This is a genomic window from Streptomyces sp. NPDC001493 (assembly GCF_053597235.1).
Genome location: NZ_JBSFHV010000001.1, coordinates 230,687 through 288,107, shown reverse-complemented (window position 1 = coordinate 288,107; position 57,421 = coordinate 230,687). Strand labels below are relative to the sequence as shown.

Here is a 57,421-nt window from a genome sequence, read left to right as displayed (position 1 = left end):
GGGCACGGTGACTCTCTGGACGAACGCGATGGACGGCCGCGGTGCGCAGTACTGGAAGGACGCCGCGAAGGCGTACCAGGGCCTGCACCCGGACGTCACGATCAAGGTCCAGTCGGTCCAGAACGAGGACCTCGACGGCAAGCTGCAGAACGCGCTCAACTCGAACTCCGCGCCCGGCATCTTCCTCCAGCGCGGTGGCGGCAAGATGCAGGCCATGGCCGAGGCCGGGCAGATCCAGGCACTGGAACTCACCGACACCGACAGGGCGAACGTGGGCGAGGCGGCCCTCGAAGGTGTCTCGCTCGACGGCAAGGTCTACGCGATGCCGCTCGACACACAGCCCGAGGGCATCTATTACAGCAAGGACCTGTTCGAGAAGGCGGGTATCACCTCGCCGCCGACGACGATGGACGAACTCGAGGACGCCGTCGCGAAGCTGAAGGCGATCAAGGTCGCGCCGATCGCGGTCGGTGCCAAGGACGCCTGGCCGGCCGCGCACTGGTACTACAACTTCGTCGTGCGCGAGTGCAGCCAGGAGACGATGCAGAAGGCCGCCAAGTCACTCACGTTCGACGACCCGTGCTGGGGCAGGGCGGGCGAAGACCTGGCCGGACTCCTGAAGGAGGAACCCTTCCAGAAGGGCTTCCTGACGGCGACGTCGCAGCAGGGCGCCGGCTCCTCGGCGGGCATGATCGCCAACCACCGGGCGGCCATGGAGCTCATGGGCAACTGGGAACCCGGTGTGGTCAGGGACCTCACCCCGCAGAAGAAGCCGCTGCCCGACCTCGGATGGTTCCCCTTCCCCGCCGTACCCGGCGGCAAGGGTGACCCGACCGCCATCATGGGCGGCGCCGGCGGATACTCCCTCTCCGAGAACGCGCCGAAGGAGGCCCTTTCCTTCCTCCAGTTCGTCGTGACCAAGGAGCAACAGGAGGCGTACGCCAAGGCGTTCGACACCATCCCGGTGAACAAGGCCGCCCAGGGGGTCGTCACCGAGTCCTACAACATCTCGGCACTGGAGACCTTCAACAAGGCCGCCTACTCCATGCAGTTCCTCGACACCGTGTACGGCCAGAACGTCGGCAACGCCATGAACACCGCCGTCGTGAACCTGATGGCCGGCAAGGGCTCCGCCTCCGACATCGTCGAGGACGTCGAAGCTGCCGCCGAGAAGGGCTGAGTAAGCAGACATGAGCGACACCCTGGGCACTGACACGGCCGACGGCCACCAGTCGCAGGGCACGCACGGTGCCGGGGACGCGGCCACGTCCGTGCCCCCGGCTCCGCCGCGAGCGGCTGCGCACCGCCGGGGCCGTGGCAGGATGCGACTCGAAATCGCGGTCCTCTCCGCACCGGCGGTCATGACCTTCCTGGCGTTCGTGATCTTCCCGGTCGCGCTCGCCGGCTACTACGGCTTCTACCGGTGGAAAGGCTACGGAGCACCCACCGACTGGGTCGGCCTGAACAACTACGAGCTGATCCTCACCGACCCCGCGTTCCACGACGTCCTGTGGCACAACGGCCTGATCCTGGTGCTCTCACTGGTCATCCAGGGTCCGTTGGCGATCGTCCTCGCCCTCCTGCTCAACCAGAAGATCCGCGGCCGCTCGGCCATCCGTGTCCTGGTCTTCGTGCCCTACATCATCTCCGAGATCATCGTCGGCACCGGCTGGGGCCTGATACTCCAGAGCGAGGGAGCCGCCAACGACCTCCTCCACCGGATCGGCCTGGGCTCCCTGGCGGCCGACTGGATCGCCGATCCGGACCTGGCCATCTGGACGCTGACGGCCATCATCACGTGGAAGTACGTCGGTTTCGCGGTGATCCTGATGCTCGCCGGCCTGCAGTCGATCCCCGACGAGATCTTCGAGGCCGCGCGGATCGACGGCGCCTCGTTCTGGCAGATCCAGCGCCGCATCACGCTGCCGCTGCTGGGACCGACGATCCGCATCTGGGCCTTCCTGTCGATCATCGGCTCACTGCAGTTGTTCGATCTCGTCTACATCATCTGGGGACCGTACGTCTCGGGCACGACGGGCACTTCGACCATGGCCGTCTACATGCTCGCCCAGGGCCGCAACGCGGGCAACTACGGGTACGGCAGCGCCGTCGCCGTCGTGATGTTCGTCATCTCGCTCGTCGTCGCGCTGATCTACCAGCGGACCGTCCTACGCCGGGATCTCCGGGGCGCCGTCACCGAAGGGACCCTGTGATGAGCGCGACGAGCGCCACCTCCCGGACCTCCCCCGCGCCGGAGCCGACGGCTCACGCCGGCCGCCGCGACACGTCGCGGAAGTGGGGCGGCCCCGTCACCTACTTCGTCGCGCTGCTCTTCGTCGGCGTCTGCGTCGCGCCCGTGCTCTTCATCGTCATCGGCGGGTTCCGTACCAACGCCCAGATCACCACCGATCCGGCGGCCCTGCCGCACCCCTGGGTGATCGGCAACTACACGGGCATCCTGAAGTCGTCGGTGTTCTGGGGCGAGTTCGCCAACTCGCTGGTGGTCGCGCTCGCCAGCACTCTGGGCATCGTCGCCCTCGGTCTGATGGTCAGCTTCGTGATCGCACGCTACGACTTCAAGCTCAAGGGCGCGCTGTACTCCCTGTTCGCCGCCGGCCTGATGTTCCCCATGGTCATCGCGATCACGCCGCTGTACCTCGTCATCAAGGACCTCGGTCTCGTCGACAACCTGCTCGGTGTGATCGTCCCGCAGATCGCCTTCGGCCTGCCGACGACCGTGATCATCCTCGTTCCGTTCCTCAGAGCCATCCCGAACGAGATCGAGGAGGCCGCCGCGATCGACGGCACGAGCCGGCTCGGATTCTTCTTCCGCATGGTGCTCCCGCTGTCGCTGCCCGGCGTGGTCACCGTCGGCATCCTCGGATTCGTCGGCAGCTGGAACAACTACCTCCTGCCCCTGTACGTCCTCAACGCGCAGGCGAACTACACCCTGCCGCTCGGCGTCCAGGTGTTCTCCTCCCAGTACTCGACGGACACCGCGAAGGTCCTCGCCTTCACCTCACTCGCCATGCTGCCCGCTCTGATCTTCTTCTCGGTCTTCGAGAAGCGCATCGTCGGCGGCCTCACCGGCGCGGTGAAGGGCTGACACCGCCACCAGGCCCCCGCCGGACCGTGCTGGCGGGGGCGGGCCGCTGCCCGGCGGAATCCGCCCGGCCCCGCACCATCCCCGCGAAAGGACCTCCGCATTGCCTCGCGCCCACATCGAACTCGACAGGCAGGCCGTCGTCGCCCCTGTCCGGCGCCGCACCTTCGGCTCATTCGTCGAACATCTCGGCCGCTGCGTGTACACCGGGCTCTACGAGCCCGGTCACCCGAGCGCGAACGAGGACGGGTTCCGCATGGACGTCGTCGAACTCGTCCGGGAACTCGGCAGCACCACCATCCGCTACCCGGGCGGCAACTTCGTCTCCGGTTTCCGCTGGGAGGACTCCGTCGGCCCGCGCGAGAGACGCCCGGTGCGCCGCGACCTCGCCTGGCGTTCGCTCGAAACCAACCAGGTCGGCCTCGACGAGTTCGCCCGATGGCTCAGACTCACCGACTCCGAGCTCATGCTGGCCGTCAACGTGGCCACCCGGGGCATCCTGCCCGCGCTGGACCTGCTCGAGTACGCCAACCACCCCTCCGGCACGGCCCTGTCGGACCTGCGCGTCGCCAACGGCACACCGGAACCGCACAACGTACGCATGTGGTGCCTCGGCAACGAGATGGACGGGCCCTGGCAGACCGGGTTCATGACGGCCGACGACTACGGCAAGCTGGCCGCCCGTACCGCCGCAGCGCTGAAGAGGGCCGACAAGGACCTCGAACTCGTCGTCTGCGGCTCCTCCGGATCCACGATGCCGACGTTCGGCGACTGGGAACGCACCGTGCTGGAGCACAGTTACGACCACGTCGACTACATCTCCTGCCACGCGTACTACCAGGAGCACGACGGCGACCTCGGCTCCTTCCTCGCTTCGGCGACCGACATGGACTACTTCATCGACACCGTCGTGGCGACCGCCGACCACGTGGGGCACAAGAAGCGCTCCACCAAGAAGATCGACGTCTCCTTCGACGAGTGGAACGTCTGGTACCTCAAGGAGCACCAGGAGTCCGACAAGACCCATGACGAATGGCGCCACGCGCCCCGGCTCCTGGAGGACGCCTATTCGGTGGCGGACGCGGTCGTCGTCGGCAACCTGCTGATGACTCTCCTTCGCCGCAGCGACCGCGTCACCTCTGCGTCGCTCGCCCAGCTGGTCAACGTGATCGCCCCGATCATGACCGAACCCGGCGGCCCGGCCTGGCGCCAGACGACGTTCTACCCGTTCTCGATCACGAGCCGGCTGGCCTCGGGCGAGGTGATCCGGCCGCGGATCGAGGCGCCGACGTACGAGACGGCACGCTACGGGGAGGCGTCCGTCGTCGACGCCGTGGCGACGGTGGACGAGGACCGGGCCGCGGTCTTCCTCGTCAACCGTGACCTGGCGGAAGCCGCGCAGGTCACGATCGACGTGCGCGGCCTCGGCTCCACGCGCATCACGGAGGCGGTCACGCTCGCCGACTCGGACGTGTACGCCAAGAACACGCTCGCCCACCAGGACAGGGTGACCCCGGCCGCGAACACCGGCGCGGCACTCGTCGACGGCCTGCTCACCATCGAACTGCCACCGACCTCGTGGACGGCGGTCGCCCTGCGATGAGCGAGGGCATGAAGCGCGTCCAGGAGCCGGCCGCCCACCGGCACACGGGTCCGGCAGGTGCCCCGCCGGACCCGTGTGCCGACCGCCGCGAGGTGGCTTGTACGTTGCGCGACGGGGTCCGTCTCCGCACCCTCCTGCTGGTTCCGCACGGGACCGGGCCGTGGCCGGCCCTGATGACCCGTCACCCCTACGACGTGGCGCGTGAGGAGCGGGAGGGGATGCTCGACGTCGGGCGCCTCGTCGCCGCCGGTTACCTCGTCGCGCTCCAGGACGTACGGGGCCGCTTCGGCTCCGAAGGGGACTTCGCCCCCTGCGCGCAGGAGGTGGCCGACGGCGCCGACGCCGTGGCGTGGCTCGCGGCGCGTCCCGAATGCGACGGCACGGTCGGAATGTGGGGTGCCTCCTACGCTTCGGACACCCAGGTCAGCGCCCTGTTGGGAGGCGCACCGGCGCTGCGGGCGATCGCTCCCGCGATGACGCCGGCGATGTCGGCGCTCGACGGTTTCCGGTTCCGCGGCGGGGTGCCGGAGATCGGCAGCACCCTGGCGTGGACGCACTACGCGATCGCCCCGGACATGATCGCGCGCATCGGTTCTGCCCATGGCCAAGAGGCCGAACAGGCGCGGTGGGAGGCGACCGAGCGGGCGATCGTGAGCCGTGACGCGTTCCGGGCGGGAACTCCGCACGCGGGACGGGACGTCGAGGCGATCGTCGGGTGGGGTCTGGACCGGTTGCGGGAGCCGCTCGGGTCGGCACGTCACCGCGAGGGGAAGGTCGTCGACCGGATCGACGCGGTCGACGTCCCGGTCTTCCTGACCGGCGGGTGGTTCGACGTGTTCCTCGGGTCGACCCTGGAACTCCACGGCGGCTGGTGCGCCGCGCGAAGGAGACCGGCGGGCCGCTGCCCCGCCTTCTGGTCGGCCCCTGGACGCACGACGACTTCTCGGGCCGGACGGCCGGTGTGGACTTCGGGCCGGGCGCGTCCGCCGACGGCCTCCCCGGCGGGGACCTGACCGATCAGCACATACGGTGGTTCGACGCCATCCTGCGCGCGGGTGCGGCGGAGATTCCGCCGGTGCGCGTGTTCCTGATGGGCGCGAACCGGTGGATCGAGCTGGAGGAGTTCCCCCCGCCCGGCACGCGGACGCTGGAGCTGCACCTGGACGAGGGCGGCACGCTGACGACGGGGCCGGCAGGGACCGGCGAACGGCTGCTGACCAGCGATCCCGCGTCCGCGGTGCCGACGTGCGGCGGTGCGGTACTCCTGTTCGGGCCGTTCGAGGCGGGCCCCGCCGAGCAGACGGCGATCGAGGCACGGCAGGACGTGGCCTCGTGGCGCACCGCGCCGCTCACCGCGGAACTCACGGTGATGGGCGCGGTCCGTGCCGTCGTCCACCTCGCGACCACCGGAACGGACGCGGATGTGGTCGTACGACTGTGCGACGAATACCCGGACAGCAGCAGCCGTGTCGTCACCGACGGCGTGCAGCGGGGGTCGGCGCGGTCCGTCGACCCGGTCACGGGCGCGGGCGGGAGACGTCCGTTGGAACCGGGCCGGGACCACGAGTTCACCGTGGACCTCTGGTCGACGGCGCACACCTTCATGCCGGGCCACCGGGTGCGTGTGGACATCGCGCCGAGTTCGTCGCCCCGCTGGGACATCGGGCTCAATGCCTTCGCTCCGTCCGGGGAGCCGGCGGAGCCCACCGCGGCGGAGTACACGATCCGTCATGGCGCCGCCCGCCCCAGCCGCCTCGTCCTCCAGGTCGTGACGCCTCCACCGCGATGACGCGGGCGAAGGGTCAGACCCGGCGCGGGGCGGGTCCGGTGGAGGCGCGGAGGACCAACTCCGTGGCCAGCTCCATGCGGGCGGGCGACCGGGCGCCGGCGTTCTCGCCCCGGGAGAGCTCGATCAGACGCTTGACGGCCGCGGCGCCCAGCTCGGTGCTGGGCTGTCTGACGGTCGTCAGGCCGGGGGTGATGTACTGCGCCTCGGGCAGGTCGTCAAATCCGATGACGCTGATGTCTTCGGGTATCCGCAGGCCCCGGGCGGCCACCGCGTCGTAGACGCCGAGTGCCATGGAGTCCGCGCAGGCGAAGATGCCCGTGATCCCCGGATCGCCGTCGAGCAGGGTGTGGGTGGCGGACGCCGCCTTGGCACGGTTCCATCCGCCGTGGGTCACCGACACCGTGGCGCTGCCGACGGTCGTGGTGTCGGCCGCCGCGCGGAAACCGTCGACGCGCGCCCTGCTGAAGAGGTGGCGTGCATGACCTGCGACCACCCCCATCCGCGCGTGTCCGAGGGACAGGAGGTGCTCGGCTGCCATGCGGCCGCCCTCCCAGTTCGCCACCCCGATGCTCGCCACCCCCGAGGGGGGTGTGCTCATCGGGTCGATGAGCACCACGGGGACGCCCGCGGCGAAGAGTGCGCCGAACTGACGCGACGCGGGATCGACCAATGTCCCGATCACGCCGATGGTGCGCCTTCTCAGCAACCGCGACACCCAGTCGCTGTGCGGCTCCGCGAGTGTCAGGACGACGTCGGTCCCCGCCGCCGCCGCTTCGCGTCCGACGCCGGCTATCAGCAGGTTCGCCCACGATCCCTCGAAGTGGGTGACCACGAGGTCGAGCGCCTGGGAGAGGCCGCTCTCGTCCCGTACGTTGTCGCCCCTGGCCCCGGACGGGCGGGTGTAGCCGACGGCCCGCACGGCTTCCATGACCTTCGCGCGGGTCTCCGCCGAGACGTCGGTTCCGCCTCGCAGCACCTTGGAAACGGTGGGGATGCTCGTGCCGGCGGTCTGGGCCACCAGGGACAGTGTGGGACGTGATCCGGCTGGTCGAGGCGGCATGGGGAAAGATTAGCCCAACCGCCGAAGGGGCCCGCCGGGGGCCGGGGAAGCGCTTCGGGCGGGGTCGGGCGGACTGCGGGCGGACGCACCCGGGGGTGCGCTGTCCGCCCGCACCGGGCGTCACACGGACGGCGTCGGGGCCGGGACGTACTCGAACCAGTCGAAGGCCACCGAGCCCTGGGTGGCGTACATGCCGATCACCCTGCCGGTGAAGCCGCAGGCGACCTCGGTGGACAGGTAGCGCCCGTCCAGTTCGGCGATCGGACGGGCGCCGGGGGCGTCGGGATCGCCGAGCCAGAAGGCGATGGTGTCGGGGCCCGTGGTGCCGCCGTCGGTGAGGTGGGGCGACGCGGGAACGAGGCCGGACGTCCGGATCGTCACGGTGAGGTGCAGCGGCCCGGCCGGGGCCGGCCTGCGGGCCAGGGTCTGGCGCAGTGGCCCGATCCGGGCGACGACGGAGACCTCCGCGTCCCCGGCCTCCAGCTCGTAGTGGTGGGCCTCGTCCAGGCGTACGCAGAGTCCCCCGCGTCCCGTGCCCGGGTCGATCAGGGTGCTGACGCGGCAGTCGTGGTGCTGCTGGCGGCGGCCCACGAAGGTGTACCCGGGGGTGTCCAGGGTGGGGCCGGTGGCATGGAGGACCAGCCTGCCCGGTCGCTCGGTGAGTGACCAGGAGCCCTCCGGGCGGGCGAACGGCGAGATCCAGTGCGGCGCGAGGACGTCCGCGTCGAAGTCGTCGCGGGCGGGCGGGGCCGGTACGGGGTGCCAGGCACCGCCCGGGGCCGCGTGGCTCTCGGGAACCGGCGCGACGACGGGCCAGCCGTCCTCGTCCCACTCCACGGGGGTCAGGAACGTCTCGCGGCCGAGCACGTGCACGTCGGGCGTGAAGCCGCGGGGGCGGACGCCCAGCAGTACCATCCACCAACTGCCGTCGGGGGCCCGCACCAGGTCGGCGTGGCCGGTGTTCTGGATGGAGCGGGCGGTGCCGCTGTGGGACAGCACGGGGTTGCCGGGTGCGCCCTCCCAGGGGCCGCGCGGCGAGCGGCCGCGGGCGACGGAGACGCTGTGGCCGCGTTCGGTGCCGCCTTCCGCGATCAGCAGGTACCACCAGTCGCCGATGCGGTAGAGGTGCGGCGCTTCGGGGAACTTGAGGCCGCTGCCCGACCAGGTGGGGAAGGGCCCCTCCAGCACCTCGCCCGCGACCGGGTCGATCCTGGCCGTGTTGATGCCCCCTCGGGGGCCGGAAAAGGCGCACCAGCAGGTACCGTCCTCCTCCCATGCCAGGTCGGGGTCGATCCCCGACAGGTCGATCCACACGGGGTCGCTCCACGGCCCCTCGGGCCGCTCGGCCGAGACGACGAAGTTTCCGCCCCCGTCGATGTTGGTGTTGATCACCCAGTAACGGCCGTCGTGGTGACGGATCGTGGGGGCGTAGAGGCCCCCGGACGCCTTGGCGCCGGGGAGGGGCAGCGGCAGCTGTCCGGGCCGGTCGAGCACGTTGCCGATCTGCTCCCAGTGCACCAGGTCCTTGCTGTGGAAGAGCGGCAGCCCGGGGAAGTACTCGAAGCTGGAGCACACCAGGTAATAGTCGTCACCGACCCGGCACACGCTCGGATCGGGGTGGAACCCGCTGATCACCGGGTTGTCGTACAGGTGCACAGAAACGCATCCCTTCAACCCGCCCAGCGCCGTGGGGCGAGTCCGGGCGGCGGTTCGGTTCTCGCTCGTCCGTCCGTCCCGGGCTCCGCGTGCCATGCCCCGGGGGCGACTTCGCGGGCGGGACGGCGGTCCACTCGGCACGGGCCGCCGCCGTGACGGCGGCGGCCCTCCGGGCGGTCAGCGCCGCCCCCTCGGAAGAGGAGGGCGGCGGCGGCCCCTGTCAGGACGACAGGGTCCAGCGCTGGTTGCTGCCGTTCGAGCAGGTGTAGAGCTGGAGCTGGGTGCCGTTGGCGGTGCCGGCTCCCACGGCGTCGAGGCAGAGTCCGGACTGGACACCGACCACGGACCCGTCGGAGTTGAGGCGCCACTTCTGGTTGTCCGCGCCCCAGCAGCCGTAGATCTGGATCTTGGCGCCGTTGCCGCTGCCCGCGGCGTCCAGGCACTTGTTGCCGTAGACCCGGAGCTCACCGGCGGAGGTGAGCTCCCACTGCTGGTTGGCGGCGCTGTGGCAGTCGTACAGCTGGACCGCGGTGCCGTCCGCGGTGGCGGAGTTGGGCACGTCCACGCAGCGGCCCGAACCGGCACCCTTGAGCTGTCCGCTCCGGCCGCCGTCGCCGCCGTCGCCGCCGTCGTCGCCGCCGCCGGACGAGCCGCTGTTGAGTGCGTCGAGGACGGAGCTGTAGGCGGACTTCTTGCTGCCGTCGTTGTTGAACAGCAGCGGTGTGTCCCCCGATCGCCAGGAGTCGGAGTCACGCACGCCCCAGACGGTGATGCCGAGGCAACGCGAGACGGCCAGGCAGTCGTTGACCACGTTGGCGTAGGTCGTGGCCGAGGCGCCCTGGATGTCGAGTTCGGTGACGGCCACATCGACGCCGAGGGCGGCGAAGTTCTGCAGGGTGGTGCGGAAGTTGCTGTCGTAGGGGCTGCCGCTGTTGAAGTGCGACTGGAAGCCCACACAGTCGATCGGCACGCCGCGGGACTTGAAGTCCTTGACCATGTTGTACACGCCCTGGGTCTTGGCCCAGTTCCAGTTCTCGATGTTGTAGTCGTTGTAGCAGAGCTTGGCGGACGAGTCGGCGGCGCGCGCGGTGCGGAAGGCGGCCTCGATCCAGTCGTTGCCGGTGCGCTGCAGATTGGAGTCGCGGCGGCCGCCCGAGTTGCCGTCGGCGAAGGCCTCGTTCACGACGTCCCACTGGGCGATCTTGCCCTTGAAGTGGGCCATCACACCGTTGATGTGGTCGTTCATCGCCTGGCGCAGCGAGCTGCCGCTCAGGCTCTGCATCCAGCTCGGCTGCTGGGAGTGCCAGGCCAGGGTGTGGCCGCGCACCTGCTTGCCGTTCTGCACCGCCCAGTTGTAGACGCGATCGGCGTTGCTGAAGTTGAACTGGCCCCGCTGCGGCTCGGTGGCATCGATCTTCATCTCGTTCTCGGCCGTCACCATGTTGAACTCGCGGGACGCGATCGAGGTGTACGCCGAGTCGCCGAGCCTGCCCGAGGCGATGGCGGTACCGAAGTAGCGGCCACTCTGCGCCGCGGCGGCACCCAGCGTGGTCTCGGCGGCGTGCGCGTTCGACGGTGCGACCAGTGCGGCGGACGCGCCCAGGACGCCGACGAGCAGCGCCGGCAGCAGAACGCGGAGCGGCCGGCCGAGAGCGGATCTCGGGAGGGCGTAGGAGCCCATGGCTGTGCCTCCAAAGTGGGAAATCCCGGAAGGGACGAAGCGCGGGGCGCCGCGTCGTCCGCCCTCATCCGGTCGACGGACGGGCAGGCCGGCGCATGCGCGGGTCTGTCGTACACGGATCTGTCGTGCGGCTGTGCGCGGATCTGCCGGGCGGCAGAGATCGGCCGGTGCCGACGCGGTGGGGCGTCCCGAACCACGTCCGGCGTCTCAGACAGGGATGATTGAGGTTTTGACCGTTGCTCGTCAATACCTCGCACAGAAATTGTGCGCGCTAACATTGCGAAACTTTTTAAGGTGCAGGTGAGCCCACCCACGGACGCGCGGCATGTCCACCGGTAGCCGACCCGGCCCCACTACCGGGCTTTGATCACATGGCTCGATGCCAACTTCGAGTGCTCCAGGGCGAATCCGGTCGCAGACAGATCTGCCGCACACCTTGACTGCGAGCGCTCACATTCCTAGCTTGTGGCGTCATGAGAAACCGAGCTTTTGCGAAACTTATCGAAAAGCTACGGCCTTCCCGCACCCTCGCACCGCGGCCCGTCGGGTCGTCTCACCCCACCCCCCTCCCAGGAGGTCCTTCGATGTGGTTCCGCCACGCGTTCCCGGTCCGTCCGGAACGCCTACTCGCCCTCCTCGCACCCTTGTTGCTCGTGGCCGGTTTCCTCGGTGCGCAGCCCGCCCATGCGGCGACCGTCGATTCCGGCGCCTCGTACGTTCTGGTCAACCGCAACAGCGGCAAAGCCCTGGACGTCTACAACCTGGCGACCGAGGACGGCGCCCGCATCGACCAGTGGACCCGGAACGACCAGAAGCAGCAGCAGTGGCAGTTCACCGATTCCGGTGACGGCTACTACCGCGTCAAGTCCGTCCACTCGGGCAAGGTGCTCGATGTCTACAACTGGTCCACCGCGAACGGCGGTTCGATCGTCCAGTGGACCGACCTGAACGCCACCAACCAGCAGTGGAAGCTGGCCGACAGCTCCGACGGCTACGTCCGGCTCATCTCGCGGCACAGCGGCAAGGCCCTCGAAGTGCAGGGCGCCTCCACCGCCGACAACGCGAACGTCGTCCAGTACGACGACTGGGGCGGCACCAACCAGCAGTGGAAGCTGGTCAAGGTCGGCGGCGGCGAGACCTCCGGCACGTGCGACCTTCCCTCGGCCTACCGCTGGGCGTCGACGGGCGCTCTGGCCCAGCCCAAGCAGGGGTGGGCCTCGCTCAAGGACTTCACGGTCGTCCCCTACAACGGCAAGCAGCTCGTCTACGCGACGACGCACGACACCGGGTCGAGCTGGGGTTCGATGAACTTCAGCCCGTTCACCAACTGGTCGGACATGGCGTCGGCCGGCCAGAACACGATGTCGTCCGCGACCGTCGCACCCACGCTCTTCTACTTCGCGCCGAAGAACATCTGGGTGCTCACCTACCAGTGGGGCGGGACCGCCTTCTCCTACCGGACGTCGAGCGACCCCACCAACCCCAACGGCTGGTCGTCCCCGCAGGTGCTCTTCTCCGGGAGCATCAGCGACTCCGGAACCGGACCCATCGACCAGACGATCATCGGTGACGGGACGAACATGTACCTGTTCTTCGCCGGCGACAACGGCAAGATCTACCGGGCCTCCATGCCGATCGGGAACTTCCCGGGCAGCTTCGGGTCGTCCTCCACCGTGGTCATGAGCGACTCGACGAACAACCTGTTCGAAGCGCCGCAGGTCTACAAGCTGCAGGGCCAGAACCGGTACCTCATGATCGTCGAGGCGATCGGTTCGCAGGGCCGCTACTTCCGCTCGTTCACGGCCACCGGCCTGAACGGGTCGTGGACACCCCAGGCCGCGACCGAGAGCAACCCGTTCGCGGGCAAGGCCAACAGCGGTGCCACGTGGACCAACGACATCAGCCACGGTGAACTGATCCGCACGAGCGCCGATCAGACCATGACCGTCGATCCCTGCAACCTGCAGTTGCTCTACCAGGGCCGCAGCCCCAGCTCCGGCGGCGACTACGGCCTCCTGCCGTACCGTCCGGGTCTGCTGACACTGCAGCACTGACCGGGCGGCGCGACCGGCTCGGTCACGCACCGGGCCGGTCGTGCCCTCCCCGCCTCCCCTGCCCCCACATGGGCCCCGCGTACGTCGTACGCGGGGTCCATGTCGTCGTACCGGCGGGCCCACGTGGTCGTACGCGGGGCCCCCGTACGCGCGCCCCGCCTCAGCGGATCTCCGCGAACTCCAGGAACGCGTGGAGGTCGTGGGTGGCGTCCAGGAGGCCCAGGCCGCTCACGACGACGAGGACGACCGCGGCGACCAGGAGGTGTGCCGGGCTGCGCGGGGCGGGGTTCAGCAGGGCGGCGACCCGGCGCGGCACCATGCCGGGGGCCGGGCGGTGTCCCAGGACGCCCAGGGCGGCCGCGGGCAGCCGGCGGGCGTGGCTGCGCTTCGTCGCCACCGCTGCCCGGGCGACGGTCTCGGCGACCGCGCGCCGGTCGCCGGTCTCCCGGGCGGCGCTCTCGTCCGCCCATCGCTCGACGGTGAACGCGACGGACGCGGCCAGGGGCCGCAACAGCGGATTGGCGGCGGCGGAAATCTGGGCGAGGGCGACGAACGCGTAATGGTGGTGTTCGAGGTGCGCCCGCTCGTGGGCCAGGACGATGTCGTGGCCGGCCGGGTCGAGGGCGGCGAGCATGCCGTGGGAGATCACGATGCGCCCCGGGAAGCCGGGCACGGTGTAGGCCTCGGCCCGCTGGTCGTCGGTGATGACGACGGGGTCCCGGCCGGGCAGGCAGGCCGCGTCCCGGGCGGCCGCCCACAACGCCCTGACCCGCCGGACGGCGAAGCGGAGGGTGGCCGCCGCCGCGCCCGCGAGCAGTACGGCTCCCACGGCCGTCGCGGGCCAGGCCGTCGGGTCCTGGTGGGCGATCACCTGCGGTGAGTACCCCTTGAGCGCGGAGACGAGCGGGAGCCGCACCAGCCCGGCGAGGGCGAGCAGCCCGAGAGCTGCGGTGCTCGACGCGGCGAGCAGCAGCCCGGAGACGGTCAGCAGCCAGGTCGCCAGCCGGGGTTCCAGCCGTCGGGCCAGCGGGCCCGCGCACACCCAGGCGAGTACGGGGAGCAGCAGCGGTACGTAGACGGCCAGTCGCATCGGCGTGCGGCTCCGCTACTCGTCGCCGGCGAGCAGACGGCGGAGCAGGTCTTCGTCGTCGTCGGACAGCTCGTCCACGAAGTGGGAGAGCACGGAGGCACGGTCGCTGCCCGCCTCCAGGACCTTGTGCATGTGCCGGGCGGTCAGCCCCGACTCGTCGGTGACCGGCGCGTAGGCGTAGCTGCGTCCTCGCCGCGAGCGCTCCAGGACGCCCCGGCCGTGCAGCCGGGCGAGCGTGGTGGCGACCGTGGTGTGGGCGAGCGGGGTGGTCAGTCCGGTCACCACGTCACCGGGTGTCAGGGGGCCTTCGGCGGAGTGCAGCAGCGCGAGGATCTCGGCCTCCAGCGCACCGTTCGCGCGGCGTCCGCCGCCCACCCCGACCACCTCTTGCTGATCGCCCAACGCCGTCTTCCCGCCTCGATGGTCTAGAGTCTCACTAACTTCTATTCGCGAATAGAAGTTAGTGCCCGCTCGGCCCCGCCGCTCGTTCTTCCCGAGCCGGGCCCTTCCACAGGATGCCTCATGCCCCCTCCGTCTGCCCACCGCCTCCCCCTCCGGGGCCCCCGGCGGACGGCGGCGACCGCCGCCGTGGTCTGCGCGGTCCTGCTGGCGGCTCTGGTCGTCGCGGTCGCCGTGCACCCCGCGCCCTTCGCCGCGGACACCGCCGTCCACGACTGGGCACTGGAGCACCGGCCGGTGTGGGTACGGCGGACGGCCCACGCGGTCACCGTGACGGGCAGCGGCGTGCCCGCCTACGCGCTGGCGGCCCTGGCCGGAGCCCTGGCGCACCGCACCTCGGTGTGGCGGGGCGCCGCGGCGGGGCTGCTCGCCCTGGGCTCGGCGCAGCTTCCGCGCATCGCTCTGGCCACGGCGGTGGCCAGGCCCCGGCCGCCGGCCGGGGACTGGGCGGCCTCGGCGAGCGGCTGGTCCCTGCCCTCCGGGCACACCACGACCTCCCTGGTGGTCGGAGTGCTGCTCGCCTTCGCCGTACACCGCAGGGTGCACGGCCGGGGCCGGTCCGTCCTGCTCGCGGCTCCCCCGGTCTGGGCGTTCGCGGTGGGCCTCAGCCGTGTCTGGCTGGGCGTGCACTGGCCGACCGACGTCGTGGCGGGCTGGCTCTTCGCCGCCTGCTGGACGGCGTCGGCGGCACTCCTCGTACTCCTGCGGCGGCAGCGGGCAGCGGCCCGCGCCGTCCCCCTTCCCTCGGACGAAAGGTGGCTCACGTGAGCGCCATCGGCATCGGACAAGCTGCGATCCTCGGTGTGGTGGAAGGGGTGACGGAGTTCCTGCCCGTCTCCTCGACCGGCCACCTGAAGATCACCGAGGGGCTGATGGGCATCCCCGTCGACGACGCCTCCGTCGTCGCCTTCACCGCCGTCATCCAGGTCGGCGCCATCGCCGCGGTCCTTCTCTACTTCTTCAAGGACATCGTCCGGATCGTCGGTGCCTGGGGACGCGGGCTGCGCCACCGTGACCAGCGTCACGACCATGACTACAAGTTCGCCTGGTGGGTGATCTGCGCCACCGTCCCGGTCGTCGTCGTCGGCCTCGCGGCGAAGCCGCTGATCGACGGTCCGCTCGCCTCGCTCTGGGTGGTGGCCGGTTCGCTGATCGCGGGCAGCGCGCTGATGTGGGCGGCCGACCAGATGGGCCGGCACAGGCGCGGTGAGAGCGACGCCACGTTCAGGGACGCCATGCTCGTCGGCTCTTCGCAGATCCTCGCGCTGCTCTTCCCCGGCTTCTCCCGGTCCGGCGCCACCATGTCCACCGGGCTCATCCTCGACCTGGACCGTGTGGCCGCCACCCGGCTCTCCTTCTTCCTCGGGATTCCCGCCCTCACCGGAGCCGGTCTCTACGAGCTCAAGGACGCCGTCGGCACGGGCACGGCCGTCGCCCCCCTCGTCGTCGGGACGGCGGTCTCCTTCGTCGTCGCCTACGCGTCCATCGCCTGGCTGCTGAAGTTCGTCGCCCGGCACAGCTTCAACGCCTTCGTCGTCTACCGCGTCGTCGTCGGCCTGCTCCTGTTCGCCCTGCTGGGCGCGGGGGCCTTGCACGCCTGATCCGACGACCGGTCCGACACCCGTTGCGCACGCGCGATCCGCGTCGGCACCTCCCCACCCTCCAGCACCCAGCACCAGCACCCAGCACCCAGCACCCAGGAAAGTGACCATGGCACTGGCCCTCGGCCCGCACTGGATCGACCCCGACTACCTGATCTCGACCTTCGGACTCATCGGCATCCTCGCCATCGTCTTCGCCGAGTCCGGTCTGCTGATCGGCTTCTTCCTGCCGGGAGACTCCCTGCTGTTCACCACCGGGCTCCTGGTGGCCGGGAACGAGTACCTCACCCAGCCGCTCTGGCTCGTCTGCCTGCTCGTCGCGGTCGCCGCCGTCCTGGGCGACCAGGCCGGGTACCTCATCGGCCGCAAGGCCGGACCGGCGCTCTTCCGCCGCCCCGACTCCCGGCTGTTCAAGCAGGAGAACGTCGAGAAGGCGAGCGCCTTCTTCCAGAAGTACGGTCCCCGCTCGATCGTGCTGGCGCGGTTCGTGCCGGTCGTCCGCACGTTCACGCCGGTCGTCGCCGGGGTCAGCGCCATGGACTACCGGACGTTCGTCACATTCAACGCCGTCGGCGGCACGATCTGGGGAGTCGGTGTCACGGTGCTCGGCTACTTCCTCGGACAGGTCGCCTTCGTCAAGGCGAACATCGAGCTCATCCTGATCGCCATCGTCCTGGTCTCCGTCGTGCCGATCGCCTTCGAGTACCTGCGCGCACGGCGGACCGGCCGGGCCGGGCGCGCGGGCGGCCGGTAGCACCCTGGCGGGCCGTGGGGGCGTCGGTCTCAGCGGGCGACCGTGCCCCGGGCCTCGCCCACCTCGTGGCTCATGTGGGCGAGGCCCGTGACCGTGACTCCCGCGGACAGCAACGCGGCCACGGCGACGACGAGCGCGAACGACCTGGGCCGGAGCGCGGAATGCGACGGCGGCGCGAGGAGGGCGGCGACCCGTCGCGGTACCGGACCGGATGTCACCCCGGGAGCCAGGTACGGGCGCGTGGAGCCACGGCCGTTCTGTCCGGCCAGCGCGGCACGGGCCACGGCGCGGGCGGCCAGCTTGCGGTCCCCGACCGCCCGCGCCGCCGCCTCGTCGGCCGCCCGCTCGGCGGAGAGCCGGATCGCCCTGCGCACGGCGCGCAGGGCGGGATGGCAGTGGGCGGCGATCTCCGCGACGGCGAGGAAGTAGTGGTGCCGCCCCGCGTTGTGGGCGCGTTCGTGCGCGAAGAGGACCTCCCGCTCCGGGGCTTGAAGGGTGCGCAGCATCGAGGTCGTCACCACGATGCGGTTCGGGCGGCCGGGCAGCGCGTAGGCGTCGGGGTGGGGAGAGTGGACGACGCAGAGGTCACCGGCCATCGGAAGGGACGCGGCCTGCCGGTGGGCCGCCCGAAGCGAGCGCCCGTGCCGGACGGCGGCCCGTCCGAGGGCGAAGGCGCCGACCGCGAGCGTCCCGGACGACACCGCGGCCGCGCCGACGACCATGGGCAGCGAGGGCGTGCAGAGCGGGTGGACGAGGTGTCCCATCCGGGCGAACACGGGTATGAGCAGCAGGCCGGTCAGGCTCAGGGCGCCCAGGGACACCACGCTCGCCACGGCGAGCGCCAGCGCACCCGCCGTGAGGATCCACAGTGCGGTGGCCGGGCGGGCCCACGCCATCACACGGTTCGCGGCCGGCCCCAGCAGGAACGGCAGCAGGAGCGGCACAACGAACAGTGGAGTCAGCACCTGTCGTCCTTCGGTAGGGCAGGACCTCACGCGTGTGTCACGCGTGTGCCCGGATTGATCGGTCGTCGACGACCGTCCGGACGACATGCCCCGTCCGCTCCACCGGGCCGTGTCCGGATGTCCGTTCGGCCCTGCGATCGTCGCACCTCAAGTTACCTGCCCCGCCGAGTCGCCCGGCCCGCACAGTCGCCCACCGCGAGCATTCGTCCGGCCGGAACGCCGCCTGCCCCGACGCCGCCTCCCCCGGGGCGCTGCCCACACTGCCCGCCTGCCGGGGCAAAGACCGAGCCGGGGCAGGGACCGTGCCGGGAACAGCCATGGGAGAAGATGGGAACGTCGACGACTGCCGACCGATGCGGCCCCCGGGCCCGGAAGGCGACGGGACCGGACAGCCGTCGCGCCCGAAGGGGCGGCCGCGCCGGTCACGGCACCAGCAGACCGTTTCGGGGAGAGGACAGTGCCATGGCGGACACCGAGGGCGAACGCCGGCCGGCGGGTGAGCTCGAGAGCAGCGTTCTCGCCGCGCTTTGGGCTTCGGAGAAACCGCAGACCGCCGCCGAGGTCAGGACGGCCATGCCGCAGCCGCTCGCGCGGACCACGGTGGCCACCTTGCTGGCCAGGCTCCACGACAAGGGCGTCATCGGGCGCACTCCGGCGGGCCGCGGGTACGCGTACTTCCCGCTGGAGGATTCGCACGGGCTGACGGCACGGCGCATGCACCGGGAACTCGACCAGGACGGCGATCGCAGCACGGTGCTCGCCCGGTTCGTCGACGGCCTCAGTCCGCAGGACGAGGCGGAGCTCAGGCGCCTGCTGGACGAGGACGCCTGAGCCGTCCGCTCCACGGGGAAGCGCCGGGCGGCTTCCCCGTGCGGCGCACCTCGGTGCCCGCCGCGGGAGAGCCGCCCGGCGCTCTCGTCCGTACGGCTCACGCCTTCGCGGTACGTTCCGTTCCGGCGCCGGCGCCCTCTTCCTTCTTTCCGCCGGAGCGCGACGGGCCGGCCGGGGCGAAGAAGACCGCCAGGGTCGGGACGAGGTAGAGGACCCAGACGACGACCTGCACGACGGTCGGGTCGGGCTGGAAGTTGAAGATGCCCTTGAGGAGCGATCCGTACCAGCTGTCGACCGGGACGGCCGTGTGGATGTCGAAGGCGAGGCTGTTCAGCCCGCCGATGAAGTCGGCCTCCTGGAGGTCGTGCACGCCGTACGCGAGGACCCCGGCGGCCACGACGACGAGCATCCCGCCGGTCCAGGTGAAGAACTTGGCGAGGTTGATCCGCACCGCGCCGCGGTAGAACAGGTAGCCGATGACGACGGCGGTGGCGAGCCCCAGGAGCACTCCGATCAGGGGGCGGTGGGTGCCGTCGCTGGATGCCTGGACGGAGGCCCAGACGAACAGCGCGGTCTCCAGCCCTTCCCGGCCGACCGCCAGGAAGGCGGTCACCACCAGGGTGAAGGTGCCCATCCGGAGGGCCTCGTCGAGCTTGCCGTGCAGTTCGGTCCTGAGGTGACGGGCGGTGCGCCGCATCCAGAACACCATCCAGGTCACCAGGCCCACCGCGATGATGGAGAGCGAGCCGCCGAGGGCCTCCTGCGCCTGGAAGGTCATCTCCTGCGACCCGTAGGTGAGCGCGCAGCCGAAGCCGAACGCGATCAGGACGGCGACGAGGATGCCGGTCCACACGGGCCGCAGAGCGTCCCGCCGGCCGGTCTTCACCAGGTAGGCGATGAGTATGCAGACGATCAGACTGGCTTCCAGGCCCTCTCGTAGCCCGATCAGATAGTTGCCGAACATGCCGTCGTCACCTTCTTGTTCTCCGTGGTCTTCATGGTGGGGCCTGATAGGTGGTCAGGTGTCGAACAGCGTGCGGCCCCACCAGTCGTGGGTGTCGCGGACGCCGGGCGGGATCGCGAACAGGGCCGAACCGACGTGCTGGATGTACTCGTTGAGCGCGTCGTGCCGGGACAGCTCCCGCTGGAGCGGTACGAAGCCTTTGCGCGGGTCCCGCTGGTAGGCGAGGAAGAAGAGGCCCGCGTCGAGCCTGCCGAGGCCGTCCGTGCCGTCGGTGAAGGAGTAGCCCCTGCGCAGGATGCGGATGCCGCCGTTGCTGTCGGGGTGGGCGAGCCGGACGTGCGCGGTCGGCTTCATGCCCTTGAGGAACGGCGTGGCCCGCTCGGTGGTCCTGCCCGCCGGGGCGCCCACCTTCTTGTCGCGGCCGAAGACGTCCTCCTGCTCGCCGAGCGGAGTGCGGTCCCAGGTCTCGATGTTCATCCGGATGCGCCGGGCCACGAGATAGGAGCCGCCCGCCATCCAGGGGGCGCCGTCCTTCCCGCCCGCCCAGACGTGCTGGTCCAGCGCCCCGGTGTCCGTGCCGGAGATGTTGCTCGTGCCGTCCTTGAACCCGAAGAGGTTCCGCGGGGTCTGCGCGTCGGGCGTGGTCGACGAGGTCTTCCCGAAACCGAGTTGGGACCAGCGGATGGCGACCTTGCCGAAGCCGATCCTGGCCAGGTTGCGGATCGCGTGCACGGCGACCTGCGGATCGTCGGCGCACGCCTGGACGCACAGGTCGCCGCCGCTGCGCGCGGGGTCGAGCTGGTCCCCGACGAACTTGGGCAGGTCCGCGAGCGCGTCGGGCCGCTGACGGCCCAGATCGAACTTGGCGAACAGGGAAGGGCCGAACCCGATGGTGAGGGTGAGCTGGGACGGTTCCAGCCCGAGCGCCTCACCGGTGTCGTCCGGGGGCGCCTCCGGTATGCCGCCGTAGGCGCCCTCGCCGACGGTCCGGCCCTGCGTCATCCGGGCCGCCGCCTGCGTCCAGTCCTTGAGGAGCTGGACGAAGGCGGCGCGGTCCTCGGTGGTCACGTCGAACGCGGCGAAATGGAGCCTGCCCTGGACCGGGGTCGCGATCCCGGCCTGATGCGCCCCGTGGAACGGCACGGCGCCGCTCCCGGCGTCGTCGCCCGCCGGACGGGAAGCGGCCAGCGCCGCCGTACCGCCCGCCGCGGCGGCGCCGACGACCAGGCCGGCGCCGCCCCAGCCGAGCAGCGCCCGCCGGGAGGGAGAGACGGACGTACTCTCGTCCTCGGTCATGCCCAACCCTTTCGCGGGGCCCGGGGGCCCGTGTTGCTTCGGTTCACGTGCCGTGCGCGACTGGCGCGCCCGGCACGAGGTGGTACGGGTGGCGGAGCGCCGCCCCTACTTGACGACGGCCGCGGCGAGCTTGGAAACCGGCTCGGCCAGGGCGTTCACGGCGTCCGAGAGCTTCTTCCGGTCGGCGGTGGAGACCTTGTCGTAGGAGACGAAGTCGTACGACGACGGGTCCTGGCGGTACTGGTCGAGGAGCTTGTCGACGTTCGCGAACTGGGTGTCCAGCTCGGCCGTGAGGGCCGCGTCGTTCTTGGCCGCGGTGGACTTGAGGAGGTCGTACGCCTTCTCGGCGCCTTCGATGTTGCCCTTGAAGTCGACGAGGTCCGTGTGCGAGTAGCGGTCCTCCTCGCCGGTCACCTTGCCGGTGGCGACCTCGGTGAGCAGGTCGTTGGCACCGTTGGCCATCGAGGCGGGCGTGATCTCCGCCTTGCCGACGCGGTTCTGCCAGTCGGTCAGGTCGCTCAGGAGCTGCGTGGCCAGCTTCTTGTCGTCGTCGGTGATCTTCTTGTCCTCCCAGAGGGACTTCTCCAGCTTGTGCCAGCCGGTCCACTTCTGACCGTCCTCCAGCCCGTCGGCACGGGTGTCGACCAGCGGGTCGATGTCCCCGAACGACTCGGCCACCGGCTCGGTCCGCTCCCAGCCCAGACGGGACGGCGCGTACGCCTTCTTCGCCGCTTCCAGGTCACCGGCCTGCACGGCGTCGGTGAAGACCTTGACCTTCGGGAGGGTCTCGTCGGCCTGCTCCTGGGCATAGGCACGGTAGGCGGCGACCGCCTTGTCCGCCTCGGGGTCGCGCTTCGCCGCGGAGGTGCCGGTGACCTTGAGCGGCTGCCGGAAGCCCTTGCCGGTCATGCCGGGGACACAGGCCACCTCGTAGGAGCCGGCCTTGAGTTCACCGGTGACCTTGTGGGAGGTGCTGGGCCCGATGTTCTCCCGCTCCGCGGCGATCCGCCCGTCGGGGTAGAGGATCTCCACCTCGGTGACCTTGGAACCCGTGCTCTTGATGTCCAGCACCACCTTGCCCGCCGCCACGGACGTCGAGGAGGTCTCGCAAGCGCTGTCGCTCGCGGTCACCTTGACGGTCTGCCCGCCGTCGGCCTTGGCGTCGCTCTTCTCCGTGCAACCGGTGAGGGCGGCCAGGCCGACCACGGCGGCGGTCACGGTCATGGCGGAAAGACGGACGGTACGCATCTCGGGCCTCCTGGGTTCAGGGAAAGGTCGATCGGTGCCCGCGTCCCGGATCCGAATCGGCGATCCCGTGAGGTGAGGCTGACCTAACTTAGCCCTCGAAATCGACCCCGATGAGCCCAACCTCCTGTGACATGCACCTCATTGGGGCTCTCGACTCGCCAACGAACGCGCGGTTTACCACGCTTTGCCCCAGGCGGAGTCAAGGGAGGGCAAAGCATCATGTGGTATAGAGCCTGCCGCTCCCCAACAGGGCATGCCTCACAGTGGAGTCGACACCCTTCGAACCGTCGCGGGCGAGGCTCCGCAGCCTGCGCCGACCGGTCCCGGGGCAGCTATCGACACCGCTGGTCTACTGAACTGTAGACGATACGTGGGTGAGCCGTGCGACGGGAACGGCCGGACACGGCCCACCCCTGAGAGCCCCGACTCCGTTTCCGGGCCGGCGGGTAACCCACGAGGCCCCTCAGGACGACCTCCAGGCCGACGTCGAACCTCTCAAGGACGAAGCCCTTGATGCAGGTGGAGATGACGCCGGCCGCCCCGGCCGCGATGCGGTCGGGCAGACCGGCGGCACGGAAGACGGCCGGCGCGGCTTCGACGTGCGGGCAGCAGTTCGGTGATGAAGGGGACGAGGGTCATGGAGATCCTGGCCATGTCCCGGTGATCCAGCAGGAGTTGCCGTGCCAAGCGGGCGCAGTCGCGCACCTGCTCCTGCCATCGGGCGGGATCCGCGAGGCCGACCGTTCGCGTCGGATCGACGGGCCGTGTCCGGTGCGGCGCACCGCAAGGCGGAGAACCGCGACCGTCACACCCTCACCCAAGACGCGATATATCTTGTTCCGACCCGGCCATTGCGCTATATCTTAATGAACGATCTTAATGAACGCCGTCCTCCGACTGAGCACTGTCCTCCTCCGGACAGTGCTCTCCGCTGCGGCATGTCATCAGTCCGACCATCAGGCGCCGCCCGACCGTGAGCGGCGCTGCCCTTCCACGAGGAGATCCGATGTCCACCACCGGTGTTGCGTCATCCCTGACGCCCACCGACTCCCCGGCGCCCTACCGGTGGCGCTGGGTCGCGCTCTTCGTGATCCTCGCCGCCGAGGTGATGGATCTCCTGGACGCCGTAGTCACCAACATCGCCGGCCCCTCCATGCGGGCCGACCTGGGCGGCGGCGCGTCCACGCTGCAATGGCTCGCCGCCGCGTACACCCTCTCGATGGCCGTCGGACTGGTCACCGGCGGTCGGCTCGGCGACATACACGGCCGCCGCCGGATGTTCCTGGTGGGGGCCGCCGGCTTCACCGCGGGTTCGCTGCTGTGCGCGATAGCCGGGTCGCCCGGCACGCTGATCACGGCTCGCGTCGTCCAGGGACTGTTCGGCGCCGTGATGCTGCCTCAGGGCCTCGGCATGATCAAGGAGATGTTCCCGCCGAAGGAGTCGCAGAAGGCCTTCGGCCTGTTCGGCCCGGTCATGGGGCTGTCCGCCGTGTGCGGGCCGATCCTCGCGGGCTGGCTCGTGGACGCCGACTACTTCGGCACCGGATGGCGGATGATCTTCCTGATCAACCTGCCGCTCGGCGCCGCGGCCTTCCTGGGCGCCCTGCGCTACCTGCCCCGGACCCAGGCCGGCGACAAGCCCCGCCTGGACATCCCCGGCATGCTCCTGGTCTCGCTCGCCGCGCTGCTCGTCATCTTCCCGCTGGTGCAGGGCCGCGAGTACGACTGGCCCGCCTGGACGTTCGCGATGCTGGCCGCCTCGATCGTCGTCTTCGCCGTCTTCGCCGTGTACGAGTCACGCCGCAGCAAGGCGGGGCTGGACCCCCTGGTCGTACCGAGCCTCTTCCGCAAGCGCGGCTTCAGCGGAGGCATGACCCTCGGGCTGGTCTTCTTCTCGGCCATGCAGGGCTTCATGCTCGTCTTCAACCTCTACACCCAGATCGGGCTGGGCTACTCGCCGCTCAAGGCGGGCCTGGTGATGGTTCCCTGGTCGGCGGGCATGATCGTCGGCTTCGGCCTGGCCCAGGCCGTGGCACGGTTCGGCCGGGCCGTGCTGCAGGCGGGCGCGCTGGTCATGGGAGTCGGCGTGTTCGGTGTCTGGCTGACGCTCGACACGGCGGGCAGCGGCGTCGGCCCGTGGCAGCTCCTGCCCGCCCTGCTCGCGACCGGCACCGGAATGGGCCTGCTGATGGCCCCGTTCTTCGACATCGTGCTCTCCAGCGTCGAGCAGCACGAGACGGGCTCGGCATCCGGCACGATGACCGCCGTCCAGCAACTCGGCGGCGCCTTCGGAGTGGCCATCCTCGGCACCGCGTTCTTCGGCCTGCTGGGCGGCTCGATCGCCAGCTCCGTCGACCACCGGGCGGACGGTCTGCGTGACCGGCTCGGCGCCGTCCACGTCACGCCTGCGGCCCAGGACCGTGTCCTCGCGGATCTGCGCCACTGCGCCGCGGACCGCGCCGTCGCCAAGGACCCCGCCGCGACCCCCTCCTCCTGCACCCTCCTGGAGAAGGACGCCCGCTCCGCCGCCACTTCACCCGAAGCCGCCGCCAAGGTGCCCGCCGCACTCCAGGACACCGCGTCCTCCGCCTTCCGCGGCGGCTTCGGCTCAGCGATGAAGACGGTGCTGTGGATCGTGGACGGCATGCTCGTGCTGACCTTCTCCTCGCCTTCCTGCTCCCCCGCCACGCTCGTCCCGAGGAAACCCCCGCCCACTGAGACGGCGCCCGGCCGATCCGCCGCTCCACCGCGGCGGTCGGCGAGGCGCCGCGCTCGGGACCGCGTCACGCAGGTCCGACGGTGAGGAAGGCGCCCCTGGCGGGTCGTCCTGGCTTGCCGACCCGAAAGATCCGTCAGAAAAGCCGGTTGTCGGGTGATCACCTCGACGTCTAACGTCTCCGTCATCGGCGTGTAGCTCAGCAGGAGAGCACCGGGCTCCAGACCCGGGGGGCGCAGGGGCGGAACCTGCCACGTCGGCTTATGAATGACAACGCTGAGCAGCAGCCCCTCGATACGGCCCTCTCCTATCCGGAGGGCCAGCTGGCCAAGGCCTTCATCACCGCGTTGACCCACGAGGATGCCGACACCCGGCGCCGCGCCGAAGTGCGCGGGCAGCGCTGGCGGGAGGTTCTGGCGGCCCTGGCCGCAGGTCGGCTGACGGTCGGTTCGCGTACGCCCGTGGCCGGGTTTCCGCCCTGGGTGACCCTTGAGGTGATGCACGGAGGCTTCGCCACCGGGACCGCGAGCGCGAGCGGCCCGCTCCAGAGCCACGAGACCGAAGCCGCGCGGAGGTTCGGCGTACCCGCTGAACGGCGCGCGCTCTTCGCCCACTGCCTCACCGAGCCCGGACTCGCCTGGTTGTGGGCCCGGTTGGACAGCGGCGGCTACGAGATCGGTGTGCCCGAGGAGGCCGCGCTGCTCACCCTGGCCTGGCTGGTGCGCCGAGGCGAGACCGGCGCTGCGCTCGACCTCGTGGCGGAGCTGAAGCCGTTCGCGGACCGGTTGCGGTTCCTGCCGCGCCCCGGGGACGAGGCCGTGCCCGGCGCAACCGGGGCCGGCGCCACCGCGGCCGTCCACCGGTACACCGTCTCCGAGGCCATCGACACTCTGATACGGCGGCGGCCCAACGCAGCCGTCGAGGCCCAGCGCGAGGCGCTCGCCGTGTGGCAGCCGTTCGGCGACGAGCTGCTCGTCCACTGGTTGCGGACGGCGCGGGACGGCCGCGTCCTCGAACTCGCCCCGGACGCCGGCTGGCTGGCCGAGGGCGAGGTTCTGCTCGGCCGCTACCGGCGGCTGGCGGAGGAACACACCTTGTGCACCAAGCACCGGAGCCCCAAGGAGAATCTGGGCATTCTCCGTACGGCACTGGAGGAGGCCGTCGCCGGGCGGCCGCTGGAACCGCGCCGGCTCGGCCTGCTGCGGCACGCGGTGCGGTCGATGGTGCGGCGGCGTGGTCTGCCCGGCTCGGCCACGCACTCGGCCTTGCGCCGCCGCCAGGCCGAACAGGCGGCGCTGCCTTCCCATCACGCCTCGGCCCAGCTGATGCTGGGCCGGCTCGCGGTGTATCCGCTGGAGGCGGGAATCACCGACGTGGCCCCGCTCCTGGGTCCGGTCACCGAGGAGGAGAGCCGGGAGACCGGTCTGCCCGCCGGAGCCGTCGTCCCGGATACGGTCGCCCGGGTGGTCGGGTCCGCGCTGAGCGCTCCGCTCGGCACGCTCGTGGAGCGGGGCGTCGTCCCGTCCGCCGAGGTCATGGCCCAACTGGTGCCGCAGTTGGTCGCCGCCACCACCGCACACGCGTACGTCGACGAGACGCTGCGAGCCGTGATGGCCGCGAACTACCGGGCGTTCCGTGACCGCCGCTCCTTGCTCCTGCTCGATCTGGAACGCCAGGTGCGCGTCGAGGAACTGCCCTGGGTGCGGGCGGTGGCGGGGCAGCGATCGGCGGCACAGGGCGCGGCGGACGGTGCAGGTGCGCTCTCCGTGCTGCGACACCTGGGCGAACTGGCCGTGCAGGCCTTCCCGGGTACGCTCCTGCCCAACCCGCTGGTCCGCGAGTTCGGAGTCCTCGACCGCGGTTGCGACCTCGGGGCCCCGTTCGTGGAGGAGCTGGCCGCCGACATCTTCATGGGCACGTTCAGCCGGAAGTTCCTCAAGGCCGCGCGGGACGCGGGCGAGTTGCTCGGCGGCACCCTCTACGAGCGTTACTACGGCATCGACTACGCCGCGATCCGCGATCTGGCGATCGTGGAGACGAGCGAGGCCCTGACCCGTCCGGACGGCGCACGCACCTCCCCCGGCTTCGCGCGGTTGTGCGCCGAGCGGGCCAAGGTGACCTCGCACTCCAGGTCGGTCGCGGCGAACGGGACGGTGATCGAGCAGGCGCAGATCCTCACCACGCACAACCTGGCCACTCTGGTGAACCGGGTGGGCATCGCCCCCCGGCCCGGGTGGGCCGATCTGGCGCGCCGCTGCTTCGTGACCGTGTGCCGGCTGACCGCCCGTGTGCACCGCGGCCCGCGGCCGTTGGGCACGATCAAGGACGCCGCGTACGCGTGGCGCCAGATGGTGTTCCACCTGTCCCTCTGCCCGCCCACGGAGCAGCGGCGGGTCGTCGCGGGCCTGTCGCAGGAGGCGGCCCGTCACCCGGCCCATGTCGCGACCCGGCTGGCCCCCGCCCTGGCGGGGCTGGTCCTCGTCGCCGGGGGCGGCACCTTCGACGAGGACGGGACGGCGGACACCGGACGCGCCCGGCGCTTCACGGGGTGGAGCACCGGCGAGCACTGGATGCGGTGACGGATCGGACGCGAGCAGCCGGCGAGGGCGCCGAGGGTCTCCGGAGGGGCGGCCCGGACACCGCCGGCTCCCGCGGCGTCCGACGACGCCCGGAACCGGCCGTGCCCGCCCGTCTCACGACCGGACCAGGGCCAGCACCTCGTCGCGCAGGGTCCGCATGGTGTGCGGGTCGCGGGCCTCGGCGTTGAGGCGCAGGAGCGGTTCGGTGTTGGAGGGGCGGAGGTTGAACCACCAGTCCGGGCCGCTCACGGTGAGGCCGTCGAGTTCGTCGAGGGTGACGCCGTCGCGGTCGCGCCAGGCGGTACGGACGGCGGCGAGGCGCTCCGACTGGTCGGAGACGGTGGAGTTGATCTCGCCGGAGGCGGCGTACCGCTCGAAGCTGCGGGTGAGGGCGGACAACGTGCCGTCCTGTCCGCCGAGGGCGGCGAGGACGTGGAGGGCGGCGAGCATGCCCGTGTCGGCGTTCCAGAAGTCGGCGAAGTAGTAGTGCGCGGAGTGCTCGCCGCCGAAGACGGCGCCGGTGCGGGCCATTTCGGCCTTGATGAAGGAGTGGCCGACGCGGGTGCGGACGGGGGTGCCGCCGTTCTCGCGGATGACCTCGGGGACGGACCACGAGGTGATCAGGTTGTGCAGCACGGTCGCGCCGGGCCTGCGGGCGAGTTCGCGGGTGGCGACGAGCGCGGTGATGGCGGAGGGCGAGACCGGCTCTCCTCGTTCGTCGACGACGAAGCAGCGGTCGGCGTCCCCGTCGAAGGCGAGCCCGAGGTCGGCGCCCTCGGCGAGCACGCGGGCCCGGAGGTCGACGATGTTGGCCGGGTCGAGGGGGTTCGCCTCGTGGTTCGGGAAGGTGCCGTCGAGCTCGAAGTACATCGGGACGACGTCGAGCGGCAGCCCCGCGAGGACGGTCGGCACGGTGTGACCGCCCATGCCGTTCCCCGCGTCCACCACGACCTTGAGCCGCCGGATCGCGGTGAGGTCGACGAGGCCGAGCAGATGGGCGGCGTACTCCCGCAGGGTGTCGTGGTGCGTGAGGGTGCCGGGGCCGGCGGGCGACGGCGCGGGCGCTCCGGTGTCGGTCCACCGTTCCACCAGGGCGCGGATCTCCGCGAGGCCGCTGTCCTGGCCGATCGGCGCGGCACCGGCCCGGCACATCTTGATGCCGTTGTACTGGGCCGGGTTGTGCGAGGCGGTGAACATCGCACCGGGCAGACCGAGCGCACCGGAGGCGTAGTACAGCTGGTCGGTCGAGCAGAGGCCCGTCTCGGTGACGTCGGCGCCTTGGGCCGTGGCGCCACGTGCGAAGGCCCGCGCGAGGCCCGGCGAGGTGGCGCGCATGTCATGGCCGGTGACGAGGGCGCGCGCCCCGGTGACCTGGACGAACGCGGCGCCGAAGAGCTCGGCGGTGGTTTCGTCCCACTGGTCGGGGACGACGCCGCGCACGTCGTACGCCTTGACGAGCCCGGACAGGTCGGTGCGGGGGGCGGGTTCAGTGGGCGCGGCCATGGCCGTCTCCTTCGGGGGACTGCGGTTCGGGGGTGTCGAGGAGCCACACGGTGGTGTCGGGCGGGATCGCGTCGCCGTCGAGCGGTCCGCTGGCCAGGACCGGGCGGCCGGTCACGCCGAGGCTGGTCCAGGACAGGGGCCGGTCCGCGAGGTTGACGACGCAGGTGAGGCCGGAGCGGCGGAAGGCGAGGTACGGGTCGCGGGGCGCCGAGTACCAGTGGGGCGGGGCCGTCGGGTCGGACGCGGGGTGGGCGCGGCGCAGGCGCAGGGCCTCGCGGTACAGGGTGAGTGTGGAGTCGGGGTCGTGTTCCTGGGCGGCGACGGTGTGAGGTGCCCAGTGGTCCGGCTGCGGCAGCCAGGTGCGGTCGGCGCTCGCGGTGGTGAAGCCGTACGGGGCGCGGTCGCCGGACCACGGCAGCGGGACGCGGGAGCCGTCGCGGCCCCGGTCGGTGTGGCCGGAGCGCTCCCAGAGCGGATCGAGGATGCGGTCGTCGGGGATGCGGGCCTGCGGCAGGCCGAGTTCCTCGCCCTGGTAGAGGTAGGCGGAGCCGGGCAGGGCGAGCATGAGCAGGGCGGCGGCCCTCGCGCGGCCGGCGGAGCCGAGACGAGTGACCGGGCGGACGGCGTCGTGGCTGGAGAGCAGCCAGGTGACGGCCCCGCCGCCGGGGGCGGAGAGCGAGGCGTCGATGACGCGGCGCAGCTCGCCCGGTTCCCAGGCGGCCTCCAGGAAGGCGAAGTTGAAGGCCTGGTGCATCTCGTCGGGCCGGGTGTAGCGGGCGAGCCTGGCCGGGTCGAAGACGGCGGACTCGGCGACCATGACCCGCTCGCGCGGGGGTACCGCGCCGGGCGGCGCCGGGTGGGTGTCGAGGAGGGTGCGCCATTCGCGGTAGAGCGGGTGCAGTTCCTCTTGGTCGTAGTAGGGCATGAGGTGGTTGCGCAGCGGGTCCCGGTGCTGTCCGGGCCCGGCGTCGGGAAAGCCCTCGGCCTTGAACAGGGCGTGGGCGACGTCGACGCGGAAGCCGTCCACGCCCCGGTCCAGCCAGTACGTCAGGATGCCGGTGAAGGCGTGCCGCACCTCGGGGGAACGCCAGTTGAGGTCGGGCTGTTCGGACGCGTGGAGGTGGCAGTACCACTGGCCGTCCGGTACGCGGGTCCACGCGGGGCCGCCGAAGGCCGACTGCCAGTCGTTGGGCGGGAGTTCGCCGTGCGGCCCGCGGCCGGGGCGGAAGAGGTAGCGGTCGCGCGCGGCGGAGCCGGGTCCTGCCGCCAGCGCCTCCTGGAACCAGGGGTGCTGGTCGGAGGTGTGGTTGGGCACGAGGTCGACGATGAGCTTCAGGCCCAGGTGGTGGGCGCGGGCGGTGAGTTCGTCGAAGTCCTCGGGGCTGCCGAGGTCGGCGGCGACGCCGGTGTGGTCGGCGATGTCGTATCCGCCGTCGGCGAGCGGCGAGGGGTAGAACGGCGTGATCCAGACGGCGTCGGCGCCGAGCTCCGCGATGTGGCCGAGCCGGGCCGTGGCTCCGGCGAGGTCGCCGGTGCCGTCGCCGTCGGAGTCGGCGAAGGCGCGCGGGTACAACTCGTAGCAGACGGCGTCCTGCCACCAGCTCATGAGGACTCCTGGAGGTGCGGTGGTGCGGTGGGGTGCGGGGCGATTCCGGGGCCGGGTACGGGCTGTTCGGTGCCGGTGTCGGCGGCGAGGGTGGCGGCCTCGGCGACGGCGACGGCGGTGAGGCCGGCGAGCGCGTCGGCGACCGGGGCGCCGCCGTCGCGTGCGACCCGGACCAGGTCGGCGACGGCGGCGCGGACGCTCTCGCGGTAGGCGTGCGGTTTACGGGCCTCGCCGCCGAGGTCGAGGACGGCCCGGACGTGGTGGGGCACGGTGCGTACCTCTCCGCGTCCGCTCGCGGGGGCGGAGCTCCCGGCGTCGCGCTCGACGGTGACGGTGACGCGTTCCCCGCCGTGCGGGCGGAAGCCGTCCACGTGCAGCAGGTCGGCGGCCCGGTCCGGCAGTTCTTCCCAGGCCCGGGCGCCCGCCTCGTCGGTCCAGGCCGAGATCTCGGCGCGGACCGGGATCCAGCCTTCGATCCTGGTCTCGGCGAAACCGTGGTCCAGGCGCATCGACTGGCGTTCGCAGCGGTGCGCGTGGGTGAAGGAGTGGAGGTGGGAGGCGAGGACGCCGCCGGGGTGGAGGACGTCGGCGCTGACCATGTCGACGGGTCCGCCGGGCCGCCGAACGGCGGTCGCGCGCACGCTGACCGGGTCGGTGCCCAGCAGGGCGCGCGCCGCGTCGAAGAAGTGGACGCCGTGCTCGACGAAGATCCCGCCGCTGTGCTCCCGGTCCCAGAACCAGTGGCCGGGGCCGAGGTCCTGGTCGGAGGCGTCGTTCTCGAACATGAACCGGCGCGGGGCCGCGAGCAGTTCCTCGGCCATGAGCCGTTCCAGGGCGCGCAGCAGCGGGTTGTAGCGCAGGACGTGGTCGACGACCAGGGCCCGCCCGGCGCGTTCGGCCTCGCGGGCCACGGCGCGGGCGTCCCGCGCCGTGGTGGCGAGCGGCTTCTCACAGAACACGTGCCGGCCGGCGCGCAGCGCGGCGGTGGCCATCGCGGCGTGCGCGGCCGGCGGGGTGGCGATGGCGACGGCCTCCACGTCCACGCGTTCCAGCAGCTCCTCCAGGGAGCCGAACGCGGGGACGCCGTGCCGCTCGCCGAGCGCCCTCGCCCGTACGGGATCCGGGTCGGCGACAGCGGCCGGGCGCAGCCCGGGCAGGCCGGCCACGGCGTCCAGGACGTACGTCCCGAAGCCGCCGCAGCCGACCAGTCCGAGGCCGAGGGGGGCCGGCGCGGAGGTCATGCGGTGCGCTCCAGGAGGGCGACGCCGATGTGGGCGTCGGCCATGCCGTAGAAGACGTACAGCTCGCCGTCGATCTCCTCGATCGCGGTCGGGAAGACGACGTTGGGGACGGTGCCGGAGCGCTCCTCCTCGGTCTCGGGCGCCATCAGCGGCTCGTCGGAGCGGGCGAGGACCTTGGCGGGGTCGGCCGGGTCGAGGATCATCGCGCCGGCCGCGTAGGAGACCTTCTGGTTCTGGGCGAAGGGGTCCTCGATGTGGCCGGAGACGCCGTGGTGGATGAGGAGCCAGCCCTCGGGCACGCGGATCGGGGCGGGGCCGCCGCCGATCTTCAGGTCCTCCCAGGGGTACGCGGACAGGGCGACGAGCCGGTGGTCGCGCGGGCGGGTCAGGGCGCGGATGTCGGCCTCGACCTCGGCGACGGGTACGTACGAGATCCAGATGCCGGGCCGTTCGTCGGTGATCCCGGCGGGCAGGTGGACGCCCTCGCCGGGGCGGAACCAGCCGAGGTCCCACATCGGGCGGTGCAGCATGGCGTACGCGGGCTCGCCGTCGGGGCCGGGTACCGGCTCCGGGAAGTGGACGACGTCCTTGTTCGGGAAGAGGTTGAGGTCGGTGTCGAGGTCCGGCTGGTAGGCGAACTGGATCGGACCGAGGCGGGTCCACTCGGTCAGGTTCTCGGACACGGCGAGGGCCGGCTTGGGGCCGAGGGGGCCGTAGGCGACGTACGACATGACGTGCTTGCCGAGGGAGGGGACCCAGGTGACGCGCGGGTCCTCGACGCCGGCGTTGTTGGTGCCGCGCTCCCAGCCCTCGTCGGGTGCGAGGACGACGCCGCGCCGCTCGACGCCGCTGGGGACGCCGTCGGTGAAGGTGACCTCGGCGAGGCCGACGCGGGAGACGTTGCCCTCGGCGACCAGGCGCGGCAGCAGGTGCAGGCGGCCGTCGGGGGTGCGTCCCGACGCCGGGTTGAGGACTCCCTCCGCTTCGTCGGCCTCGCCGGGCAGCGGGGACATGACCAGGCCCTTGCGGACGAGGCGGTAGGGGATGGTCGAGGTGGTGCTGGTGGTGCTCATGCGGGGATCAGCCCTTTACTCCGGAGTCGATGTCGGTCGAGGTGAAGTGGCGCTGGAACAGGAGGAACAGGGCCACTGCGGGGGCGGCCAGCACACAGGCGCCGGCCAGCAGGGCACCGGTCGGGTTGGCGACCGTGCCCTGAAGGTTGGACAGGAAGCTGGCGAGGGAGACCGCCAGCGGTTGCATGTCGGCGTTCTTGGTGACCAGGAACGGCCACAGGAACTCGTTCCAGGGCCCGATGAAGGTCAGCAGCATCGCCGACAGCACGGCGGGCCGCGCCATCGGCAGCGCGATCCTCCACAGGATGCGCAGTTCGCCCGCGCCGTCGAGGCGGGCGGCCTCGAAGAGGGACTGCGGCAGCTGGAGGAAGAACTGGCGGAAGAGGAAGACGGCCGTCGAGTTGATCGCGAACGGGAGGATCATCCCGAGGTAGTTGTCGCCCAGTCCGTAGTCGCGGACCACGAGGACGTAGAGCGGCAGCGTCAGGAGCTGGAAGGGCACCATCTGGACGAGCAGCAGCGAGGCGAAGACCGTGCCCCGGCCGCGGAAGTGCAGCTGGGCCAGTGCGTAGCCGGCGAGCACCCCGAAGACGAGGGTGCAGAGCAGGACTCCGATCGTCATGATTCCGGAGTTGAGCAGCGAACGGCCCAGCGAGATCGCCCCGTCGACCGCGGTGTAGCTGCCGCCGGTGAGCCCGGACGGAACGGCGGAGGACAGGTCGCCGGTGGTCGTCTTCCGCAGGGAGCCGACGACCATGTAGTAGAAGGGGAAGAGGAAGGCGACCGCGCCGAGCGAGAGAACGGTGTACTTGGCGGCGGTCCCCCAGGGGCGGCGCCCGCCGGCCTGCCCGGTGGGGTCCGGCAGGTCCGAGGAGGGCCGGCCCGTCACCGGGGTGACCGGGGCGGAGGCGGGGTGGGAGGCGCTCATGTCAGTTGCCCCTCTCGGAGAGTTTGCGTGCGACCAGCGAGATGACGAGGACGAAGGCGACGAGGACCACGCCCAGCGCGGCGGCGAAGTCGGGGTGCCCCTGTTCGATGCCCTTCTGGTACATGAGCAGGACGGGCGAGGTGGAGGCGTGGTCGGGGCCGCCGCCACCGGTCAGCAGGTAGGGCTCGCTGAACAGGTTGGCGCCGGTGATGATCGCGTAGATCAGTACGAGGGTCGTGGCGGGCCGCACGCCGGGCACGGTCACCGCGAAGAACTGCCGCACCCGGCCCGCGCCGTCGACGGAGGCCGCCTCGTACAGCTCCTTGCCGACGTTCTGGAGGGCGGCGAGGTAGAGCATCACGAAGAAGCCGAGCTGCTTCCAGGTGACGAAGAAGGCGATCATCGGCATCGCGAGGTGCGAGTTGACCAGCCACGAGGGGTCCGGCGCGTGCGATCCGAGGAGGTTGTTGACGAAGCCGTCCGAGCCGAACAGGAACTGCCACACGGCGACCAGCGCGACGCTCGCCGTGATGTACGGCAGGTAGTAGGCGGCGCGGAAGAAGGCGCGGAAGCGGATCTTCGCGTTGAGCGCGGAGGCCAGCACGAGCGACAGGATCACCGTGAGCGGCACGTTGATCACGAGGAAGACGGCGATGTTGAGGAAGGCACGGCCCACGACCGGGTCGGTGAAGACGTCGCGGTAGTTGGAGAGCCCGACCCACGGTGAGTCGACGTGCGTTCCGGGGGCGGTGAAGTAGAAGCGGTGGACGGAGATCCACAGGGTGTAGACCATCGGGACCGCGAAGACGAACACCAGGAAGAGGACGTACGGCGTCACGAAGAGCGCGCCGGTCCTGGAGCGTGCCTTCCGGTGGCGGACTCCGGCCGCCTTGCCGGAGACACCCGCACCGATGGGGGCGGTGGTGGTCGTGCTGGAGCCGGCGGTCGCGGTCGCGGTGGGACGGAGCTTCGTCATGACGGGTCTCCGTACTCGTCGAGCAGCTTGGATATCTTGTCCGAGGCCTTGCGCAGTCCGGTTCCGGTGGGTTCCTCACCGAAGACGACGGACTTCGTCCACTCGTCGCGGAACGCCTGCCAGATGTCGACGGAGCCCGGCACGTTGGGCACCTCGACGACGTGCTGGGCCTGCCGTGCGAACGCCGTGTACACGGGCTTCCTCGCGAAGAAGTCCGGGTAGCGGGAGGTCAGGTCCTCGCGCATCGGCATCTGCCCGGTCGCGTCGAGGAACTTCCCGTCCTGCTGGGCGGAGGTGGCGAACTTCAGCAGGTCCCAGGCGGTGGCCCGGTTGCGGCAGGCGCTGAACATGGCGGCGGACTTCTCGTCGCTGAAGGAGTACGTGTCGTCCGGCGACGTCCCGGCGGCGGTCGGTACGGGTACGACGCCGAGGTCGACGTTGTCCTTGTACGCGGCGACCGCCCAGGGCCCGACAGTGGCCATGGCGGCCTTCCCGTCGTTCACGGCGTCACCGGGGTACGCCTCCTGGGGCGCCAGCTTCTCGGCGTACATCGTGCGCCAGAAGGCCGCGGCCTGACGGCCGGCCGGTGAGTCGAACTGCGGCTCGCCGTCCCCGATCAGCTGCTTGCCGCCGCTCTGCGCGGCGAAGGCGGGGTAGAAGTCGTTCCAGGACTGGAAGAACTCGCTGCTGGGCGCGGGCCAGATCGCGGCTTTGGCCGCGCCGCTGTGCACGAGGGTGCGGGAGGTCTTCAGGAACTGGCTGTAGGTGGCCAGTTGCGGGTGTTCCGGGTCGAGACCGGCCTTCGCGAAGATCTTCTTGTTGTAGAGGATCATGATCGGGTTGCTCTTCCACGGCAGTTGGTAGAACTTGCCGTCCTGAGACTTGTACTGGTCGGTGAGTCCGCCGCCGCGCTGCTGGATGTAGGCGTCGCCGTCGGGGAAGTCGCTGAGCGGCACGAGGCCGTTCTGTTTCTCGAAGGTCGGCACCGAGGCCGGCGCGGTGTTGAAGACCAGGCAGGCACTGGTGCCCGCGATGATCGAGGCGCTGATCGCCTCCTCGGACGTCTTGCCCGCCGGGATCTGCTGGGCGGTGACGTGCTGGTCCGGGTGGCTCTTGTTCCAGGCGGCGACCATGCTCTCGCCCCAGGTCACCTCCTGGGCGTTGTTGGACAGCCAGACCGTGATGGGGCCGCGCGCGTTCGCCGCGGTCTCCTGGTCCGGGGCCGACCGGCCGCAGGCGGTCGCGGCACTCGCGAGGGCGAGCACGAGCAGCGAGTACGCCGTTCTCCTCAGCATGCAAACTCTCCGAACTGTTCACGCCCGGCCTCGTCGCCGGACGGACATTCCTTGCCGCGCCCCACCGGGCCGCCGGCCCGGCCGTCAGACGCGGGGCGCCGGGCCCATCGAGGCGCGGGGGACGAACTCGGCGGGCGGCAGCACGACATGCGCCACCTCCTCGCCGGCCAGCACCCGGTCCAGGGCGCGGGCCGCCGCCTCGCCCCAGCCGCGCGCGTCGGCGCGGGCGGAGGAGAGCGGCGGGTGGGTGTAGCGGGTGAGGCTGGTGTCGTCGTAACCGACGACGGAGAGACGTTCCGGTACCGGAACGCCCAGCTCCTGGGCCACGGACAGCCCGGCCATGGCGGCCTGGTCGTTCCCGTAGACGATCGCGGTGGGCGGTTCGGGGAGCGACAGCAGCTCGCGGGTGGCCCGCGCTCCGCCTTCCGCCGTGAAGCCGCCGGGCCGCACGGGCCCTTCGGGCAGGCCGAGGGAGTGCAGCGTCTCCTGCCAGGCCGCCCGGCGCCGGTGCGCGTGGCGGAACTCCTGGGGCCCTTCGACGTGGGCGATGTGCCGGTGTCCCAGCTCCGCCAGGCGCCGTACGGCTTCCACGTAGGCGGGCCGGTCGTCGAGGCTCACCGAGCTGAGGCCGTCGCCCCACTCGCTCTGCCCGACCACGACGGCGGGCAGTCCGAGCCGGTGCACGAGGCCGGGGCGGGGGTCGTCGTGGCGCAGGTCGGTGAGGAGCACACCGTCCACCCGGCGGTCGGCGGCCAGCCGTTCGTACACGGACCGCTCCCGCTCGGGGGTGGTGAGGTGCACCATGAGCCCGTCGCCGCGCTCCCCGAGGACCATCTCGACGCCCGCGATGAACGCGGGGAAGAACAGGTCGGCGCCGATGAGGTCGGGCTCCCGCGCGAGGACGAGGCCGAAGGCTCCGGCCTTGCCGAGCGAGAGGGCCCGCGCCGGGCGGCTCGGTGTCCAGCCGAGTTCGGCCGCGGCGGCGAGGATGCGCGCCTTGGTCTCCTCGGCGATCCCGGGCCGGTCGTTCAGGGCGAACGAGACAGAACTGCGCGAGACACCCGCACGCCGTGCGACGTCGTCGATGGTGGGCCTGCGGGCCATGGCGCGCCTTCCGCTCTCCGCCTTCCCCGTAACCGGGCAAAGGGGGTTGAAGTGGTTCCGATCGACCATCCGGCCTCTAAACCGGTTTAGGTGATCAACTGGCCATCACTAAACCGGTTTGAACCAGGGGCGTCAATGGCCCTGGGACAGTGATCTACGCCCTAGCGGGACGACGGGTCCATGGGGTAATCGCGCGAGGCGGCACCGAAGGACGCTCCCGAACCGGCACGTGCACGGCGGGCAGGCGAGACGTCCCATCGAGCCGCATCGATGAGCACGAGGGGAGAAATCCGGCCGGAAAACCGGGCCACAACCTGTTGCAGGGTGCTGGTGGGCCGCCGTATGGTCGCGCGGGCGGTGATCATCGCAACGGGGATCGCGCCGGCGGGCATCGCGAGGTCTTCCCCAGCGCCACCACCCCGAACCGCCGCCCTCGGGCCGACTCGCCGCCGCCGTCGGGCCGACTCGCCGTCGCCGTCGCCGTCGCCGGAACAACTGCCGTGCACAACCGCCGTGACCACCCCGTCGGCAGGCCGGCCCCTCACCGGGGACCCGGCGTCCGCCGGCCACGGCACGCCGCGCCGGGAGCTGTTCCGCAACGGCACGCCGGCCACCGCGCACACCGAACAAGGAGAGATCGTGCCCACCCATCCGCTCACGTCGCACGACGGTGAACTCGCCCCGCTCCACCATGATTTCCCCTTCGACCCCACCCACGGACACGACCTGCCGCGCCTCCTCGCGGTGGGGGCCCCGCAAGGGCCGGACGACTTCGCCGACTTCTGGCGGGAGCGCCACGCCCGTGCGCTGAGCGTCGACCCGGAGCCCCGGATCGAGGGCCCCTGGACCACGGTGGACGGTGTGCGGGTCGCCGACGTCTCGTACACGTCGGCCGACGGGGTCCGCATCGGGGGCTGGTTGACCGTCCCGGCCGACGGCCGCGTCACACAGGGCTGTGTGTCGACGCACGGTTACGGAGGCCGCGAGGCTCCGGATTCCTGGCAGGCCCCGCCGGAGACCGCGACCATCTGGCCCTGTCTGCGCGGGCTCGGAACGCGGAGCCTGCTGCCCGGCGTGCCCTCGCATTCGGCCGGGCACGTGCTGCAGGGCATCGGAGCCCGGGAGTCGTACCTCATCGGCGGCTGCGTGGCGGACGTCTGGTGCGCGGCCTCCGCACTGCAGCGGCTGGTGCCCGAGACCGCTGATCGGCTGACCTACCTGGGCACGAGCTTCGGCGGCGGCATCGGGGCGTTGGCGCTTCCCTGGGACGACCGTTTCCATGCCGCCGGCCTGACGGTGCCGACCTTCGGGAACCATCCGCTGCGGGTGACACTGCCGTGCACGGGCAGCGGGGAGTCGGTGCGTACGCGATTCGCCGAGGACCCCTCGGTACTGGACGTCCTGGCGTACTTCGACGCCGCGACCGCCGCCCGCCACCTTCGTATCCCGGTCCATGTGGCCGCCGCCCTCTTCGACCCGTCGGTCCCCCCACCGGGGCAGTTCGCGATACACAACGCGCTGGCCGGGCCGCGCGAACTCCTCGTCCTGCGGGCGGGGCACTTCGACCACCCGGACGAGCCGGCCGAGACGGCGGCCGTGGAGGAGGCTCAGCGACGCTTCCTGTCGGCGGCGGACCGGGCGCAGGCGTCGCACCCCACCGCCTGACCGCCGGTCGGACGTCCGGGCCCACGAGGCTCACCGGCTCACCGGGCCCGGACGTCCTCGCCCTGTGACCTGTCGGTTCCGCGGCGCCACCGCACCCTCCCCCGCATGCCGTCGCGGAATTGCCTCCATCGCTGTTTCCAGGTACGGGCATCGATCATGCGCGATATGCTGATGCAGATAGTGCAAGCCGTTTGCAGAAAGAGGAGGGTCATGGCTACGCGGGGGACTGATGCCGGGACGAACCAGAGCGTCGAACGAGCGGTCTCGGTGCTGCGCGCACTCGATTCCGGCCGGCCCGAACTCCGTGTCTCCGACGTCGCCGAGCTGACCGGACTGGGCTCGTCGACCACCTCTCGCCTGCTGTCCACACTGGAACGCCTCGACATGGTCGAACGCGATCCGGTCAGCAACCTCTACCGGCTCAGCCTGGGCCTCCTCCCCCTCGCCGCCACGGCCACCAACCGCCACCCCGTGCACCGGGCGGCCCGCATGGTGCTCCAGGGCCTCGCGACCCGCACCGGGCTCGGCGCCAACGTGGCCGTACGCCGCGGTGGCGAGCTGATGTTCCTGGGCAATTTCGAGGGCCCCCGCGCACCCAAGTCCTACACGCAGGCGGGACACACCGCACCGCTGCACGCCACCAGCATCGGCAAGTGCCTGCTCACCGGCCTCTCTCCCAAGGAGCGTCGCAGGCTGCTGGGTGATCCCCTCGACGCGCACACCGAGTACACGACCACCAGTCACGACCTCCTCGACACCGAGATCGAGACCGTGCGGCGCACCGGGTACGCCATCGAGGCCGAAGAGCGCGCCCTGGGCCGCGCGTCCCTGGCCGCGCCCGTCCGTGACGCTTCGGGGGACGTGGTCGCCGCCATCTCCCTGTGGGGTCCGGCCTCGCTGCTCGGGGAGCGCTCCGACACCGAGGGGCAGCGGACCGAGGGGCAGCGTCTCGCCCTCGTCCGCGAGGTCATCGAGGCCGCCGACGCCATCAGTCAGGCACTCGGCGCGCTCTGACGCGCACGACGAAGGGGGCCGGTGGAGGCCGATCGGCCTCCACCGGCCCCCTTTCGCGTGCCGTTACGCTCCGTACGCCTTGAAGGCGATCACGTGCGCGTGCCGTGCCCCGTGCGTCGCGTCGACCACGAGCCGCAGGGCCCGGGTGCGTACGGGGCCGCCGTCCGCGGCTTTCAGCGCGTGCACACGGTGGCGCCGCCGGTTGTCCGCCACGGTCAGGAGTGTGTGCCACCGCCCCTCGGCGTCCCGGCTCTGGACGCGGTAGTCGCGCACGAGTTCCGGCATCACCTCGTACGGGGTGCGGTGACGGTGCAGGTTGTTGAGGTACTCGTCGACGTCGTCGTCGAACACCAGGCGCGTCTCGGTGAGTTCCTGCTCGTCGTCCCAGTCGAGACGGAGCCACTCCTCGGTGCCCTCCGGTGCGGAGGACCACATGTTCGGGCCGCCATAGGGGCGCTGGAATCCGCCCACGGCCCGTTCGGGGCGGAACGCCGTGGTGCCCGGGGCCGCCCGGAAGGCGAAGGTCTGCCGGCGCAGGCCCCGGGCCTGCCATTCCAGGACCAGTTGGCCGTCCTCCTCGGGGATGTCGTGGTCGACGGACGCGTCTCCCTCGGCCTTCCTGCGCAGGGCGAGAACGCCGTCGGTGCGCTCGGGGAGCAGGACCAGGGCCGTGTCCGTGCAGGCCCGGACGATGACGATCGCGTTCCGGGGGGTGTCGGGGCGGTGGCCGAGACGGGCCGTGACCCAGTGGGGGCCGCCGGACGGGACGGTGACCGTGGTCGTGAGGAGACGGTCGGCGGGGACCGCGTTCTCGGGGGTTCCCGTGCCCCACAGTTCCACGGTGAGTTCGCGGTCGTGGCCGTCCGGGGCGCCGTGGACGAGGAGGTCCACCGTGTCGAGTGCGGGGTCCACCGGCAGGAGGAGGGCGAGGTCGCGGGTGAGGGGGTACGGGGTGCCGGGCTCGTCCTCGGTGGGCTCGGCGGCCAGCAGGGCCAGGTGGGAGGAGGCACTGACGCGGGCCGTGCGTGCCAGGTTGCCGGGGTCGTCGTCGGCGACACCGATCACGGAGGCGTCCTGGCGCAGCAGGGTGCGGCGCACCAGTTCCGGTCGCTTCGTGGCGAGTTCGCGCGGGGTGAGGCCCTCGGCGACGCACAGGGCCGCGGCGGTGCCCGCGGCCTCGCCGAGTGTCGCGCAGGTGGCCATGACGCGGGTGGCCCCGAAGGCGATGTGGGTGGCGGAGATGTTCCGCCCGGCGAAGTGCAGGTTCGTGACGTTCACCGAGTACAGGGAGCGCAGCGGGATGTGGAAGATGCCGTCCGCGTACCGCTGGCGCGCCCCGGGCTCGTCGGCGTACATGCCCTGGACGGGGTGGAGGTCCACGGACCAGCCGCCGAAGGCGACGCGGTCGGTGAACTGGCGCTGCTGGAGGATGTCCTGCTGGGTGAGGACGTGGTCGCCGAGGAAGCGGCGGTACTCGCGCTTGCCGGGGAGGCTGCCGACCCATTCCAGGGTGAGGTTCGCCGCGTCCGGGAACTCGCCCGAGTTCTTGATGTGGTCCCAGATGCCCATGATCACGGCCTGGAGCTCGTCGCGGATGCGCTCGTTGTCGTGGACGGTGTCGAGTTCGCCGCCCCATTCGACCCACCAGTAGTCGCAGCCGTTGTCCCCGGTGCGCAGGATGCGGTTGCGCAGGATGGGAGTGGTCGACAGGTCCTTGGCGTAGGCGGGCGGTACGAACTTCGCCGGCGCTCCCGTGTCCCTGCTGTGGAAGAGGATCGTCGAGCCGAGCAGCGCCCGGTCGGCCTCGGGCGGCGCCCAGGGCTCGCCGAACTCGGCCCGCGCCTCGCGTCCTATGCGGTGGTGGGCGCCGGCGAGGTGGCCAAGCAGGCCGTCTCCGGTGCAGTCGAGGAACTGGCGTGCGTGGAAGGTGATGCGGCGCTCCGAGCCCATCATCCAGCCGGTGCAGGAGTGCACCTCACGGCTGTCGTCGGGGCCGCTCGCGTCGACCTCGCGCACGTCGGTGTTGAGATAGAGGTCGATGTTCGCTTCCGCGCGGACGGCGTCGAGGACGACCTGGTCCCAGTAGTAGGGGTTGCCCTCGGGGTTGCGGTACTGGTTCTCGGTGTACAGCTCGCCCATGATTCCGGTCTCACGGGCCCAGCGGTGCACGCCGTGTGCGGAGGCGCCGCAGACCCAGACGCGGATCTCGCTACTGGCGTTGCCGCCCAGGACGGGCCGGTTGTTGACCAGGGCGACGCGTCGGCCGAGCCGGGCCGCGGCGATGGCCGCGCAGGTCCCCGCCAATCCGCCGCCGATCACGGCGATGTCGTAATGGACCTCTTCTTCCCGCACGTGCGGCCTCCTCGGTGTGATGCTCGGACACTCTCCGCCGCAGCGGAGCGGTCTTGAACGTACATCACATCCATATTGTGCAACCACTGTTCAGTCAGTGGGATCCGTTGTAAGTTCCGTTGCGGCCACCGGTCCGGTGGCCGTGCGCCGAAGCGCGTGTTCGGAGCAGGTGGCGCGAGTCAGCCGGTCCGGCACAGAACCGGCGATTCACCGACCAAAAGGGTTGACTCCATCGCACGATATGGAGAACGATCCCGCATGCTGCAACTTGCATTCACTGGAGCAGGGTTGGCGTTCACACAGGGCCCCGGCGCTCCCGCCACCGTTTGAGAGGACAGACCCATGAGTACGGCCGCACCTCCCCAGAAGGCGCCCCCGCCCCGTCAGCGGACCGGCGGGCGGCTCTCCAACGGTGCGTTCGCCCTGCTGCTGACCGCGCCGGGACTCGCCCTCTTCGCGGCGATCATCTTCTACCCGCTGCTGTCGGCGCTGTTCACCGGCTTCTTCAAGCAGGATCTGCGGCTGCCGGGCCGGGAGTTCGTCGGCCTGGACAACTTCACCTACTGGCTGGACGGCGACTTCCTCACCATCCTCAAGCAGACGCTGGTCTTCACCGTCGGCGCGACGCTCGTCCCCTTCGTGCTCGGCCTGGCGCTCGCGCTCGCGCTGAACACCGGGCTCAGAGGCAGCGGTTTCCTGCGCGGCCTGTTCCTGTTCCCCTGGGTGATCCCGGGCGTGGTGGTCTCCTTCCTCTGGATGTGGATCTTCAACGCGAACTACGGGGTGCTCAACGGCGTCCTCATGAAGGCCGGGATCATCGAGGAGTCCGTGGCCTGGCTCGGGCAGCCCGGTACCGCGATGCTCGCGGTCATCGTCACCAAGACCTGGGCCAGCTTCCCCTGGATGATGGTGATGCTGCTGGCCGGTCTGCAGACCGTGCCCAGGGAGCTGCACGAGGCGGCCTCGATGGACGGGGCGGGCTCGATCCGGCGCTTCTTCAACGTCACCTGGCCGCAGATCCGCGGTGTCGCCTCGATCGTGCTGCTGCTGGAGTTCATCTGGAACTTCCAGCACTTCGACACCATCTACGTCCTCACCGGCGGCGGACCGGCCGGCACCACCGAGACCTTCGCGACCGCCGTCTACCAGACCGCGTTCAAGGGCTTCGACATCGGCCGGGCCACCGCACTGGGCGGACTGTGGATGCTGCTTCTGCTGCTCCTCGTCGTCGTCTACCTCAGGATCACCGAGCGGAAGGGCGACGCCTGATGACCTCCACCACCTCCACCCCCCTGTCCGCCGTCGAGAGGCCGCAGGCGGCCACGCGAACCGGAGGGACCACCCGGGCCGGGGGCAGCACCCGGCGCCGCGTGCGCAAGGACCTGCTGCGTTCGCGGATCGCCGCCTGGAGTGCGGTCGTCGTCATCGGCGCCTTCGGTCTGCTGCCGGTCTACTGGCTGCTCGCCACCGCGCTGAGCACCCCCGAGTCGACCTTTCAGTTCCCGCCGAAGCTGATACCCACCGACCTCACGCTCGACAACTTCACGGCCCTGGCCGAGAACGACCAGTTGATCAAGTACATGGTCAACTCGCTCGTCGTGGCCTCGATCACCGCCGTGCTGAGCGTGGTGGTCGCCACGTACATGGGCTACTCGTTCTCCAAGTTCCGCTACACGGGCCGGCGGTCGCTGATGCACCTGGTGCTGGCCTCCCAGATGTTCCCCCAGGCGCTGCTGCTGGTGACCCTGTACACGGTCTTCTCCAGCTTCGGCATGCTCAACACGTACACCGCCCTGGTGCTCTCCTTCACCACGTTCACCATGCCGCTGTGCGTCTGGATGCTGAAGGGCATCTTCGACACCATCCCGGACGCCCTGCTGGAGGCGGCGTCCATCGACGGCGCCTCCCGGTGGCGGACGCTGCACTCCATCGTGGCACCGCTGGCCGCGCCCGGGATGATCGCCGCCGGGCTCTTCGCCTTCGTCCGCGGCTGGAACGACTTCATCTTCGCGCTGACCCTGGCCGACAAGGAGAAGCAGACCCTGCCTCCCGGCCTCGTCTCCACCTACATCGGCGAGTTCCAGACCGCCTGGCCCCAGTTGATGGCGGCCTCCCTCGTGGTGTCCGTCCCGGTGGTCGTCGCCTTCATGTTCCTGCAGCGCTATCTCGTCGGCGGCATGACCGCCGGTTCGGTCAAGAGCTGAACCCGCGGGACCGTCCCGCGCCCGCACGTACCTCCCCTCCCGCACGCACTCCCCCATGGAGAGATCATGACCACCTCTGGCATCAGCCGCCGCGGCGCGCTGCGCATGTTCGGCATCGGCGCGCTCGGTCTGGCGGGCGCCGGTGTGCTCAGCGCCTGCGCTCCGTCCGGCGCGGGCTCCACCACCAACGGCGGCGACCCGAAGTCCAAGGACTTCGACTTCACCTCCTGGTCGCTCAACGAGGAAGCCGCCAAGCCCTCGATCGAGAAGATCATCGCGGCCTGGGAGAAGGCCCAGGACTCCACGATCCGCGCGGTGTCGTACCCGTACAACGAGTACCTGAGCCAGCTCACCCTCAAGCTCGGCGGCGGCCAGACGACCGGCGCGGTGCACCTCGACATCGCCTGGCTCGCCGCGATGGCGCAGATGGGCAAGCTGGCCGACCTCGGCCCGGTGGCCGGCAAGGGCGGCTACACGGACGTGGCACTGAGCAGCGGTACGTACGACGGAAAGCAGTACGGGCTGCCGTGGAACACCGGGTCGATCGGTCTGATCGCCAACTCCAAGCTCCTGGAGAAGGCGGGGATCAAGGAGCACCCCACCACCGTCGAGGAGTTCGAGGCCGCGCTGCGTGAGCTGAAGGGGCTCGGCGGCGGTGTGGTGCCGTACGCCGCCGCCACCAAGGTCGCGCAGCTCAAGGACATCTTCCCGTGGATGCAGACCTTCGGCTGCACGCTGCTCGACGGCGGGAAGGTCACCATAGGCGACGACGCCTCGATCGACGCCGTCACCTGGTACAAGAAGCTGCACGACGAGAAGCTGATCGCCGCCGACGTGGACCGCTTCGACGCGCGCGCCCTGTTCGGCCAGGGCAAGGCCGCCTTCTACGACGACGCGATCATCGGCAAGGGCGTGACCTCCGCCCAGTCGGCGGACAAGACGCTGGCAGACGCCATGCAGCCGGTGGAACGACCGGTGCTCAAGGCCGGGGACACGCCGCAGGCGCTGCTCTGGGGCGGTGTGATCGCGATCGTCAAGGGCAAGGGGCAGGACGCGGCGACCGAGTTCGCGCTGCACACCACCACCGATCTGGCCACCACCTCCCAGTACTTCGCCGAGCGTGCCCTGCCGCCGTCGACGACCGCGGGTCTGGCCGCTCCCGAGGTCGCCAAGGACACCTTCTCCACGGAGTGGACGAGCAAGATCACCAAGACGGCGACCGGCAGCCCGTTCTGGCAGTTCGCGCAGAACGCCCAGATCGAGGAGGCCGTCGCCAAGCAGGTGCAGGCCGTTCTCGTCGGCACGTCGAAGCCGAAGGACGCGATGAAGCAGGCGGGCGAGCAGGTCGCCGCGTTCATCAAGCGCTGAGGCCCGGGCGGACACGGCCTCCAGTACCGCGACGCGGGCCCCGCGGACGTGGCACGGCCCTCGCCGGGCCCCTCCCCGTGCTCCGTCGCGCACGACGACCGCGCCGGCCGGCCCCGGGCCGCCGCGGTCCGCGCCCTCGCCACGCACGCCCTCGCCACGCACGCACGCACCCGCGAAGAGCAAAGGAGCTCATCATGCGACGCCCCACGGTACGCACGTACACCGCCTCCGCCACGGCCCTGGCCGCCCTCCTCCTGGCCGTGCCGGCCGCCGGGGCGGCCGACGCCCCGCAAGGCTCGGCAGCCGCGGCGACGGTGATCGAGAAGGTCCCGTACACCATGGACTCGTCGAACCAGGCCGCCTGGTGGACGCCGGTGGCCACGTACAAGGGCCGCGGCCAGTACACGTACTTCGCCTTCAACGAGCCGGGCTCGACGGCGGCGACGCACCGGCCCGCCATCGCACGGCGCGACCCGGACGGGGTCTGGAGCCGGCTGCCGCTGCTGAACAGCGACGGGCAGCAGGCCGAGTTCGCCGACGACAACGGCCACAACCAGCCGTCGGTCGCCCGCGACGGCAGCGGCCGGCTGCACGTCTTCACCTCCATGCACGCCAATGCCTGGCGCTACTTCCGCACCGAGGCCCCCGGCGGCGACGTCACCGACCACGCGTCCGAACTGCCCGACCAGGGCGTGGGCATCACCTATCCGGTCGTCACCACCGCGCCCAACGGAGACCTGTACCTGGCCGCCCGCGTGGGTGCGGGCTCCGACCAGCGACCCGGCAAGCTGTACCGCTGGGACAACGCCAACTCCAGCTGGAGCACGGTCGCGACCTTCGCCGGCGCGCTGAACCGCTCCGTGTACCCCGACGACATCACGGTGGACGCCTCCGGCCGCGTCCACCTCCTCTACGAGTGGGCGAAGGCGCCGGCGACCGCGTTCCGCCACCAGCTCTCGTACCTGACCTACGACCCGTCGACCGGCGCCTTCGCGGACAGCACCGGCGCGACCGTCACGACCCCGGTCACGCCCGCCACCTCCGACGTGATCCAGGACCTCACCCCGGGCGAGGAGTGGAGCATCGACAACGCCTACACCGGTCCGGCGGTGCAGAGCGCCAAGCTCACCCTCGACGGCACCACCCCGAAGGTCGCCTACCGCTACCGCTCGGCCGACAGCGGCGGCGACTTCCGCGTGTACTACGCCTATCCGAGCGGCAGCGACTGGGTGGAGAAGCTGGTGTACGCCGGTGGTCAGACCGCGGCCGCTCTCGGCATCACCTGGGACGCGACGGACCTCAAGCGGATCTACTACGTGACCACCTCGGGCACCGACCGGGTCTACTCCGCGACGCAGTCGGCGGACGGGGCCTGGACCGCGCAGTCCGCCGCTCCCGGAGTGAGCGCGGACCGGCTCGCGGTGCAGCAGGACTCGGACGGTCACGACGTTCTCTACCTTCCGGACACTGCGCACAACTCCCTCTATTACGGCATTCGCTGAGCCGAGGGCTGTCCCGGGTTCCTGGCGAGGGAGCGCGCCGTCCGCACCGTCTCCACGGACGGTGCAGGCGGTCGGGTCAGGTCGCCGCCCTGCTCGCCAGGTACTCGTCCAGCCCCGAACCGGTGAGCGGGTAGTAGTCGGAGAGCAGGCCGCCCTCGTCGAGGCGGCGGCGGGCGAACGCCTCGCGGTCCTGGTGCAGGAGCGAGTCCTCGGCCAGCGGGACCGCCCGGTCCTGCGGTACGGCGACGGCACCGTCCTCGTCGGCCACGATCAGGTCCCCCGGTGTGACCAGCGTGCCGCCCACGCCGACCGGCACGTTGAACGCGGAAGGGAAGAGCTCCGTCTGCGAGGCGTAGTGCGGGGTGACGCCGGTGCACCAGACCGGCACACCGAGGGCCCGGATGCGGGCCGCGTCCCGCACCCGCCCGTCCACGACGATCCCCGCGCCGCCGCGCAGCTTGAAGTAGCGCACCAGCATGTCGCCGAGACAGCCGGTGAAGTGGCTCCCCTGCGCCGCGATCACCAGCACGTCACCGGGGCGGATCGACTCCAGCACTCCCCACAACGGGGTCTTCCGCTCGATGTCCTCCTGTTCGGCACCGTTGAAGACGTCCTCGCGCTGCGGAAGGAACTGCAGGGTCACCGCGCCCCCGGTGACCTTGACGTCGGGCTCCCGGTGCAGCGGCACGGGCCCGTCGATGAAGGTGCGGGTGATGCCCATCTGGTGGAGCTTCGCGCAGGCGGTCGCCGCACTCACGTCCGCGAGCGCGTCCACCATCCGCCGGGTCGGCCTCCGGTAGGACGCGGTGTGGACCGGTGACCGCATCGACTCGTAGACCGGGGTCTCCCCCGCCGCGGACGTTCCTTGACTGCTCGGGTTCATGTCCGTGCCTTTCCGCGCGCTCTTCGCACGCAACACCAGTGACACCATCGCCTATCGATGGTAGATAACCTCCTATCGATTAGTGCTGTCAATCCGTCAGGAGTCCTCCGTGCCCACTGCATCCGGCGGCTGGTTCGAGACCGCTCGCTTCGGACTGTTCGTCCACTTCGGTCTGTACAGCCTCGCCGCGCGGCACGAATGGGTACGCAGCCGGGAGGCCATGTCCCAGGCGGAGTACGACCGTTACCTGGAGCGGTTCGACCCGGACCTCTTCGACGCGCGGCAACTCGCCCGCGCCGCACGGGAAGCCGGGATGCGCTACGCCGTCCTCACCGCCAAGCACCACGACGGCTTCTGCCTCTTCGACTCGTCGCTGACCGACTACACCTCGGTGCGCGCGGCCGGCCGGGACCTGGTGGCGGAGTTCGCGGAGGCGATGCGCGCCGAGGGCCTGCACGTCGGCCTCTACTACTCGCTCATCGACTGGCACCACCCCGGGTTCCCGGTCGACGAACACCATCCGCTGCGCGGCTCGACAGGTGCGCCGGAGACCACGGATCTGGCGGGCTACCGGGCGTACATGCGGGGCCAGATAGGAGAGTTGCTCAGCTCCTACGGAGAGATCGACCTGCTCTTCTTCGACTTCACTTATCCGGGCATGGGGCCGGAGCAGTGGGGGGCGAAGGAGCTCATGGAGACCGTCCGCGCACTGCGGCCCGGCATCCTGGTGAACGACCGGCTGGGCATACCCGGCGACTACGTGACGCCCGAGCAGTACCAGCCCGACCGGCCGCTGGAGCGCGACGGCGTGCCGGTGCGGTGGGAGGCGTGCCACACGCTCAACGGGTCCTGGGGCTACGACCGCGACAACCACGACTACAAGGACCCCTCCCAGCTGGTCCGCATGCTGGTCCAGTCCGTCTCCTGCGGCGGCAATCTGATTCTCAACGTCGGCCCCGACGGGCGGGGTTCGCTCGACCGGCGGGCACGGGAGACCCTGCGGGCCATCGGGGAGTGGAGCGCCGTGCACTCCCGTGCCGTCCACGGTGCGGGGCCGTCCCCGTTCCTGGCTCCGGCGAACGCCCTCTACACGCAGCGAGGCCGCCGCCTCTACCTGCACCTGCTCGCCTGGCCGCTCAGGCACCTCCATCTCCCCGGCCTGGCCGGACGTGTGCGCTACGCCCAACTGCTGCACGACGGCTCGGAGATAGCCTTCCACGAGGTCGACGGAGCCCGCCACGAGCACAACAACCTGGCGCCGCCGAGCCAGCCGCCGGGCACCCTGACCCTGACCCTGCCCACCGCTCGGCCGGACGTGCTGCTGCCGGTGGTCGAACTCTTCCTGGAAGAGGCGGAGTTGGATTCATGAAGGGGGCCGGGCCGAGCGACCGGGCAGCGGGACGACCGGGAGCAAGCGGTTTCGGCAGCACCCTTGAACATGCGGGATGCCACCCCTAGCATCAGCAATCGATAGGCGATTATCACTACGCCTACCGGAAGCCGCCCGCACCGTTCGGACGCGGCACCCCTCCCCTTCGCGCCGAACCCGAACGAACGCCTGCGCTGCACATCGGCTATCGATTATTCATGACTACGCAATGGAGCGTGTCCGATGAGAACCATGTGGCACCGAGCCTCCGCACTCGCCGTGGCTCCGCTGGTGATGGCATCCGCCGTCGCCTGCGGAGGAAGCGGGTCCGACGAGGCCGCGGGGGGCACCACTCTCCGCATCATCGTCAACATCTCGCCGAACCTGACGGAGCAGTACTGGAAGGGCCTCTTCGCCACATACGAGAAGAGCCATCCCGGCGTCCACGTGAAGCTGGAGCTGACGGGCACCGTCTCGGCCAACGCCAAGCTCACCCAGGACCTCGCGGCCGGCGATCCGCCGGATGTCGCCCAGCAGATCGTCCCGGCCCCCGACACGGCCAAGCTCTTCGCCGACCTGTCCGACCAGCCGTGGGCGAAGGAGACGCCGCTGGTCGACCAGTACGCCGTCGACGGCAGGACGTACATGGTCGGCGTGGGCGAGCAGATCCAGTCGCTGGTCTTCTACAACAAGGCGGCCTTCGCCAAGGCCGGCGTGGACGCGACGGAGATCCGGACGCTGGACCAGTTCACCGCCGCCATGGGCCGTCTGAAGTCTGCGGGCTACGAGCCCCTGCAGACCGCCGGCCAGTGGGTGACGGGCGGTCAGTTCTCGATGATGGCCGACGCCGGTGTGCTCACCGGGAACCCGCAGTGGATCAAGCAGCGCAACGACGGCGAGGTCTCCTTCGCCGACAGCGGCTATGTGCCCTACCTGAAGCGCTACGAGGAGTGGATCGACAAGGGGTACCTCGGGAAGAGCGCGCTGGGGCTGACGTACGCCGACGGGCAGACGTCCTTCCTCAACGGCAAGTCGGCGATGTACATGATGGGGTCCTTCTTCGTGCCCGCGGCGGACGCGGCGAAGAAGAGCGACGAGATCGGTGTCTTCACGATGCCGACCGACGGCGCCTACCCGTCCGGCCAGTTCGGCAACGTCTCGAACCCCTACACGGTGATCGACCGGTCGCACCACAAGGCCGAGGCGATCGAGTTCGTGAAGTGGCTGGTCACCGACGAGGAGGCGATCCGCAGCCAGCTCGCCGCGGACGGCAACCTGCGCACGGGCTTCAGCTATCCGATGTCCAGCCTCGGGACCGCGGTGCAGAAGATCCTCGACGCGACGCCGTCGGTGCTGGTGAAGTCCGGCGAGAACCAGCCGGTCGCCGGGTTCAGCGACGAGCTCAACACGCAGATCCAGTCCCTGTACACGGGCACCTCCGCGAAGGATGCCGCTCGCGGATTGGACAAGTGGTGGAACTCGCAGAACTGACGCCGCGGCCGCGGCGCTCCGTCGCCGCCTCCCCGCGTGCGGACGCCGGCCGCGGACGGGCCCGCTTCCGCGAGGCCGCCGTCACGTTCGGCATGATCGGGCCGGCCGTGCTCCTGTACACGGTGCTGACGATCGTGCCCGTGGGCGTGGCGGTCTACCTCAGCTTCACGGACTGGGACGGCTTCTCCACCGCGAGGCTCATCGGGTGGGAGAACTACCAGCACCTCTTCGACGACCCGAGTTCGACGGAAGCCTGGTACGTCACCACGCTGATCACGGTGATCGGCACCGCCCTGATGGTGGGCCTGGGCCTGGTGTACGCGTTGATCCTCAAGGGCAAGTCCCGTACGAACTCGTTCTTCCGTGCAGTCGCCTACTTCCCGCACGTGATCAGCGCGTTGATCCTCGGCTATCTGTGGGCGGCGATCCTCGGCACGAACGGGGCGATCAACAACACGCTCGCGAAGTTCGGCATGGAGCCGATCGGCTTCCTCTTCGACGAGCGGTTCGCGCTGTACACGCTGATCGGCGTCATCGTGTGGGCCGGATTCGGCTTCAACGTGGTCCTGTTCGTGGCCGCGCTGCAGACCGTTCCGGCCGAGCTCCTGGAGGCGGCGGCGATCGACGGCGCCAACCGGCGCCAGACCAACCTGCGCATCGTGATCCCGATGATCGCGCCCGTCGTCACCGTGGCGACCGTGCTGAACCTGGTCGGCCTGCTGAGGGCGTACGACATCGTGGTCAGCCTCACCGGCGGTGGCCCGGCGGGTTCGACGCAGACCTTCACCTACCTCATCCTCGCCCGGTCCTTCGAGGGCACCAAGGTCGGTTACGCGACGGCCCAGGCGGTCTTCCTGATGGTCGTCTCGGCCGTGCTCGCCCTCGTCGTGACCGCGCTGCGCAACCGCCAAGACCAAGCTGCGACCGGTTAGGAGCCGATGGTGGTCGTCACCGAACCAAGGGCCCACGACAGGCCGCGGACCGTACCGGTCCCCGCCCCCGAGATCTCCTCGGCGGAGCGGCGGGAGTCCCGCTCGCCGCTGCGCCGGGTTCTCCTCGGCCTGCTGTTCGTCGTCATGATCGTGCCGGTGTACCTGCTCGTCGTGAACGCCTTCAAGTCGCAACAGGACATCCTCGACAGCCCCTTCTCGATCCCGCTGAGCGGTCTGACCTTCGAGCACATGTCCGCCGCCGTCAGCAACCCGCAGTACAACGTCATCGGCGGCTACGGCTTCACGCTCTTCCTCGTCGTCACCGTGGACGTCCTCTGCATCGCGCTGGCGGGGCCGGCCGCGTACGTGATCGCGCGCAGCCTCAAGAAGCGGACGCAGCTGGTGCTGCTCTACTTCCTGGCCGGCACGTTCATCCCCGGTGCGGCCGTGATCATCCCGGTGATCTACGTACTGCGCGAGGTCGGGCTCGCCAACACCGTGACCGGCCTGGTCGCGCACGACGTGGCCTCGACGCTGCCGGTCAGCATCTTCCTCTTCGTGGGCTTCATCCGTGCGGTCCCGGTGGACATCGACCACGCGGCGACGATCGACGGTGCGGGCCGCTACCGGACCTTCTGGACCATCATCTTCCCGCTGATGCGTCCGGCGGTCGTCACCGTCCTGATCCTCAACTCCATCGGGATCTGGAACGACTTCATCTCCCCGCAGATCCTGCTCAGCCCGTCGTCCGGTCACTACACGGTGACGACGGCGATCTACGCGGGCATCAGCCAGTACTCCACCGATCTGACGAAGGTGTTCCCCAACCTTCTGCTCGCCGTCGCACCCGTGATCATCTTCTTCGTCTACATGCAGCGCCACATCATCAGCGGTCTGACGGTGGGCGCGGTGAAGGGATGAGCGGGCGCATCGTTTCCCTCCGGAGAAAGAAGGACCATTCAGTGTCGAGGAGATGGTGGCCACGCCCCGGTACGGGCTCGTGGTCCGCAGCCGCCCTGCTCGCTTCGCTGTCCGTCGTGACGGCCGCCGTTCCGGCCGCCGCGCACCCGCATCCGCACAAGGCCCTGGCCGGCACGGTCTACTACGTCGCCCCGTCGGGCCAGGACTCCCGCACGGGCACCAGCGCGGGCCAGGCGTTCCAGCACATCCAGCGGTGTGCCGACGTCATGGGGCCCGGCGACACCTGCCTCATCCAGTCCGGTACGTACGCCGAGACCGTCGTGCCGGCCCGGTCGGGCACCGCCGCGCTGCCCATCACCTACCGGGCGGCCCCGGGGGCGAAGGTGACGCTGAGCGGAACCGCGCCGGTCCAAGGCTTCGCGCCCGTCACCGGCGCGGACGTCGCGGAGATCGCCGAGAGCGATCCGTACGCCCAGGACTCCGCGTTCAGCGCCGCGGTGGCGGCCGGACACGTCTACAGCACCGCCGTCGACCTGGGCCCCGACGTGACGACCGTGCAGGTCTTCACGGACGGGAAGGCCGGCGTCGAGGCGCAGTGGCCCTACCCGGGGCTCGACCTGCTCGACCCCGCGCTCCAGTACGCGGACACGGGGAGCGCGGACGCGACGATCGCGGACGCCGCCCTGACCCGGCCCGCCGGGTACTGGGACGGCGCGCGGGCCCTGACCGGCTACTGGTACATCTCGGCGACCGGCACGGTGCAGAGCTCGGCCGTCGGCTCGGTGACGCTCGACGTGGCGCCCCCGTGCGTGCACAAGGTCGTGCCGAAGGAGACGCGGTACGCCCTCGCCGGAAAGATCGGTGAGCTCTCACGCCCGGGCGAGTGGTTCTACGACCCCACCGGCAAGCGGCTGTACCTCTACAGCGAGGACGACCCGGCCGGGCACACCGTCGAGGCGAAGACCCGCACCCTGGCCTTCGACCTGACGGCCGCGAGTCACACGACGGTGGCGGGCGTCGGGCTGTTCGCCTCCACCATCAGAACGGGGCCGACCAGCACGGGTGTGACGCTGGACGCGATCGACGGCACGTACCTGTCGCACTACACCGACATCACGCGCGGAGCGACGGACTGCGGCAGCACGGTGACGCGCGGCGTCGGCGACACCGGCATCGTCCTCGACGGGACGTACAACACGATCATGAACAGTGATCTGTCGCTGAGCGCGGGCAACGGCATCGCCCTGCGCGGCCAGAACAACACCGCCACGAACAACGTGATCCACGACGTCGACTACATGGGGACGTACGCGGCGGGCATCGCCGTGCAGGGCAACAGCCAGACGGTCACCCACAACACGATCAGCCGGGTCGGCCGCAGCGGGATCAACCTCCAGTGGAACACCGTGGAGGGCCTCACCCCCGGCAAGGATCTGATCGCGTACAACGACATCTCCGGGTACGCCCGCCTCAGCCTGGACGTCGCCGCGATCTACACCTGCTGCAGCGCCTACATGATGGGGACCTCCATCGACCACAACGTGCTGCACGATCCGGAGCCGGCCACGACGCTCACCACCTTCGGGATCTCGGGCGTCTACGCCGACAACGGGCAGAGCGACCTGGTGATCGCGAACAACGTGGGCTGGGGCAACCGGGAGGGCACGGTGATGCTGAACGGTCTGGGCACCGGCTCGCACGACAACGGGGTGTACAACAACACCGGTGGGATGACCCTGTTCTACGTCAAGGAGCCGGGGCAGTCGACCGGAACGAAGATCTACAACAACGTCGGCGCCATCCGCGGACTGACCGGTGCCACCGACGGCGGTCTGGTGCTCTCGAACAACCTCCCGGCGGAGACCGATCCGCTGTTCGTCGACGCGGCCGGGCACGACTTCCGGCTGACCGCCGGCTCGCCCGCGCGGGGGCAGGCGATCGCGCTGCCGGGCATCAACGACGGCTCGACGGACGCGGTGCCGAGCCTCGGCGCCTACCAGTACGGGGCGCCGAAATGGGTGGCGGGGGCGGCCCGTTGAGTTCGGTCGCGTAAGTGAGAGGGCCCGAGCCGGATGTCCGGCTCGGGCCCTCGGCGCACGTGGGCTCACCTGTCGGCTGCGGCCCCGCGCGGCTTCCTCTTCGTCCCGCGCGCGTCCGGAACCGGTCCGCGGCCGGCCGCGTGGTCGGCGAACGCCTCGGCCGCCGAATCCGCGTCGCGGGACCGCAGCAGTCCGACGAGCCTGCCGTGCTCCTCCGCCATCGCGCTCCAGTCCCCCTCGAAGAGGGGGTCGGAGATGGCCCGCAGCGTGCGCAGGCTCGGTTCGATGACCTCCCACATCCGGGCCAGGAACGGGTTCCCCGCGATCCGGCTGACCAGCGTGTGGAACTCGATGTCGGCGTCGCGGAACAGGCTCACGTCGTTCGCCGCCACGGCGTCCCGCATCCGGTCGACCAGCGCGTCGAGTTCGCGGAGGTGGTCGTCGGTGAGGTGTTCGGTGGCGAGCCGGGCGGCGAGCCGTTCCAGCGGTTCGCGCACCTGCCGTGCGTACTCGGCGTCCCGCTCGGAGATCTCGACGACGAAGTGGCCGCGGCGCGGGACGTGCATGAGGAGGCCCTCTCGCGCCAGGCGCTTGACCGCCTCCCGCACCGGAGCCTGGCTCACCCCCAGGCGCCGGGCGATCTCCGACTCGACCACGCGCTCGTTCGGTCCGAGGTCGCCGTCGACGACGGCTTGGCGGAGCAGTTCGTAGACCTGATCCGAGATCAGGGTCTTGCGGAACCGGTCCTTGTTCGTGGCCAGCGTGGAGACGAATCCAGCCGACGTCGTCGATGCCATGAATTCCCAATCCTGCGACGGGTGACCAGTTGTGACATGGTACGCGCTCATCGCCTATCGATGGAATCTGGATGAGGTATGCACGGGGGTACAGGCCCCGGAAATCACCGGGCCGGGCCGTCCAGCCGCTTGGCCAGCCAGTCGAGTTTCACGACCTCGTGCGTGGGGCCTCCGCCCTCGTGGTCGTTGAACGGATAGGCGCGTATGTGCTTGTCCGCCTGGTCGACTCCGCCTTCGGCGCCGTAGTGGTTGAACGCCGCGTACCCCGTCGAGGGCGGGCAGATGTGGTCCATGAGCCCGACCGAGAACAGGGTCGGCGCGTTCGCCCGGCGGGCCAGGCTGACGCCGTCGAAGTACGCCAGCGTGCGGGCGACCGTGCCCGCGTGCTCCCTGTGCAGCTTCACGAACTGGGTGACCTCGGCGAACGGCGGCTTGTCGGTGATCGTGGTGGCGCGCGGGAAGTGGCAGAGGAACGGCACGTCCGGCATGACGGCCACGAGGTCCGGGACCAGGCCCGCCGCGGCCAGTGCGATACCACCGCCCTGGCTGGTTCCGGTGACCACGACGCGCGTGGGGTCGACCGAGGGGTGGGTGCGTACGGCGGCCACCGCGCGCACGGCGTCGGTGTACACCCGCCGGTAGAAGTAGCGTCGCGGGTCGAGCACGCCGCGGGTGAGGAATCCGGGGGCGGCGATGTCGCCGGAGGCCGGATCGGGGTCGGGTGTCTCGGCGCCCTGCCCCCGGGTGTCCATGATGAAGTGCGCGTAGCCCGCACAGGCCCACAGCCGCTTCTCGTGCGGGGCCCCGCGCCCGCTGCCGTATCCGAGGTACTCCACGACGGCGGGCAGCGGTCCCGAGCGGGTCGCGGGCAGCTGCAGCCAGCCGCGTACGGGGTGCCCGCCGTATCCGGCGAAGGTCACGTCGTACGTGTCGATGGTGGCGAGCCCGTTGTGGACCGGCTCGAATGTCACGGTGGGAGCGGAGTCCCGCTGCCCGTCCAGGGTCTCGCGCCAGAACGCGTCGAAGTCCTCGGGCTCGTCCAGAACCGGCCGGTACCGCTCCAGTTCGTCCAGGGGCAGGTCGAACAAGGCCATGTCGCATCTCCGCTGAGGTCGGGGCCGGTGGGCCCGTGGGATTCTCAAATTCCGTCGGTCGTCGAAGAAATCGGTTCGGGGGAGTCCGACGGGGGTCGGACCCGGTCCAGGCCGTACACCCGGACGGCGTTGGTGTGCAGGATCTTCCGGCGCTCGTCCTCCGGGAGGCGGCCGATCCCGAGGCAGGCGAGTTCCAGGGAGTCCGCGCGGCTGCCGCGCGGCAGACAGATCGGCCAGTCGGAGCCGATGAGGCACCGGTCGGGCCCGACCACGTCCACCACACGCCCGACCAGCCCCGCGATCCGTTCGGGCGGTACGCCGTGCTGCTGGGTGAGCAGGCCGGAGACTTTGACGACCACGTTCGGCGCGGAGGCCGCCCGCTCCAGGTCCCGGTACCAGTCCCCGGGGTCCAGGCGGAGGTTCGGCGGGTTGCCGAGATGGTCGACGACCACGGTGAGTTCCGGGTGCCGGACGGCGACCTCGGCCGCGGCCCTGAGCGCCCCCGAGCCCAGATTGAGCTCCAGCACCAGCCCGGCGGAGGCGAGTTCCGGCACCAGGGCCCGGGCGGACTCCGGGCAGTCCGCCCAGCCCGCCCCGCCCATGCGCATGCCGTTC

47 protein-coding genes and 1 tRNA gene (2 of these 48 cut by a window edge) are annotated in these 57,421 nt (G+C 70.7%); 25 read left to right on the top strand and 23 right to left on the bottom strand.

Features of this window, described 5'->3' with window-relative positions; genetic code table 11:
- From ACWCWD_RS01160 to ACWCWD_RS01135, 6 genes are all read left to right on the top strand, one after another.
- Positions 1-1,180, top strand: the 3' portion of a protein-coding gene (locus tag ACWCWD_RS01160) for an extracellular solute-binding protein (RefSeq protein ID WP_450769228.1). Its footprint begins 113 nt before the window's first position; 1,180 of the gene's 1,293 nt are visible here — the last part of the coding sequence; its start codon lies beyond the left edge, outside the window; its stop codon occupies positions 1,178-1,180.
- 10 nt (positions 1,181-1,190) lie between these two features.
- Complete coding sequence (locus tag ACWCWD_RS01155; RefSeq protein WP_450769226.1) at positions 1,191-2,213, top strand: carbohydrate ABC transporter permease; 1,023 nt, start codon at positions 1,191-1,193, stop codon at positions 2,211-2,213.
- Positions 2,213-3,106, top strand: coding sequence for a carbohydrate ABC transporter permease (locus tag ACWCWD_RS01150; protein WP_450769224.1), 894 nt, complete (start codon positions 2,213-2,215; stop codon positions 3,104-3,106). The genes ACWCWD_RS01155 and ACWCWD_RS01150 overlap by 1 nt, the downstream gene beginning before the upstream one ends.
- Before the next feature lie 100 nt (positions 3,107-3,206).
- The gene (gene arfA, locus ACWCWD_RS01145; protein WP_450769223.1) at positions 3,207-4,706 is read left to right on the top strand and encodes an arabinosylfuranosidase ArfA; all 1,500 of its coding nucleotides are present in this window, start codon (positions 3,207-3,209) and stop codon (positions 4,704-4,706) included.
- 104 nt (positions 4,707-4,810) lie between these two features.
- Complete coding sequence (locus tag ACWCWD_RS01140; RefSeq protein ID WP_450769221.1) at positions 4,811-5,719, top strand: CocE/NonD family hydrolase; 909 nt, start codon at positions 4,811-4,813, stop codon at positions 5,717-5,719.
- Positions 5,608-6,495 (top strand): CocE/NonD family hydrolase, encoded by an 888-nt coding sequence (locus tag ACWCWD_RS01135; RefSeq protein WP_450769661.1) that lies wholly within the window; start codon positions 5,608-5,610, stop codon positions 6,493-6,495. The genes ACWCWD_RS01140 and ACWCWD_RS01135 overlap by 112 nt, the downstream gene beginning before the upstream one ends.
- 13 nt (positions 6,496-6,508) lie before the next feature.
- Here the strand turns inward: ACWCWD_RS01135 and ACWCWD_RS01130 are convergent, their stop codons facing one another.
- The 3 genes from ACWCWD_RS01130 to ACWCWD_RS01120 all read right to left on the bottom strand — a co-directional run bounded on the left by ACWCWD_RS01130 (position 6,509) and on the right by ACWCWD_RS01120 (position 10,892).
- Positions 6,509-7,513 carry a LacI family DNA-binding transcriptional regulator gene (locus ACWCWD_RS01130; RefSeq protein ID WP_450769220.1) on the bottom strand — a complete coding sequence of 335 codons (1,005 nt, stop codon included), beginning with the start codon at positions 7,511-7,513 and terminating at the stop codon, positions 6,509-6,511.
- Positions 7,514-7,675: 162 nt separating this feature from the next.
- The gene (locus ACWCWD_RS01125) at positions 7,676-9,211 is read right to left on the bottom strand and encodes a glycoside hydrolase family 43 protein (protein ID WP_450769219.1); all 1,536 of its coding nucleotides are present in this window, start codon (positions 9,209-9,211) and stop codon (positions 7,676-7,678) included.
- 220 nt (positions 9,212-9,431) lie between these two features.
- The gene (locus ACWCWD_RS01120; RefSeq protein ID WP_450769218.1) at positions 9,432-10,892 is read right to left on the bottom strand and encodes an endo-1,4-beta-xylanase; all 1,461 of its coding nucleotides are present in this window, start codon (positions 10,890-10,892) and stop codon (positions 9,432-9,434) included.
- Positions 10,893-11,476: 584 nt separating this feature from the next.
- Between ACWCWD_RS01120 and ACWCWD_RS01115 the strand changes: the two genes are divergently transcribed.
- The gene (locus ACWCWD_RS01115) at positions 11,477-12,946 is read left to right on the top strand and encodes a non-reducing end alpha-L-arabinofuranosidase family hydrolase (RefSeq protein ID WP_450769216.1); all 1,470 of its coding nucleotides are present in this window, start codon (positions 11,477-11,479) and stop codon (positions 12,944-12,946) included.
- A 160-nt stretch (positions 12,947-13,106) separates the two neighbouring features.
- Here ACWCWD_RS01115 and ACWCWD_RS01110 read toward each other — a convergent pair whose 3' ends face one another.
- Positions 13,107-14,036, bottom strand: coding sequence for a M56 family metallopeptidase (locus tag ACWCWD_RS01110; RefSeq protein WP_450769214.1), 930 nt, complete (start codon positions 14,034-14,036; stop codon positions 13,107-13,109).
- A gap of 15 nt (positions 14,037-14,051) precedes the next feature.
- The gene (locus ACWCWD_RS01105) at positions 14,052-14,438 is read right to left on the bottom strand and encodes a BlaI/MecI/CopY family transcriptional regulator (protein WP_450769213.1); all 387 of its coding nucleotides are present in this window, start codon (positions 14,436-14,438) and stop codon (positions 14,052-14,054) included.
- Between the two features lie 120 nt (positions 14,439-14,558).
- Between ACWCWD_RS01105 and ACWCWD_RS01100 the strand changes: the two genes are divergently transcribed.
- The 3 genes from ACWCWD_RS01100 to ACWCWD_RS01090 all read left to right on the top strand — a co-directional run bounded on the left by ACWCWD_RS01100 (position 14,559) and on the right by ACWCWD_RS01090 (position 16,850).
- Complete coding sequence (locus tag ACWCWD_RS01100; RefSeq protein WP_450769212.1) at positions 14,559-15,263, top strand: phosphatase PAP2 family protein; 705 nt, start codon at positions 14,559-14,561, stop codon at positions 15,261-15,263.
- A complete protein-coding gene (locus tag ACWCWD_RS01095) occupies positions 15,260-16,096 on the top strand; it encodes an undecaprenyl-diphosphate phosphatase (protein WP_450769211.1) in 837 nt (278 codons plus the stop codon). The genes ACWCWD_RS01100 and ACWCWD_RS01095 overlap by 4 nt, the downstream gene beginning before the upstream one ends.
- Positions 16,097-16,205: 109 nt before the next feature.
- Complete coding sequence (locus ACWCWD_RS01090) at positions 16,206-16,850, top strand: DedA family protein (RefSeq protein ID WP_450769209.1); 645 nt, start codon at positions 16,206-16,208, stop codon at positions 16,848-16,850.
- A gap of 29 nt (positions 16,851-16,879) precedes the next feature.
- Here ACWCWD_RS01090 and ACWCWD_RS01085 read toward each other — a convergent pair whose 3' ends face one another.
- Positions 16,880-17,815 (bottom strand): M48 family metalloprotease, encoded by a 936-nt coding sequence (locus ACWCWD_RS01085; RefSeq protein WP_450769208.1) that lies wholly within the window; start codon positions 17,813-17,815, stop codon positions 16,880-16,882.
- 462 nt (positions 17,816-18,277) lie between these two features.
- On the opposite strand from ACWCWD_RS01085, the gene ACWCWD_RS01080 reads away from it, so the two are divergent.
- Complete coding sequence (locus tag ACWCWD_RS01080; RefSeq protein WP_450769207.1) at positions 18,278-18,646, top strand: BlaI/MecI/CopY family transcriptional regulator; 369 nt, start codon at positions 18,278-18,280, stop codon at positions 18,644-18,646.
- A gap of 97 nt (positions 18,647-18,743) precedes the next feature.
- Here the strand turns inward: ACWCWD_RS01080 and efeU are convergent, their stop codons facing one another.
- The 4 genes from efeU to ACWCWD_RS01060 form a co-directional block, all read right to left on the bottom strand.
- Positions 18,744-19,610, bottom strand: a complete 867-nt coding sequence (gene efeU, locus ACWCWD_RS01075) for an iron uptake transporter permease EfeU (RefSeq protein ID WP_450769206.1) — start codon at positions 19,608-19,610, stop codon at positions 18,744-18,746.
- 54 nt (positions 19,611-19,664) lie between these two features.
- The gene (efeB, locus tag ACWCWD_RS01070) at positions 19,665-20,906 is read right to left on the bottom strand and encodes an iron uptake transporter deferrochelatase/peroxidase subunit (RefSeq protein ID WP_450769205.1); all 1,242 of its coding nucleotides are present in this window, start codon (positions 20,904-20,906) and stop codon (positions 19,665-19,667) included.
- A gap of 105 nt (positions 20,907-21,011) precedes the next feature.
- Positions 21,012-22,154, bottom strand: a complete 1,143-nt coding sequence (efeO, locus tag ACWCWD_RS01065; protein WP_450769203.1) for an iron uptake system protein EfeO — start codon at positions 22,152-22,154, stop codon at positions 21,012-21,014.
- 495 nt (positions 22,155-22,649) lie between these two features.
- A complete protein-coding gene (locus ACWCWD_RS01060) occupies positions 22,650-22,859 on the bottom strand; it encodes a hypothetical protein (RefSeq protein ID WP_450769202.1) in 210 nt (69 codons plus the stop codon).
- 301 nt (positions 22,860-23,160) lie between these two features.
- Here ACWCWD_RS01060 and ACWCWD_RS01055 point away from each other — a divergent pair, with 301 nt between their 5' ends.
- The 3 genes from ACWCWD_RS01055 to ACWCWD_RS01045 all read left to right on the top strand — a co-directional run bounded on the left by ACWCWD_RS01055 (position 23,161) and on the right by ACWCWD_RS01045 (position 27,449).
- Positions 23,161-24,957 (top strand): MFS transporter, encoded by a 1,797-nt coding sequence (locus ACWCWD_RS01055; RefSeq protein WP_450769201.1) that lies wholly within the window; start codon positions 23,161-23,163, stop codon positions 24,955-24,957.
- A gap of 101 nt (positions 24,958-25,058) precedes the next feature.
- Positions 25,059-25,130 (top strand) — tRNA-Trp (locus ACWCWD_RS01050).
- 3 nt (positions 25,131-25,133) lie between these two features.
- On the top strand, positions 25,134-27,449 hold the full coding sequence (locus tag ACWCWD_RS01045) for a hypothetical protein (protein WP_450769200.1): 2,316 nt from the start codon (positions 25,134-25,136) through the stop codon (positions 27,447-27,449).
- Between the two features lie 114 nt (positions 27,450-27,563).
- On the opposite strand, the gene ACWCWD_RS01040 is transcribed toward ACWCWD_RS01045, so the two are convergent.
- The 8 genes from ACWCWD_RS01040 to ACWCWD_RS01005 all read right to left on the bottom strand — a co-directional run bounded on the left by ACWCWD_RS01040 (position 27,564) and on the right by ACWCWD_RS01005 (position 37,175).
- Positions 27,564-28,952 carry a phosphomannomutase/phosphoglucomutase gene (locus ACWCWD_RS01040; RefSeq protein ID WP_450769199.1) on the bottom strand — a complete coding sequence of 463 codons (1,389 nt, stop codon included), beginning with the start codon at positions 28,950-28,952 and terminating at the stop codon, positions 27,564-27,566.
- A complete protein-coding gene (locus ACWCWD_RS01035) occupies positions 28,936-30,558 on the bottom strand; it encodes a glycoside hydrolase family 13 protein (RefSeq protein WP_450769198.1) in 1,623 nt (540 codons plus the stop codon). Before ACWCWD_RS01035 ends, ACWCWD_RS01040 begins: the two co-directional genes overlap by 17 nt.
- Entirely contained in the window at positions 30,555-31,799 is a 1,245-nt protein-coding gene (locus ACWCWD_RS01030; RefSeq protein ID WP_450769197.1) for a Gfo/Idh/MocA family protein, read from the bottom strand. The genes ACWCWD_RS01035 and ACWCWD_RS01030 overlap by 4 nt, the downstream gene beginning before the upstream one ends.
- Positions 31,796-32,872, bottom strand: coding sequence for a glycoside hydrolase family 130 protein (locus tag ACWCWD_RS01025; protein WP_266714490.1), 1,077 nt, complete (start codon positions 32,870-32,872; stop codon positions 31,796-31,798). The genes ACWCWD_RS01030 and ACWCWD_RS01025 overlap by 4 nt, the downstream gene beginning before the upstream one ends.
- A gap of 7 nt (positions 32,873-32,879) precedes the next feature.
- A complete protein-coding gene (locus ACWCWD_RS01020) occupies positions 32,880-33,800 on the bottom strand; it encodes a carbohydrate ABC transporter permease (RefSeq protein ID WP_450769196.1) in 921 nt (306 codons plus the stop codon).
- Position 33,801: 1 nt separating this feature from the next.
- Entirely contained in the window at positions 33,802-34,776 is a 975-nt protein-coding gene (locus tag ACWCWD_RS01015) for a carbohydrate ABC transporter permease (protein ID WP_450769195.1), read from the bottom strand.
- Positions 34,773-36,071: an extracellular solute-binding protein gene (locus tag ACWCWD_RS01010; protein WP_450769193.1), complete on the bottom strand. Its 1,299-nt coding sequence runs from the start codon at positions 36,069-36,071 to the stop codon at positions 34,773-34,775. The genes ACWCWD_RS01015 and ACWCWD_RS01010 overlap by 4 nt, the downstream gene beginning before the upstream one ends.
- An 84-nt stretch (positions 36,072-36,155) precedes the next feature.
- Positions 36,156-37,175, bottom strand: a complete 1,020-nt coding sequence (locus ACWCWD_RS01005) for a LacI family DNA-binding transcriptional regulator (protein ID WP_450769191.1) — start codon at positions 37,173-37,175, stop codon at positions 36,156-36,158.
- A gap of 639 nt (positions 37,176-37,814) precedes the next feature.
- On the opposite strand from ACWCWD_RS01005, the gene ACWCWD_RS01000 reads away from it, so the two are divergent.
- Both ACWCWD_RS01000 and ACWCWD_RS00995 read left to right on the top strand, forming a co-directional pair.
- Positions 37,815-38,840 (top strand): acetylxylan esterase, encoded by a 1,026-nt coding sequence (locus tag ACWCWD_RS01000; RefSeq protein WP_450769659.1) that lies wholly within the window; start codon positions 37,815-37,817, stop codon positions 38,838-38,840.
- A gap of 210 nt (positions 38,841-39,050) precedes the next feature.
- A complete protein-coding gene (locus ACWCWD_RS00995; RefSeq protein ID WP_450769190.1) occupies positions 39,051-39,854 on the top strand; it encodes an IclR family transcriptional regulator in 804 nt (267 codons plus the stop codon).
- A gap of 63 nt (positions 39,855-39,917) precedes the next feature.
- Here ACWCWD_RS00995 and ACWCWD_RS00990 read toward each other — a convergent pair whose 3' ends face one another.
- The gene (locus ACWCWD_RS00990; protein WP_450769189.1) at positions 39,918-42,206 is read right to left on the bottom strand and encodes an FAD-dependent oxidoreductase; all 2,289 of its coding nucleotides are present in this window, start codon (positions 42,204-42,206) and stop codon (positions 39,918-39,920) included.
- A 342-nt stretch (positions 42,207-42,548) separates the two neighbouring features.
- Here ACWCWD_RS00990 and ACWCWD_RS00985 point away from each other — a divergent pair, with 342 nt between their 5' ends.
- From ACWCWD_RS00985 to ACWCWD_RS00970, 4 genes are all read left to right on the top strand, one after another.
- Entirely contained in the window at positions 42,549-43,475 is a 927-nt protein-coding gene (locus tag ACWCWD_RS00985; RefSeq protein WP_450769188.1) for a carbohydrate ABC transporter permease, read from the top strand.
- Positions 43,475-44,410, top strand: a complete 936-nt coding sequence (locus ACWCWD_RS00980; protein WP_450769187.1) for a carbohydrate ABC transporter permease — start codon at positions 43,475-43,477, stop codon at positions 44,408-44,410. The genes ACWCWD_RS00985 and ACWCWD_RS00980 overlap by 1 nt, the downstream gene beginning before the upstream one ends.
- 66 nt (positions 44,411-44,476) lie before the next feature.
- A complete protein-coding gene (locus ACWCWD_RS00975) occupies positions 44,477-45,778 on the top strand; it encodes a sugar ABC transporter substrate-binding protein (RefSeq protein ID WP_450769185.1) in 1,302 nt (433 codons plus the stop codon).
- Between the two features lie 194 nt (positions 45,779-45,972).
- Positions 45,973-47,280: a BNR-4 repeat-containing protein gene (locus ACWCWD_RS00970; RefSeq protein ID WP_450769184.1), complete on the top strand. Its 1,308-nt coding sequence runs from the start codon at positions 45,973-45,975 to the stop codon at positions 47,278-47,280.
- Between the two features lie 76 nt (positions 47,281-47,356).
- Here ACWCWD_RS00970 and ACWCWD_RS00965 read toward each other — a convergent pair whose 3' ends face one another.
- Positions 47,357-48,163 carry an RraA family protein gene (locus tag ACWCWD_RS00965; protein ID WP_450769182.1) on the bottom strand — a complete coding sequence of 269 codons (807 nt, stop codon included), beginning with the start codon at positions 48,161-48,163 and terminating at the stop codon, positions 47,357-47,359.
- A gap of 109 nt (positions 48,164-48,272) precedes the next feature.
- On the opposite strand from ACWCWD_RS00965, the gene ACWCWD_RS00960 reads away from it, so the two are divergent.
- The 5 genes from ACWCWD_RS00960 (at position 48,273) to ACWCWD_RS00940 (ending at position 54,915) form a co-directional block, all read left to right on the top strand.
- Entirely contained in the window at positions 48,273-49,532 is a 1,260-nt protein-coding gene (locus ACWCWD_RS00960; RefSeq protein WP_450769181.1) for an alpha-L-fucosidase, read from the top strand.
- Between the two features lie 243 nt (positions 49,533-49,775).
- Complete coding sequence (locus ACWCWD_RS00955) at positions 49,776-51,023, top strand: ABC transporter substrate-binding protein (protein ID WP_450769180.1); 1,248 nt, start codon at positions 49,776-49,778, stop codon at positions 51,021-51,023.
- Positions 51,002-51,955 (top strand): carbohydrate ABC transporter permease, encoded by a 954-nt coding sequence (locus tag ACWCWD_RS00950; protein ID WP_450769178.1) that lies wholly within the window; start codon positions 51,002-51,004, stop codon positions 51,953-51,955. The genes ACWCWD_RS00955 and ACWCWD_RS00950 overlap by 22 nt, the downstream gene beginning before the upstream one ends.
- Before the next feature lie 6 nt (positions 51,956-51,961).
- Complete coding sequence (locus ACWCWD_RS00945) at positions 51,962-52,876, top strand: carbohydrate ABC transporter permease (RefSeq protein ID WP_450769177.1); 915 nt, start codon at positions 51,962-51,964, stop codon at positions 52,874-52,876.
- Positions 52,877-52,992: 116 nt separating this feature from the next.
- Entirely contained in the window at positions 52,993-54,915 is a 1,923-nt protein-coding gene (locus tag ACWCWD_RS00940; RefSeq protein WP_450769175.1) for a right-handed parallel beta-helix repeat-containing protein, read from the top strand.
- Positions 54,916-54,980: 65 nt separating this feature from the next.
- Here the strand turns inward: ACWCWD_RS00940 and ACWCWD_RS00935 are convergent, their stop codons facing one another.
- The 3 genes from ACWCWD_RS00935 to ACWCWD_RS00925 all read right to left on the bottom strand — a co-directional run.
- On the bottom strand, positions 54,981-55,712 hold the full coding sequence (locus ACWCWD_RS00935; RefSeq protein ID WP_450769174.1) for a GntR family transcriptional regulator: 732 nt from the start codon (positions 55,710-55,712) through the stop codon (positions 54,981-54,983).
- Positions 55,713-55,816: 104 nt separating this feature from the next.
- Positions 55,817-56,806 carry an acetylxylan esterase gene (locus ACWCWD_RS00930; RefSeq protein ID WP_450769172.1) on the bottom strand — a complete coding sequence of 330 codons (990 nt, stop codon included), beginning with the start codon at positions 56,804-56,806 and terminating at the stop codon, positions 55,817-55,819.
- A gap of 44 nt (positions 56,807-56,850) precedes the next feature.
- Positions 56,851-57,421, bottom strand: the 3' portion of a protein-coding gene (locus ACWCWD_RS00925; protein WP_450769170.1) for an amidohydrolase family protein. Its footprint extends 305 nt past the window's final position; 571 of the gene's 876 nt are visible here — the last part of the coding sequence; its start codon lies beyond the right edge, outside the window; the stop codon is at positions 56,851-56,853.

Excerpts from the sequence above, each read along its gene's own strand:
- ACWCWD_RS01155 (WP_450769226.1), top strand. The coding sequence starts at position 1,191 with ATGAGCGACACCCTGGGCACTGACACGGCCGACGGCCACCAGTCGCAG.
- ACWCWD_RS01150 (WP_450769224.1), top strand. The coding sequence starts at position 2,213 with ATGAGCGCGACGAGCGCCACCTCCCGGACCTCCCCCGCGCCGGAGCCG.
- ACWCWD_RS01120 (WP_450769218.1), bottom strand. The coding sequence starts at position 10,892 with ATGGGCTCCTACGCCCTCCCGAGATCCGCTCTCGGCCGGCCGCTCCGC.
- ACWCWD_RS01115 (WP_450769216.1), top strand. The coding sequence starts at position 11,477 with ATGTGGTTCCGCCACGCGTTCCCGGTCCGTCCGGAACGCCTACTCGCC.
- ACWCWD_RS01110 (WP_450769214.1), bottom strand. The coding sequence starts at position 14,036 with ATGCGACTGGCCGTCTACGTACCGCTGCTGCTCCCCGTACTCGCCTGG.
- ACWCWD_RS01100 (WP_450769212.1), top strand. The coding sequence starts at position 14,559 with ATGCCCCCTCCGTCTGCCCACCGCCTCCCCCTCCGGGGCCCCCGGCGG.
- ACWCWD_RS01090 (WP_450769209.1), top strand. The coding sequence starts at position 16,206 with ATGGCACTGGCCCTCGGCCCGCACTGGATCGACCCCGACTACCTGATC.
- ACWCWD_RS01080 (WP_450769207.1), top strand. The coding sequence starts at position 18,278 with ATGGCGGACACCGAGGGCGAACGCCGGCCGGCGGGTGAGCTCGAGAGC.
- efeU (WP_450769206.1), bottom strand. The coding sequence starts at position 19,610 with ATGTTCGGCAACTATCTGATCGGGCTACGAGAGGGCCTGGAAGCCAGT.
- efeB (WP_450769205.1), bottom strand. The coding sequence starts at position 20,906 with ATGACCGAGGACGAGAGTACGTCCGTCTCTCCCTCCCGGCGGGCGCTG.
- efeO (WP_450769203.1), bottom strand. The coding sequence starts at position 22,154 with ATGCGTACCGTCCGTCTTTCCGCCATGACCGTGACCGCCGCCGTGGTC.
- ACWCWD_RS01055 (WP_450769201.1), top strand. The coding sequence starts at position 23,161 with ATGTCCACCACCGGTGTTGCGTCATCCCTGACGCCCACCGACTCCCCG.
- ACWCWD_RS01045 (WP_450769200.1), top strand. The coding sequence starts at position 25,134 with ATGAATGACAACGCTGAGCAGCAGCCCCTCGATACGGCCCTCTCCTAT.
- ACWCWD_RS01040 (WP_450769199.1), bottom strand. The coding sequence starts at position 28,952 with ATGGCCGCGCCCACTGAACCCGCCCCCCGCACCGACCTGTCCGGGCTC.
- ACWCWD_RS01035 (WP_450769198.1), bottom strand. The coding sequence starts at position 30,558 with ATGAGCTGGTGGCAGGACGCCGTCTGCTACGAGTTGTACCCGCGCGCC.
- ACWCWD_RS01030 (WP_450769197.1), bottom strand. The coding sequence starts at position 31,799 with ATGACCTCCGCGCCGGCCCCCCTCGGCCTCGGACTGGTCGGCTGCGGC.
- ACWCWD_RS01025 (WP_266714490.1), bottom strand. The coding sequence starts at position 32,872 with ATGAGCACCACCAGCACCACCTCGACCATCCCCTACCGCCTCGTCCGC.
- ACWCWD_RS01020 (WP_450769196.1), bottom strand. The coding sequence starts at position 33,800 with ATGAGCGCCTCCCACCCCGCCTCCGCCCCGGTCACCCCGGTGACGGGC.
- ACWCWD_RS01015 (WP_450769195.1), bottom strand. The coding sequence starts at position 34,776 with ATGACGAAGCTCCGTCCCACCGCGACCGCGACCGCCGGCTCCAGCACG.
- ACWCWD_RS01010 (WP_450769193.1), bottom strand. The coding sequence starts at position 36,071 with ATGCTGAGGAGAACGGCGTACTCGCTGCTCGTGCTCGCCCTCGCGAGT.
- ACWCWD_RS01005 (WP_450769191.1), bottom strand. The coding sequence starts at position 37,175 with ATGGCCCGCAGGCCCACCATCGACGACGTCGCACGGCGTGCGGGTGTC.
- ACWCWD_RS00995 (WP_450769190.1), top strand. The coding sequence starts at position 39,051 with ATGGCTACGCGGGGGACTGATGCCGGGACGAACCAGAGCGTCGAACGA.
- ACWCWD_RS00985 (WP_450769188.1), top strand. The coding sequence starts at position 42,549 with ATGAGTACGGCCGCACCTCCCCAGAAGGCGCCCCCGCCCCGTCAGCGG.
- ACWCWD_RS00980 (WP_450769187.1), top strand. The coding sequence starts at position 43,475 with ATGACCTCCACCACCTCCACCCCCCTGTCCGCCGTCGAGAGGCCGCAG.
- ACWCWD_RS00975 (WP_450769185.1), top strand. The coding sequence starts at position 44,477 with ATGACCACCTCTGGCATCAGCCGCCGCGGCGCGCTGCGCATGTTCGGC.
- ACWCWD_RS00970 (WP_450769184.1), top strand. The coding sequence starts at position 45,973 with ATGCGACGCCCCACGGTACGCACGTACACCGCCTCCGCCACGGCCCTG.
- ACWCWD_RS00965 (WP_450769182.1), bottom strand. The coding sequence starts at position 48,163 with ATGAACCCGAGCAGTCAAGGAACGTCCGCGGCGGGGGAGACCCCGGTC.
- ACWCWD_RS00955 (WP_450769180.1), top strand. The coding sequence starts at position 49,776 with ATGAGAACCATGTGGCACCGAGCCTCCGCACTCGCCGTGGCTCCGCTG.
- ACWCWD_RS00945 (WP_450769177.1), top strand. The coding sequence starts at position 51,962 with ATGGTGGTCGTCACCGAACCAAGGGCCCACGACAGGCCGCGGACCGTA.
- ACWCWD_RS00935 (WP_450769174.1), bottom strand. The coding sequence starts at position 55,712 with ATGGCATCGACGACGTCGGCTGGATTCGTCTCCACGCTGGCCACGAAC.
- ACWCWD_RS00930 (WP_450769172.1), bottom strand. The coding sequence starts at position 56,806 with ATGGCCTTGTTCGACCTGCCCCTGGACGAACTGGAGCGGTACCGGCCG.